This is a genomic window from Roseateles sp. P2_H4, assembly GCF_056403315.1.
Window position 1 is genome coordinate 1 of record NZ_JBFUFR010000049.1, and the last position, 44564, is coordinate 44564.

Consider the following 44564-nt stretch of genomic DNA (forward strand, 5'->3'; position numbering starts at 1 on the left):
CCGGGGCGTCGCGCCCGCGGTGCTGGTCCTGCACATRCCAGCCCTCGGGCGCCAGCGTGCCGGACAGCGCCGCATGCGAGGTGCCGGGCAGGTTCAGCAGCCAGCCGGCACCCGGGCGCAGCGTGTCGAAGGCGCGGCGCCGCTCGGCCGGGCGGGCGACCAGGCCGAGGGCGTCGCCATCGTTGTCGCTGGTGATCAGCAGGGCCGGCGGCACGGCGGCCTGCGCGTCCATCGCAGGCGGGCTGATCGCGATGACCGCCTGGGGCCGCCAGCCGGCGTCGTCGCGGCCGAGGTCCAGCGCCGTCTGCGCACCGATCTCATAGCCAGCCACGGCCGTGCGCTGCCAGTCCAGGGCCACGCCGAGGGTGGCCTGGCCGCGCAGCGCCGTGGCGAGGCGCTGCAGCGCCGCCAGGCGCTCGGCCCGCATCGCGTCGCCATAGTGCAGCAGGCCCAGCTCGCGGAATTCACCGCTGCGTGCCAGGCTGGAGCGCCAGGCGGCGGCATCCTCCTCCAGCGGCTGCACGGCCAGCACCGCATAGCCGGCCTGGGCCCAGGTGGCGGCCCAGCGCTGGCCGGTCTCGCCGCCCTGGCCGAGGCCCGGCAGATAGATGACGACGGGCAGTGGCCCCGCTGCACCGGCGCTGCGCGTCAGGGTCACGCGCCGGCCCTGCAGCTCGAAGCTGCTCAGCGACAGGTTCAGCTCGCGCGTGGCCGTCTCGGCCCAGGGCTTGGGCGCTGGCGGGCCGCCCGCGCAACCGGCCAGGGCGAGGGCACACAGGAGAAGCAGGCGGCGGTGGGGGCGTGGAAGGCTCATGAGCCGCAACGATAGCTGCGCCGCGTCGCTGCTTTGTTTCTCGTCAGCCTTCAGAAAAACCCGCCCTTAGACTTGCGCTCCATGAGTGCAGAAACGATCGCTTTCATCGGCGGCGGCAATATGGCCAGCGCCATCATCGGCGGGCTGCTGCGCGCCGGCATGAAGCCCGCCCAGTTCATCGTCGTCGAACCCTATGCGCCGCAACGCGAGAAGCTGGTCGGCGAGTTCGGCGTCGCGGCGCTGGCCGCGGGGGATGCGGGCCTGGGCCAGGCCGCCACCATCGTCTGGGCCGTCAAGCCCCAGCTCTTCGGCGCCGCCGCCGAGCCGATCAAGGCCTGGCTGGGCGGGGCCCTGCACCTGTCGGTCATGGCCGGCATCCGCTCGGAGTCCCTCGTGGCCGCCACCGGCAGCGAGCGCGTCGTGCGCTCCATGCCCAACACGCCCGCGCTGATCGGCAAGGGCATCGCCGGCCTGTTCGCACGCCCCGCGGTATCGGGCGAGGAGCGCGCCACCGTCGAGCGCCTGCTCAAGCCGACCGGCCAGACGCTGTGGGTCGAGCGCGAAGACGACCTCGATGCCGTGACCGCGCTGTCGGGCTCCGGCCCGGCCTATTTCTTCTTCTTCGTCGAGGCCATGATGACCGCGGCCGTCGACATGGGCCTCACGGCCGAGCAAGGCCGGCGCCTGGCGCTGGCGACCTGCGCCGGCGCGGCCGGCCTGGGCCTGGCCTCCGACGAGTCGCCGACGACGCTGCGCGAACGCGTGACGAGCAAGGGTGGCACGACGCATGCGGCCATCACATCGATGCAGGCGGATGCCGTTGACGCCGCGATCCGGCGCGCGGTGTTGGCCGCGCAGAAGCGCGCCGCCGAGCTGGGCCGTGAATTCGGCTGAATGGGCATCGCGACCAGAGAGAGCCTGCGCGACTGGCTGCGGGCGCCGGGCTCGTTGAGCCGCCGCCTGGCCCGCCTGGGTGAGCGCTTCGAGGTGCAGGTGCTGCGCCAGGGCGTCGCGCCGTTCCGGGCGCCGGAGCGTGCGGCCCTGGGCCTGCCGCCGCGCGGCCTGACCGTCGTGCGCGAGGTGATCCTGCGCGTCGACGGCGAGCCGCTGGTCTGGGCGCGCTCTGCCGTGCAMCAGCGCGCCACCACCGGCCCCTGGCGGGCGCTCAAGGGCCTGGGCACCAAGCCGCTGGCGCATCTGCTCTACGACGACTACCGCATCCACCGCAGCGAGCTGCAGCCACGCCGCCTGTCCCGCCACGGCCATGCGCGCCGCCATGCCGAGCGGCAGTGGCTGGCGGCCACCGGCGAGCCCATGTCGCCGCAAATGCTGTGGTCGCGCAACTCGGTGTTCAGCCGCAGCGGCGCCCAGCTGCGGGTGATGGAACTGTTCGATCCGGGTTTGGCCGGACAACGCCCCGGGCGGCGCGGCCGCTAGAGTCGCCAGCACAACACCGGGGGGCCCTTCATGCGCCGTTTCGTCTGCGCCGCCGTGCTGGCGTCGCTGAGCCTGTCCGCCCAGGCCTTCTGCGGCTTCTACGCCGGCAAGGCCGACGCCTCGCTGTTCAACGAGGCCAGCCAGGTCGTCATCGCCCGCGACGGCCCGCGCACCGTGCTGACCATGGTCAACGACTACAAGGGCGCACTGACCGAGTTTGCCCTCGTCGTGCCGACGCCCCAGGTCATCCGGGAGGGCCAGGTGAGGGTGGTGGACAAGGTGGTCGTCGAGCACCTGGACGCCTTCTCGGCGCCGCGGCTGGCGGAGTACCGCGATCCCGATCCCTGCCAGTTTCATTTCAGCTGGGGCGAGAAGATCTATCCGCCCATGCAGCCTATGCCCGTCATGGCAATGTCGGCCATGCCCGCTGCCGTCCGCGACGCCGCTCTCGGCGTCACCGTCGAGGCCGCCTACACGCTGGAGGAATACGACATCGTCAGCCTGTCGGCCACGCAGTCCGACGGCCTGGAAACCTGGCTGACCGAGAACGGCTACCGCATCCCCAAGGGCGCCAGCGCGGCGCTCAAGCCCTATATCAATCAGGGCATGAAGTTCTTCGTCGCCAAGGTCAACCTGAAGAACCAGGCCCAGACCGGCTACACCCTGCTGCGCCCGCTGCAGTTCGCCTTCGAGAGCGAGAAGTTCATGCTGCCGATGCGCCTGGGGCTGCTGAACGCGCCGCCCGACAAGCCGCAGGACCTCATCGTCTACACGCTGACACGCCAGGGCCGCGTCGAGAGCAGCAGCTACCGCACCGCCCGCCTGCCCACCGGCGTCAACATCCCCTTCTTCGCCAAGCCGGTGTTCAAGCAGGTCTACCAGGACATGTTCAGCGAGCAGGCGCGTCGCGAAGACTACCGGGTCGTCTTCACCGAATATTTCTGGAACATGGGTTTCTGCGACCCCTGCGCGGCCGATCCGCTGACGGTGGAGGAGCAGCGCAAGCTTGGCGCCTTCTGGGTCGGCGGCGGCGATCCGGTGCAGAACTTCAAGGCCCTGGTCACGCCGGGTGCGGAGGCCGGCAAGATGGACGCGGCGCTGATGAACCGCCGCGGCGGCTGGGGCGGCTCGCCCGTCATGGTCACGCGGCTGCATCTGCGCTACACGGCCAGCAGCTTCCCCGAGGACTTGATGCTGACGCAGACCTCCGACCAGCAGAACTGGCAGGTGCGCCAGGTCGTCCAGCAGCCTTATGAGGGCACGCTGGGCGCCTGCTTCGCCAGCCTCAACGGCCAGGACTGCACGGCGCTGTGCAAGCCCAAGGTCGCCAACTGGCTGCGCGACAAGGGCACAGGCCGCATCAAGCCCGGCGTGGATTCCAGCGACCCCACCGTGCTGCAGCGCGACTGCGAGTCGGTTTGCACCGCGGCCAAGCAGGCCGGCCTGCAGGCCGCCGGCAACTACTACCAGCGCGAACTGCCCGAGCGCCTGCAGCGCGAGAAGCTGGCGCTGGCCCAGCTGACCGGCTGGAGCCTGGCGCGCATCGACGCCCTGCCCGATGCGCAGCGCTACAGCAGCAGCCCGGCGCCCGCCGCCGAGAAGTCGTGGTGGCAGCGCCTCTTCGGCACGCGCTGATGCGCATCGACGCCCGCTGGCTGCAGATTGCCTTCCTGGCCAGCTTCCTGACGCTGGGCGCGTTGGCACGCGACTTCGCCATCGGCCCGGCCCAGGTCGTGCTCTGCTTTGGCGCCGCCCTGCTGGCCCAGGCCGCCTGGCAATGGGGCCTGGGCCTGCCGCAGCGCCGCCGCTGGGGCGGCTATCTGAGTGCCCTGGTCTCGTCCTTCGGCATCTGCATCCTGGTGCGTGCCGAGAACCTCTGGGCCCATCCGCTGCTGGCGGCCGTCGCGATGAGCAGCAAATACCTGCTGCGCGCCGGCCGCGGCGAGGTGCGCAGCCATGTCTTCAACCCCGCCAACCTGGCGGCCTTCGCCGCCTGGGCCTGGCTGCCCGGCGCGTGGCTGAGCCCGGGCCAGTGGGGCGCGCAGACGCTGGCGGCGCTGTGGTTCATCGCCCTCGGGTTGGTCGTCACGCGCCAGGCGCAGCGCTGGGATGTCAGCCTGGTCTTCCTGGCCAGCTGGGCGGCCCTGCTGGCCGGCCGCCTCGTCTGGCTGGGCTATGCCTGGGACCCGGGCGCGGCGATGTGGCTGCAGCAGATCGGCAATGGCGCCGTGCTGCTGTTCGCCTTCTTCATGATCTCCGACCCGATGACGACGCCGCAGCGCCGCAGTGCGCGCCTGGCCTATGCCGTCGCGGTGGCGGTGGGCGCCTTCAGCTGGCAATACCTGTGGTTCCGGCCGCATGGCCTCATCGTGGTGCTCTTCGTGGCCAGCCTGGGTGTGCCGCTGATCAACCACTTCTGGCCACAGCGCCGTTTTTCCTGGGGATCCACCCTAGGTGAAACCGCGCAGACGGCTGCTTAGCTGTCATTGAGCTGACGCGCTTTTGATGAAACTGTTTTCATGGCGTCATAAATTCGCACCGCGCCCATAAACCCCCATAAACTCAGTCCGTATCAGAGGGGCGTTAGTAGACCCACCGCGCAATGACGCAACAGGTGGGCTGATGACACTGGGGGCAGTGATGAATACGCGTGATGTGGTGATCTTCAGCGGCGAGCACTTTGTCGTGCCGCAATGCATTCAAAGAATCGACCATTTGTCGACCCATGGCTGGCAGCTGCGCTACGGCGGCACCAAGCTGTTCTCCGACCACAGCCAGGACGGCAGCGGTGCGCGGCGGGCGCTGGCCATGGCCACCAAGGAGCTGCTCAAGCGCATCGCGACGCTGCCGGCGCCTTCGCGCCTGCGCCGCACGCCCAGCCGCAAGAAGCAGAGCGACCTGCCCTCGGGCATCTCCGGCCCCATCGTGCGCCAGCGCGCCGGCAGCCGTGTCCGTGATTGCAGCTTCGCTGTGACCCTGCCCCGCTTCGGCGAGACGCCGCTGGCGCGCAGCGTCTACATCGGCACCGAGAACACCTACACGGTCGAGCGCTACCAGGAAGCCCTGGAGCGAGCCGTGGCTCTGCGCGAAAAGGCCGAAGCCGCCTACCAGCGCGCCGCGACCAAGGAGCGCCGCGCCCAGGCCCTGGTGCTGAAGGTGAAGATGACCGGCCTGCTCGCCAAGGCCTGACGAGTTATCTGAAACCTGATTGAACCGGCGCGAGCGCCGGCGGCGGACACAATCGGCGGCCTTGGCTATTCAGCCCCGCCGCCCATGTCCGCTGTCGCCTCTTTGCCTGACCGTGTCCTCGCCCTGCTGAACGCGCTGCGGCCCGCGCCGCAGGCCGTCAATGCGCGCGAGCGCCTGCGCGTCGTGCTCGGGGCCGGCCTTGGCCTGCTGCTGGCCGGCTTGTTGAGCCACCTGGCCATGGCGCCCGGCCTGCCCTGGCTGGTCGCGCCGCTGGGTGCCAGCGCCGTGCTCGTCTTCGGCGTGCCGGCCAGCCCGCTGGCCCAGCCCTGGGCCGTGCTTGGCGGCAATACGCTGTCGGCCCTGGTCGGCATCGCCTGCATGCTCTGGCTGCCGCTGCCGCCGCTGGGGGTGGCGGCCGTTGCCGTGGCGCTGGCCATCGCCGCGATGTTCTTGCTGCGCTGCCTGCATCCGCCCGGCGGCGCGGCCAGCCTGCTGATGGTGCTGACGGCCACCCACGACTGGCAGTTCGCCTTCGTGCCGGTGGCCTTGAACTCGCTGCTGCTGGTGCTGGCCGGCATGGTCTACAACACCCTCACCGGCCGCCGCTACCCGCATGCCCAGCATGTCACGGCGCCGCCGCCCGCCACCGGCGCCAACGTCGCGCCGCCGCGCTTTGGCGATGCCGAACTGGACGCCGTGCTGGCCCGCTACAACCAGGTGCTGGACGTGCCGCGCGACGACCTCGCCGACCTGCTGCACGAGGCCGAGCTGCTGAGCTATCGCAACCGCCTGGGTGGCCTGCGCTGCGCCGACATCATGTCCAGCCCCGTCGTCACGGTCGAGTTCGGCACGTCGCTGGCCGAGGCCTGGGCCTTGCTGCAGCAGCACCGCATCAAGGCCCTGCCGGTGGTGGACCGCGTGCAGCGCATCGTCGGCATCGTCACGCGGGCCGACTTCATGCGCGCGGCCGAAGGCCAGCAGCGCGAGGGCCTGGCCGGCCGGCTGCAGACGCTGCTGAAGCCGTCGCCCGCCACGCATTCCACCAAGCCCGAGGTGGTGGGCCAGATCATGAGCCGCCAGGTGCGCGTGGCCAGCGCCGAGCGCGCCATCGCCGAACTGGTGCCGCTGTTCTCGGCCACCGGCCATCACCACATTCCCATCGTCGGCGAGCAGGCAAGGCTCGTCGGCATCCTCACCCAATCCGACCTCGTGAAAGCCCTCAGCCATGGCCCATGACAACGACATCTTCCGCTGGGGCGTGATCGGCCCCGGCGGCATCGCCAACCGCTTTGCCGGCGCCCTCGCGGCCGTGCCCGGTGCCCGCCTCGCCGCCGTGTTCGCCCGCGACGCGGCCAAGGGTCAGGCCTATGCGACGCAGTGGCAGCGCGAAGGCGAGGCGCCCGCGCGGGTGACGACAGCGCTGCCAGACCTGCTGGCCGACCCGTCCATTGACGCCGTCTACATCGCCACGCCCCACTCCAACCATGGCGAATACATCCGCGCCGCGCTGGAAGCGGGCAAGGCCGTGCTGTGCGAGAAGCCGCTGGTGACGACGCGCGCCGAGGGGCAGAGCCTGATCGACCTGGCCCGCGCCCGCGGCGTGTTCCTGATGGAGGCGCTATGGACGCGTTTCCTGCCCGCCTATGACCTGGCCGGCCGCTGGCTGCGCGACGGCGCCATCGGCGAGCTGCGCGCGATGCAATCGAGCTTCTGCTTCGCGGCCAACTACGACCCCCTGCACCGCCAGTGGAACCCGGCGCTGGCCGGCGGCTCGCTGTGGGACATCGGCATCTACAACCTGGCCGTGACGCGCTGGGTGCTGCAGCAGATGAACGGTGGCGTCTGCCCCGAGCCGGAGTCCATCGACGTGCACGCCAAGCTGGCACCGACCGGCGTGGACGCGGCCGTCAACGTGACGCTGCACTTCCCCGGCGGCGTGACCTCGCAGTTCCGCTGCGGCTTCGACGCCGCCTCGGTGAATGCCTTCGAGGCCCTGGGCTCCAAGGCCGGTCTGCGCTTCCCGCTGGACTTCTGGCAGGCCGAGGCCGTCGAGCTCGTCACGCGCAAGGCACCGGCCGAGCGCGTCGAGGCGCCCTTCGTCATCAACGGCTTCGAGGGGGAGATCGCCGAGGCCCAGGCCTGCATCCGCCAGGGCCTGGTCGAGAGCCCGCGCATGCCGCACGCCGAGACGCTGGGCCTGCTGGGCTGGATGGACGCCATCCGTGCCCGCTTCCCCGGCGGCGTCAACCAGGCTTGAAGCCCTCTGCGATGGCTGGCGACGACGACGTCTTCCGCTGGGCCGTGATCGGCCCCGGCGGCATCGCCAACCACTTTGCCGCCGCCTTGGCCGCCGTGCCCGGCGCTCGCCTCGCCACCGTGTTCGCGCGCGACGCGGCCAAGGGCCGGGCCTATGCCGCGCAGTGGCAGCGCGAAGGCGAGGCGCCGGCGCGCGTGACAACGGTGCTGCCCGAGCTGCTGGACGACGCGTCCATAGCCGCCGTCTACATCGCCACGCCCCATGCCCACCACGGCGAATACATCCGCGCCGCGTTGCAGGCCGGCAAGGCCGTGCTGTGCGAAAAGCCGCTGGTGACGACGCGCGCCGAGGGTCAGGCCCTGGTGGACCTCGCGCGCCGGCAGGGCGTCTTCCTGATGGAGGCGCTGTGCACGCGTTTCCTGCCCGCCTATGACATCGCCGGTCGCTGGCTGCGCGAGGGGGCCATTGGCGAGCTGCGTGCCATGCAATCGAGCTTCTGCTTCGCGGCCGACTACGACCCTCGGCACCGGCTGTGGAACCCGGCGCTGGCCGGTGGCGCCCTGTGGGACATCGGCATCTACAACCTCGCCGTGACGCGCTGGGTGCTGCAGCAGATGAATGGCGGTGTCTGCCCCGAGCCCGAAGCCATGGACGTGCGGGCCAGGCTGGCGCCGACCGGCGTCGACGCGGCCGTCAACGTGACGCTGCACTTCCCCGGCGGCGTCACGTCGCAGTTCCGCTGCGGCTTCGACGCCGCGTCGGCGAATGCCTTCGAGGTGCTGGGCAGTCGGGCGGCGCTGCGCTTTCCGCGGGGTTTCTCGTCTGCCGAAGTGGTGGAACTCGACGCGCACCCGTCGCGGCCGGAGCGCGTCCACGCCCCCTTCGTCATCAACGGCTTCGAGGGCGAGATTGCCGAGGCTCAGAGCTGCATCCGTGCCGGCCTGCTGGAGAGCCCACGCATGCCGCACGAAGAGACGCTGGCCCTGCTGGGCTGGATGGATGCCATAAGAGCCCGTTTCCTGCAGGCGGCCTAACGTGCCACCAACAAGCGGTTGCTGCGCGCCGGGTGGCGTTGCAGCGTCATCGGTGCGCCGTCGCCGCGGACTGCGCTCTGGGCCCGCGCGCTGGTCGATGCCGGGCAGACGCCGGTATCGATGTGGCGCAGGGCCGCGGACAGCATGGCCTCGGACGTGTCACCCAGCGCGTGCAGCGTGTCATCGGCCACCTGGCAGCCCTTGACGAAGCGCGTGCCGGCCGTGCCGCTGGCGGTGGGCTCGAAGCCGTCGGCATAGTCGCCGAAGCCCTGCGCATTGACGCCGGCGAACTCGATGGGGAAATAGCTGATGCCGCAGTTGTCCCTGGCCGTGAAGCCATAGGGCTTGCCGCAGGTCTTGCCGCCGACCAGCACGACCTCCACGCCCACGCCGCGCAGGCCGTTGATGACGGCCTCGCTGGCCGAGCAGGTGCCCGACTGGGCCAGCACATAGATGCGCGTCAGGTTCAGCGCCGGCAGCGGCTGCTCCTGGGTGCAGCGGTTGCCGACGAGGATGCAGGAGGTGTTGAAGAAGGGTGTGGCCTCGTTCTCGCTGCTGCGCCTGGCGCTGAACTTCAGCGTCTCGAAGGCCTGGCCGGCGGTGCGCGTGGTGCCGGCGATCATGGTCGCCAGCTCGCTGGCGATGTAGAGATAGCCACCGCCGTTGTAGCGCAGGTCCAGCACCAGCTCGCGCAGGCCCTGGGCCTGGAAGCCCTGCATCGCCGTGATCAGCTGGCCTTCAGCGGGCGCGATGTGGTCGTTGAACAGCAGATAGCCGGCACGCGTGCCCTGCGGCGTGGTCACGACGCGGGTGATGGGCACCGGCGTCTTGGTGAGGGTCGCGCTGGTCAGGCCTTGCCTGAGGGTGGTACCGCCACGCGTGAAGACGAAGTCGTGCTGCGCATCGGCAAAGTCGGGAAAGAGGGCGGCGTTCAGCGCGTCGACACCGAATGCGTCGCCCACGTCGGCGCTGACGCTGTCCACGCTGACGAGCTGGTCGCCGCGCTTCAGGCCCGCGCGAGCGGCGGGGCTGCCGGGTTCGACATAGGCGATCTGGATCTGCCGCGGCGGCCGCGGGTTGGTCAGTTTCCACTCGATGCCATAGCCGGCCTCGATGGCGTTCTGGGCCAGCGCCGTCCATTGGGCGGTCGGATAGGTGAAGCTGAACCGGTCGCGCGGCTGGCCGGTGTCGGTGGTCTGGGTCGTCTTCAGTGCCTCGAAGTAGGCGTCCATGGCCGCATGGGCATCGGCGCCGCTGTAGGCCGGCTGCGCAGGATTCACCTGCGGAACCTGGTCGCGCCAGAGGTAGGCCTCGTCGAAGTAGGCGCGCAGCCATTTCTTCTCGGTCTCCAGCGTCGACGTGCGCAGACTGCCGGCCGCCAGCGTGTTGTTGGCCGCGCATTGCTGGGCGAAGCTGGCCGAGGGACCGGCGGGATCGGGGGAGGCGTTGCCGCTGCTGCCGGGGGCGCTGCCCGACGAACCTGAAGGGCCCGACGAACTCGGAGCGCCCGAGCCGGTTGCCGGCCCGAGGAGGGGCGTGCCCGCCTGCCCGCCACCGCCGCCGCAGGCTGCCAGCAGCAAAAGGACGGCCAACGCGGCGGCGCCGCGGAACGGATAGGACATGAACAAACTCCCTGAATGAACGCAAGCGGTCTTGGCCGCTTCGGGCCGGCAGTCTAGGGCCTAGGCAGCCCAGGCGGCCTAGCGCACGTAGCGCTTCTCGATGCGCGTGATGCTTCCGTCACGCTGCATGCTCGCCAGCCCCATGTCCATGGCAGCGAGCGCGGCCATGCTGCGCGGGCTGTTCTTGGAGAAGCCCATGAAGGTGGGCTCCGGGTTGAAGTGCTGCAGCGGCTGGCGGTCCAGCCGGCTGACGAGGCCGAGATGGCGCACCTCCCACAAGCCCACCAGCGCCGTCACGATGACGACGTCGGCGCGTTCGCGCTCCACCAGTTGTACTGCGGTGCTGACGTCGCGCGCGTACTCCACGTGGCCGTCCACCTGCTCGAGCACCGCTTTCGGATAGATGTAACCCGCACTGACCGCCAGCCTCAGGCCGCGCAGGTCCTGCAGCCGTTCCAGCTTCAGGCCCGAGCCGCTGCGCGTGTAGAAGTGATAGTTCTTGCCGGCCCGGTAGCTGACGCTCCAGCGCAGGAAGCGGTCACGCTCGGTGCTGTAGTTCACCGTCGTCGTGAAGTCCGCCGTGCCGCGCTCCAGCATGAAGAGAGCGCGCTTCCAGGGCACCCACTGGATCTCGATGGCGCCGGCATGGCCACCGCGCTTCAAGGCCTCGCGGGCGATCTCGATGTCGATGCCTTCGCCGCTGGCATGGCCCTGGGGGTTCACCAGCGGCGGGTAGACGGCGTTGACCAGCACCAGCGTGCCGCCGGCCGGTGCGGACGCGGGGGCTTCAGCGCGCGCCCAGCCCGGCGCCAGCGCGGCGGCACCCAGGGTCAGGAGGCGGCGCCGGGTGTCCATGATCAGCGCAGGGCCAGATCCACGACGGTGCCGGCAAAGACGGCGAAGCCCAGCCAGTGGTTGGAGCGGAAGGCGGTGAAGCAGCCCGCGCGGCTGCGCCGGCGGATCAGCGTGTAGTGCCAGGCCGCCTGGGCCGCGGCCACCGCGACGCCGAGCAGGAACCAGCGACCCAGGCCCAGGCGCAGGCCCAGGCCGGCCCACATCGCGAGGTAGGCGGCGTAGAAAATCATGATGCCGGGCACATCCCAGCGGCCCAGCGCGATGGCCGAGGAGCGCAGGCCGATCTTCAGGTCGTCGTCGCGATCCACCATGGCGTACTCGGTGTCATAGGCCAGTACCCAGAACAGGTTGGCGATGAGCAGGGCCCAGGCCGACAGCGGCACCGCGTGCAGGTTCCACTCCATGCCGCCCAGGGCCGCGGCAAAGGCCATCGGGATGCCGAAGGAGAAGGCGACGCCCAGCACCGCCTGGGGCATGGCCAGCACGCGCTTGGCAAAGGGGTAGGCAATGGCCACGGCCAGGGCCGCGAAGCTCAGCAGGATGGCTGGCGGGTTGGTGGTCAGCACCAGGCCGAAGGACACGAGCGACAGCACGGCGCCGAGGATCAAAGCTGCCTTCACCGACACCGCGCCCGTCGTCACGGGGCGGCCGGCCGTGCGCTGCACGTGGCGGTCGAAGTCGCGGTCGGCCACATCGTTGACGCAGCAGCCGGCCGAGCGCATCAGCACCGTGCCCAGCGTGAACACGGCCAGCAGATGCCAGCCCGGCCAGCCGTCCGCAGCGATCCACAGCGCCGACAGCGTCGGCCACAGCAGCAGCAGCCAGCCGGCGGGGCGGTCCCAGCGGATCAGCTGCAGATAGAGCGCGAGCCGCGAGGGCGGCCTGGCGGCGGGGGCGATGGTGGACATGGCGACATTTTCACGCGATGCGGGGGTCGCGCACGAATCCCCACGGGGGCATAGTCCTACCGCCTGCCCTGGCTGTCTCGCGTTGATTTGAAATGAAGGCTGAAGGACGTCCACTGAACAGGAGCCGCCGATGAGCATCTCCACCCGTGACCTCGTGCTGCTGCACTGGCAGCTCGCCAACGCCCAGGACTGGACGGCCCTGGGCGGTTTGCTGCACCCCGATCTGCTCTACGAGGCCCCGCAAAGCCGCGAGCGCATCCGCAGCGCGCTGGGCTATGTGGACTTCTTCGCCACCTGGCCCCAACCTTGGCGGGTCGAGGTGCTGAGGTGCATCGCCGACGACAGCAGCGCGATGACCCAGATCAGCTTCATCAGCAGTGCGCCGCCCATGATGGGCCTGACCCTGTTCGACGTGAAGGACGGCCTCATCCTGCGCGTGACCGACTACTGGCCTGACCCCTATGAGCCGGGGCCGCGGGCGTCGGCGCATGTGGAGCGGTATTGATGGTCATGAGCCGGGCGGCGGCAGCGCTGTTTTTCTGGGTCTCACTGGCGGCCTGGGCCGCGCCGGCGCCGCTGCCCAAGGAGGTCCAGACCTTCGTCGACGCTCGCGAGGCCTGTGACCACTACCGCGGCCAGCGCGGGTTCGACGCCGAGCGCCAGAAGGACATCGACTGGTCGGTCTGCCAGAGCTGCCCCGGCACCGACGCCGAGCTGGCCCGGCTGAAGCAGAAATACAAAGGCAACGCCCGCGTGACGGAGGCCCTGGCGGGGTTCGAGCCGCGCGTCGAACCCGAGGACAAGGCCGCACAGGCCAAGTTCTGCCAGGCCACGCGCAAGCCGGCCGGGGTGCGCTGAGCGCGCCACGGCCTACGCTCGTCCCAGCATGTAGAGCGCTACTGACCGCCGATGCCCATCACCCCTTTCCATTTCGGCCCCGGCGCCGCGCTGCAGGCCATCGCGCCGCGGCAGGTCAGCTTTCTTGCCTTTTGCGCGGCCAATGTCTTCATCGACGTGGAGTCCCTCTACAACCTGGTCCACCATCGCGAGCCGGTGCATGCCTTCCTGCACACTTATGTCGGCGCGACCTTGGTCTGGCTCGGGCTGACCGCGCTGTTCTGGCTGGCGCTGCGTCTGCCCCCCATCGCGACCCGGCTGCGATTGACGCTGCGCCAGGTCGCTCTCGGCGCGCTGCTCGGCGCCTGGTCGCATGTGCTGCTGGACAGCGTCATGCATGCCGACATCCAGCCCTTGCAGCCGTTTTCGGCCGCCAACGGCCTGCACCGCATCGTGTCCCTGTCGGCGCTGCACTGGGGTTGCGTCGCGGCAGGTGCGCTTGCGTTGCTGATCATCGGCGTCAGGCAGCTGCTGGCTGCGCGGCGCTGACGCATTTCCCAATTCCCTGGCCGACGCACGGCCATCCGAGGCGCCCCTAAAGTCGCCCGACTCCGTTCGCCCCTGACCCCACCATGACCGACCTCAGCCACTTCCCCATCACCAAGAAATGGCCCGCGGCCCACCCGGGCCGCCTGCAGCTCTATTCCCTGCCCACGCCCAACGGCGTCAAGGTCGCCATCGCGCTGGAGGAAATCGGCCTGGCCTATGAGCCCCATCTGGTGAAGTTCGACACCAACGACCAGCTCAGCGCCGAGTTCCTGTCGCTGAATCCGAACAACAAGATCCCGGCCATCATCGACCCCAACGGTCCGGGCGGTCAGCCGCTGCCGCTGTTCGAGAGCGGCGCCATCCTGATCTACCTGGCCGACAAGACCGGCCAGCTGCTGCCCAAGGACGCGGCCCGCCGCTATGAAGCCATCCAGTGGCTGATGTTCCAGATGGGCGGCGTCGGGCCGATGTTTGGCCAGGTCGGCTTCTTCCACAAGTTCGCCGGCAAGGACTACGAGGACAAGCGCCCGCGCGACCGCTACATCGCCGAGTCCAGGCGCCTGCTCAACGTGCTGAATGTGCAGCTGAAGGGCCGCGACTGGCTGGTCGGTGACGAGTACACCATCGCCGACATTGCCACCTGGCCCTGGGTCAACAACCTGATCGGGTTCTATGGCGCGCGCGACCTCGTCGGCTATGACGATTTCAAGGAAGTCGACCGCGTGCTGCAGGCCTTCCTGGCCCGACCGGCCGTCCAGCGCGGGCTGAAGATCCCAGCCCGCGACTGAACGGTCAGTGCACCTCGCCCGTCACCACACGGGCACGTTGCAGCGAGTCGGCCACGATGCGCGCAGCGGTTTGCGCCAATGCCGGTGTGTGGTCAGCCATGACCTGCATGCGCAGCCGGGCGCTGTTCAGCGACACGGCCGGGTACTCGACGAGGTTGGCCAGCAGGCCGGCCTCGGCCATCTCGCGGCTGGCCACGCGGGCCGTCGCGTCATGCCCCAGCATGACGGGCACGATGGGCGAGGGATGGCCCAGCACGACGATGCCCTGTTCGGTCAGCGCGCCGCGCAGGCCGACGATGGCGCGCATCAGCCGCCCGCGCCGGTCCACGCCCTCGCTGGAGCGCACGATGCCCACGCAGGCGCGGATGATGGCCACCTGCACCGGCGACAGCGCGTTGGAGAAGGTGTTGGGCGCGGCATAGAAGCGCAGGTACTCCTTGATCGCGCGGTCGTGGCTGGCCACGAAGCCGCCGTTGGACGCGAAGGTCTTGGAGAAGGAACCCATCACCAGGTCGACCTTGCCGAGCATGCCCTGCATCTCGAGCTGGCCGCCGCCGCTGGCGCCCATGCAGCCCAGGTCATGCGCCACGTCCACCATCAGCAGGGCCCCGTACTCGTGCGCCAGGGCCTGCAGGCGCGCGATGTCCGGCGAGTCGGCGTCCATCGAGAAGCAGCCCTCGGTGACGACGAGGATGCCGTTGTGCGGGTCGCGCTGGCGCACCCGCTTGAGCAGGCGCTCGACGTGGTCGACATCCAGATGGCGATGCAGGTGGACGTTGGGCGTCGACGCCCGCGCGCCCTCGTGCAGGCAGTTGTGGGCCAGCTGGTCGATGATGATGTGATCGGCCTCGCGCACCAGGCCCTTGATGGCGCCGAAACCCGCGGCCCAGCCGGTCGGGAACAGCAGCACCTCGGGCGTGCGCAGCAGCTCGCCCAGCTCGGCCTCCAGCGCGACGGCTTCCTCGACATTGCCGGCCAGTGCCGTGGAGCCGGCGCTGTGCACGCCGTAGCGCTCCATCGCCGTCTGGGCCGCCGCGCAGATCTTGGGGTGGCGGGCCAGCGACAGGTATTCCTGCGACGAGAAGTTCAGCCCCGCATGGCGCCTGCCGTCCAGCAGCGTCAGCTCGGCGGTGGCGCCAGGCCGGCCGCCCAGGCGCTTGGCATAGGGAAAGACGCCGTGCGCCACACGGTTGCTCGCCCAGGCATGGAAGGCCTGGGCCTTGGCGGCCAGGCTGACGCCGGGCTGCGTCAGGTAGTCGAAGGACGAACCTCGCAGTTCGGCCCCGTCGTTGCTGGAGTCCTCCTCCCTCGCCGTGGTTTCCACGACCCGTTCCATCAATTCGTCCATAGCGGCCCCCCGAGAAAAGCTGGTTGTGTTGTGTGATGGACTGTGCGCACGGTCGGTGCGGTTGACATCCGCACTTCTGTCGAATTCGCCATCGGGAGCTGCAACTCGGGACCGCGCGTCAGGCCATCGTGAGCGTGCGACTCTAGGGAGAAGGCTTTTGCTCGACCTCACCCATTTGGATGAGTCGCGCACGATGCCCCCTGGAGAGGGGGTAGTTGGCAAGGCCTGGCCCCGCGGCCTTCAGTCCCGTGCCAGGAAATAGGCGGGGCTGCCCAGCAGCAGCGAGACGAGGTCGGCCTGGCGGCTGGTGCCGGTCTTGGTGAAGACGCTTTTCAACTGCGTCCTGATCGTGTTGATGGAGGTTCCGCGCTCGGCGGCCAGCTCGTCCAGGGTGCGGCCTGAGCACAGGGCGGCGGCCACCTCGGCCTCCCGCTGGCTGAGGCCGAACAACTGGCGCACCGTGTCCACCGTGACGCTGGGCGTGGCCTCGGGGTCGAAGACGAACAGCAGCGCCGCGCCCTGCAGGCGTGCCTCGTCCTTGAGCCGCATCGGCGTCAGCATCAGCACCAGCGGCACCTGGCCGCGCCGTGGCAGGGACACGACGCTGCTCAACGCCGACGCCTGGCCCTGGCTGGCGCGCAGGACCTTGGTCAGCTCGAGGTTGAGATTGCGCGTCGCCTCGGCATCCCGGGTCACCAGGTGCCCATGCTGCACCCAGAGCGCCCGCCGGCTCGCGAGCAGGGCGTCGGCGCTGCGATTGCTGTGGGCCAGGCGGCCGAACTCGTCGAACAGCAGCGTCGGCATGGCCAGCACGTCGAGGCTGCTGGCCAGCAGGTTCTGGCCCAGCTGCATGTCGGTGAAGCGCTGCCGCATCTGGAAGGCACGCTGCATATGCGGCACCAGGCGGTCGAACACCTCGATCTCGTCCCGGCTGAACGGCGGCTGGCTCGGTGCGCGCTGCAGGAACATCTGGGTCAGCCAGGGGCCCTCGCGCAGGATGTTGCTCGCCGCGGCATAGGCGACGCCTTGCGGCACTATCCATTCGCGGTAGAAGCGCGACTCCGGAAAGCGCTCGGGGTGGGGAATGTCCAGGTTGCTGGCGTAGAAGGCGGCGATGGGCAGTTGGGCCATCCGCAGCGACAGCAGGTCCTCGGGCGCGTATTCGAGGGCATAGCTGTCCAGCCAGCGGCGGTCGAAACCGTGGGTCCACAGGAAGCGGGCCTCCTGCGTCTCGGCGTGGCGGACGAAGACGAGGACGGCCTTGAGATTGAAGGACTGGCAACAGGCCTCGATGAAGGGCTGGAAGCCCTCGGGCGCCAGCACGGCTTCATAGAGAAGGCCGAGCAGCCGGTCGAAGCCGGCCAGCGAGGTGTCTGCCGAAGTGTTGGCTTTCATCGAAGCGGACCGTTCTTTGTCGGTTTGCCAGGACATGCCGGGCTGACGGTCCGTTGGCAACGGCGTCGCCGGCATGCGCCCCCCTGGCTCCCTCCCCATGGGCGGCCGCATGGTAGGCAGCGTGCCGCTGCCTGTGATCATCATTTCTGGTGATCCAGGCCCGCGACCCCCTTCAAAGGGGGCGTCGGGCCCGCCGCTGGGTCGCCACGGACTTGACGAGGGTCTGCAACGGTGGCGCGGCGGCGAAGTCGGGCTCGTGCGGGGCCAGGGCCAGGTCCAGCAGGCGGCGCACGGCGGGGCGGTCGAGGTCGGCGGGCGACTGCAGGCGGATGCTGCGCACCCTGACGCCCTCGCCCTGGAGCAAGCCTTCGGGATCGGGCAGGCCCTTGCCGTACAGAAAGAACAGGGTCACCCAGCGCGGGTAGCCGGCGATGGACACCAGGCAGGCCGAGGCCTTGTCGGCCCAGGCATAGCCGATGGCCAGCGCGTTGTAGTTGTCGTAGACGAGCTCGAAGCCCTTGGGGACGCGCGCGCAGAGCTTGCGCCGGCAGGCCGTGATCGCCTCCGCCATCTCGGGCGTGTAGCGGGCGATGAGGTCGGCGACCTGGCGGGCGGTGGCGTCGGGCATCGTGGCGGCTTCAGTTCAGGGCCGTGACGCGGTCGCCCGGCTGCGGCACGCAGCCCGTCGCGAGTGCCGGGCCGCCCTCGCGCTGCACGACGCCCTGGGGCCCGTGGCACAGCTCCACGCGTCGCGCCGTCGGCCAGCGGCGCCGCGCGAACGCCTCCAGGCTGTCGGGCAGGCTGGTCTGCACCGTGCCGGCGTTCAGGGCCTCGTCCGGATGGTCGTTGAAATGCAGCCAGGGCACGAAGCGGCCGGCCAGCATCAGCCAGGCCGACACCTGCACGGGTTCGGGCGCATAGCCCTCGCGCTTGAGCCAGGCCTGGGCCTCCTCGCGCGTGAGGGGGCCGGCGCTGGCGGCCGCGAGCAACTCGGCCACCCACTGGTTGCAGTTCTGGTAGCGGGTGCTGAAGGGGTAGGCGTTGGCGCTGTAGCTGGCGTTCAGCAGGCCCAGGGCCAGCGGCTTGTCCAGCGTGGCGGCGGCCACCGCCGCGGCGGCTTCGGGAGGCAGCAGCAGCAGGCTCACATAGCCGACGTCGGTGTTGTCGCTGCCGGCCACGAAACCGGCGAGGCCCTGGTCGAAGAGGCGGGGCTGGCCTTCGGCGCAGGCGTAGTAGAGCTGGCGCACGGCCCAGGGCGTGTCCAGGCCGTCGGCCAGCGCGACGGCAGCGTGGGAATAGCGCAGGCCGAAGCGCGACAGGTCGGTGCCGGAACGCGAGATCAGCGCCGCCTGGGTGCCGGACTCGGCCAGCACCTGGCGGATGACGGCCGTGAAGCGCAGCAGCCGATCCTGCTGGGCGGCGGTGATGTGGCGGCCCGGGTCGCAGCCCCGGGGCGGCAGGCCGGCCCGGGCGGTGGCCGCCGTCAGCAGCAGCAGCGCCGCGACGGCGGTCCGGATCAAGGCTTGACGACGCGCGCCGCCAGCTCACGCGCCCAGGCGTCTTCCAGCACGAGGAAGAAGGCCTGGCCGGTGTCGGCATGGGCGAAGGCGATGCCATAGGGCTGGGGCGTGGCCTGCACCTCGTCGCCGACGGTGACGGCGCGCGCGGCCAGGGCCTGCTGGGGCAGGGTCAGCTCGACGGGCGCGGCGCCCTCGCGCTCCAGCTTCAGGCGCAGCTTGCCGGCGGTGTCGGCCTGGGCCACTTCGGTGACGCGGTAGCGGCCTTCGGCACGGCGTTCGCCGCCGCTGCTGCTGTTGGACGAGCCCCTGAAGGAGTCGGACACGCTGCCCGATGCTGACGAACCGGCGTCTGCCGCGGAGGAGGTCGCGGTGGACGCCGCCTGGGCGGCGTGCGCGGCCAGGGCCAGGGAGGCGAGAAGGATGAGAAGGCGCATCGTGGGCTCGCGGTCTGATGAGGATGGGCAACGATAGCGCGGATGTGTCAGCGCTTTGTTACCGCGAGCCGTCTTCCAGCCCGCCTTCCAGCGTGTCGAGGATGGGGCAGTCGGGGCGCTCGTCGCCGTGGCAGCTGCGCACCAGCTGCTGCAGCGTCGACTTCATCGCCTGCAGCTCGGCGAGCTTGGCTTCCACCTCGTCCAGATGCTGCTGGGCCAGCGCGCGCACCTCACGGCTGGGGCGTTCGCGGTCCTGCCAGAGGCCGAGCAGCGCGCGGATCTGTGCCAGCGAGAAGCCCAGGTCGCGCGAGTGGCGGATGAAGCGCAGCAGGTGCACCTCGCGCTCGCCGTAGACGCGGTAGCTCGCCTCGCTGCGTGCCGGCGGCGGCACGAGGCCGATGCTCTCGTAGTGCCGGATCATCTTGGCCGACACGCCGCTGGCGCGCGCTGCGTCGCCGATGTTCATCGCGCGGCCGCCGTGGCGCGGCCGCGCCAGCGCTTCAGGGTCAGTGCATTGGCGACGACGCTGACGCTGCTGAAGGCCATGGCCGCGCCGGCGATGACCGGGTTCAGCAGGCCCAGCGCCGCGAGCGGGATGCCGACGACGTTGTAGGCAAACGCCCAGAACAGTCCCTGGCGGATCTTGGCGGAGGTGCGGCGCGAGATGTCCAGCGCATCGGCCACCAGGCGGGGGTCGCCGCGCATCAGCGTGACGCCGGCGGCCTCGGTCGCCACATCGGCGCCACCGGCCATCGCGAAGCCCACCGATGCAGCGGCGAGCGCGGGGCCGTCGTTGAGACCATCACCGACGAAGGCGACGACGTCACCCCCGTCGCGCAGGGCCTGGACGGCGGCGGCCTTGTCGCCGGGCAGCACCTCGGCGTGGACCTCGGTGATGCCGAGCTGGCGCGCGACGCCGGCCGCCGCGCCGCGGCTGTCGCCGGTCAGCATGACGGTGCGGATGCCGCGCGAGTGCAGCTCGGCGATGGCCGCCGCAGCGGTGTCTTTCACGCGATCACCAAAGGCCAGCAGACCCAGCAGACGGTCGCCTTCGACCAGCCAGGAGACGGTGTGGCCCTGGGCTTCCAGCTGCTGCGCCTCGGTGGAGGCCTTGACACCCAGCTCCTGCGCGAGACGTGCGCTGCCAAGCGCAAGCCGGCGCCCCTGCACGAGGCCCTCGACACCGCGACCCGGCAGGGCGCGTGCCTGCTCGATGGGCAGGGCAACCAGCCCTTTCGCCTCAGCCAACACAGCCAGGGCCAGCGGGTGGCTGCTTGAGCGCTGCAGCGCGGCGGCGAATTGCAGCAGCGCTTCGCGGCTGACACCTTCGGCCGGCAGGGCGGCGGTCAAGGTCGGCCGGCCGACCGTCAAGGTGCCCGTCTTGTCGAAGGCGACGACGGTCACCGCGTGGGCCAGCTCCAGCGCCTCGGCGTCCTTGATGAGGATGCCCTGGCGCGCGGCGACACCGGTGCCGGCCATCAGCGTCGTCGGCGTGGCCAGACCCAGGGCGCAGGGGCAGGCGATGACGAGGACGGCGACCGCGTTGACGAGGGCCTGTTCGGCGTCGCCCGCCTGCAGCCACCAGCCGACGAAGGTCAGCGCTGCAATCACCAGCACGATGGGCACGAACACGGCGCTGACGCGGTCGACGATGCGCTGGATGGGCGCCTTGGCGGCCTGGGCCGACTCGACCATGCGGATGATGCGGGCCAGCGCCGTCTCGGCGCCGATGGCCGTCGTGCGCACCGACAGCGCGCCTTCGGCATTGATGGCGCCGCCGGTCACCCGCTGGCCTTCTGACTTGGCGACGGGCAGGCTTTCGCCGGTGATCAGCGATTCGTCGACATGGCTGCGGCCCGAGACGATCTCGCCGTCCACCGGGATGCGGTCGCCCGGTCGCACGGCGACGAGGTCACCCACGCGCACCTCGGCCACCGGCACTTCCACTTCAGCCTCGCCACGCAACACGCGCGCCGTCGCCGGCCGCAGGGCGTTGAGGGCGCGGATGGCGTCGGTCGTCTGGCGCTTGGCGCGCTGCTCGAGGAATTTGCCGAGCAGCACCAGCGTGATGACGGCCGCCGAGGCCTCGAAGTAGAGGTGGGTATGGCCGGGATGGCGTGCCAGCAGATAGACCGACAGGCCATAGGCCGCCGAGGTGCCCAGCGCCACCAGCAGGTCCATATTGCCGCTGCCGGCCCGCAGCGCTGCCCAGCCGGCACGGTAGAAGCGGGCGCCGAGGATGAACTGCACGGGCGTGGCCAGCAGCAATTGCAGCCAGCCAGGCAGCATCACGCCGAGCAGCATGGGCAGCAGCAGCGGCAGGCTCAGCGCCGCGCCCACGGCGACCGGCCACCAGGCGGGCAGGGCGCTGCGGGCTTGCTGCACCGGCGGCGCGGCGGCCTCGACGGCCGTGGCCGGATAGCCCGCCTTGCCCAGGGCCGCCGTCAGCAAGGCGATCGGCACATTCGGCAGGGCCTTGATGCTGGCCTTCTCGGTGGCCAGGTTGACGCTGGCCTCCTGCACGCCGGGGACGGCCTGCAGGGCCTTCTCGACGCGGCGCACGCAGGACGCGCAGCTCATGCCGCTGACTTGCAGCGTCACGTCGTTGAGAGCGGAGGAGGGGGTCATGGCGGGCATTCCGGTGAGGATGTGTTGCCATCCTCAGCCTTCCCATCGTGGGAAGGTCAACAGTGTGCGCCGAAAGCCCCCACCTCGCGGCGGGCGGGGCTTACCAGGGCATCTCGCCCTTGTTGACCTTGGCGCCGATGTCCAGCGCGATGCCGAGGCCCGCCTGCGGGTAGGCCTGCTGCATCGCCGCGATCAGCGCGCTGGCGTTGGCGGCCTTGGGCAGTTCGGCCTCGAAGCGCTGCAGATAGGCCTGGGTGTAGCGGATGGCGCCTTCGTCCAGCGCCGTACCGGCGGCCATGTGGCCGGGCACGACGACGGCCGGCTTCAGCGCCAGCATCTCGTCCAGCTGGGCCGCCCAAGCGGCGCGCTCGGCGGGTTTTTGCGTATCGGCCGTCCACACATGCAGATTGCCGAAGACGGCGATATTGCCCACGATGGCCCGGCTGGACGGGATCCACAGCCACGGCCGGTGGGCCAGCACGCCGGTCGTGCCGCGCACCTCGATGGCCTCGCCGTCGACCGTCAGCGTGTTGCCCGTCAGCGCCACCGGCAGCACCGGCTGGCGCGGCGCATTGGCGCCCATCTTGGGGCCCCAGAAACTGAGCTTGGCGGCCAGCTTGGCCTGGATCTTGTCGCGCACGGCGGGCGTGGTCAGCACCTGCGCGTCGGGGAAGAGGCTCTTCAGGACTTCGACGCCGAAATAGAAGTCCGGGTCGGCCTGGCTGATGAAGATGGCCTTCAGTGCCTTGCCGCTGTCCAGCACATTGGCGGCCACGCGCAGCGCATCGGCGCGGGTGAAACCGCTGTCGATGACGACGGCCTCGGTCTTGCCGCTGACGACGACGGCATTGACGTGGAAGCTGCCGGCATCGGCGTTGTAGACCTTGAGGGTCAGCGGCGCGGCGGGCGCCTGGGCCGTGGCGGCGCCGGTGGCGACGGCAGCCAGTGTCGGCAGCAGCAGGCGGGCGAAGCGGCGGGCTTGGAAGAAGGACATGGCGTTTCCGGTGTTGGTGTGGACCGGGTCCACTGTATTTATCGCGATTTGATCGATAAAGCCCACTTCAATCGAATATTCATTGCATTAATCGAATGAATGGCCCGACTGACTGCCACCCGCGTCTTCCTGACCGTCGTCGAGCAGGGCAGCCGCTATCTCGCGGCGATGGAAGGTTGGTTGGGCGCGCGGCTGCTGCACCGCACGACGCGGCGCCTGAGCCTGACCGAGGTGGATTTCCTGGCCGAGCGCTTTGGCCGTGGGAGCGCGCCACCCTGGGATCGCATCAGCTGAGCTGGAGCGTCGCCGTCAGATGGCTCCACACCGCCTGCACCCGCTGCAGGTGGCGGGTCTCCGGATGGGTCAGCAGCCAGAGGTCGGTCTCGGCCTCGTCCAACGGCTCTGTCAAGCGCCGCAGCTCGCGCCGCGGTTCGGCGAGGAAGAGGGGCAGCACGCCCACGCCCAGGCCCGACGCCACCAGCTCGGCCACGCTCTGCACACTGCCCGTGCGAAAGGCCGGTTGCAGCGTCGGGAAGTGCTTCTGCCGCCAGCGCACCGAGGGGTGCTCGGGCAGGCCGTCGTCGGGCGCGACCCAGGCCGCGTCGCCGGCCTCGACCTGGTCCCAGTGCCTGATGGCGCTTGATCGCGCCGCGTAGAGGGCGACGCGGATGGGGCCAACGCGGCGGCCGATGAGGTGTGAGGGCGGCTTGCTCGTCGCGCGCAGCGCGATGTCGGCATCGCGCCGCGTCAGGCTGGCCAGCTCGTTGCCGGTGTGCAGCTCGAATTGCAGCCGCGGCTGGGCCTCGTGCAGGGCGGCGAGGGCGGGTGCCAGCAGGCCGTGCAGCAGCGTGTCCGTCGTCGTGATGCGCACCGTGCCGGCGGCCTGGCCGGGCTGGGCCTGGGCGGCGGCGCGGGCGGCTTCGAGGGCCGCTTCCACCTGCTCGGCCTGGGCCGCCAGCGCGCGCGCCAGCTCCATGGCCTTGTAGCCGCGCCGGCCGCGCTCGAACAGCGCCTGGCCCAGGCCGCGCTCCAGCCGCTGCAGCATGCGGAACACCGTGGACGCGTTGACGGCTAGTCGCTCGCCCGCCGCCGCCAGCGTGCCCGCGCGGTGCAGGGCGAGGACGAGGGCGAGGTCGGCGGGAGCGAGTTGGTATTGCATGGCTGCAATCTGAGTTGGCTGATTTGCGTATTTTCATGCGCTTGATGCCTATCTACATTGGCTGCATCGCAACACCCTTCTGGAGATGCCCCATGGCTCCCTCAACCTCTCTCGGCCTGCTGCTGCTGCGCCTGTCCCTTGGCCTGATGTACCTCGCGCATGCGGGGCTCAAGCTCTTCGTCTTCACGCTGCCGGGCACGGCGCAGTTCTTTGCCAGTCAGGGCCTGCCAGGGGCGCTGGCCTATGTCGTGTTTGCAGCGGAGGCGGTCGGTGGCTTGTTGCTGCTGGCGGGCGTGTATCCGCGTCAGATCGCGCTGGCCCTGGTGCCCGTCCTGCTCGGCGCGGCCTGGGTGCATGCGCCCAACGGCTGGGTCTTCAATGCCCCGGGCGGCGGCTGGGAGTACCCGGCCTTCCTGGCCGCGATGTCCGTCGTGCTGTGGCTGGCCGGCGATGGCGCCGCCGCCCTCAAGCGCAGCGCCCGCTTCACCTGGAAGGCCGCATGAGCACCGCTCTCACGCTGATCAGCCACGCCCTGTGCCCCTATGTCCAACGCGCGGCCATCGTGCTGAAGGAGAAGAACGTGGCCTTTGAACGCCTGGAGGTGGACCTGGCCCACAAGCCGGACTGGTTCCTGCGCCTGTCGCCCCTGGGCAAGACGCCGGTGCTGAGCGTGGGTGGCGAGACGCTGTTCGAGTCGGCCGTCATCTGCGAATACCTCGACGAGACGCAGCCGCCGCGCCTGCATCCGGACGAAGCGCTGGCGCGGGCGCGTGAGCGTGCCTGGATGGAATTCGGCTCGGCGGTGCTGAGCGGCATCGCCGTGCTCTACAGCGCGGGCGACGATGAAGCGCTGGACCGCGCCTATGCCGCGCTGCGTCTGCGCTTCGAGCAGCTGGAAAGCCAGTTGGTGGACGGCCCCTGGTTTGCCGGCCGCCGCTTCGGCCTGGTCGACGCGGTGTTCGGTCCGGTGTTTCGCTACTTCGACGTCATCCCGCCCGCAGGCCTGTTCGATGGCCTGCCACGTGTGCAGGCCTGGCGCGTGGCGCTGGCCGGCCGGCCCTCGGTGCGCGAGGCCGTGTCGGCAGGCTATGCCGAGCGGCTGCGCGGCTTTCTGCTCGAACGCGGTGGCGCGCTGTCGCGGCGGCTGGACGTGAGCCTGGCCTAGGGACTCAGGACGCCTTCAATGCCGCTGCCGGCCGGCCGCCGCGATGAGCCTCTCGAGCAGGGGCCAGTGAGCCACCGGCATCAAGCGCTCAAGCAGGCAGGCGAAGCACGCGTCGCTGCCGACCAGCACGCGCGCGCTGTCCCGCTCGATGCCCCTCACCACCGTTTCAGCCGCGCGTTCGGGCGGCATGCGCAGCAGGCGGGCCATCTCCCGTTGGCGCTGCGCCAGCTCTAAGGGATCCATGCCCTCGGGCACCCTGGCGTTGACGGCAATGGCGGTGGCCACGCCGCCGGGATGCACCACGGTCACACCCACATTGCTGCCGCGCAGCTCCTGGCGCAGCGCATTGGAGAAACCACGCACCGCGAACTTGCTGGCGCTGTAGGCCGCCTGGCCGGGTGGAGAAACCAGGCCGAAGAGGCTGGACACATTGACGATGCGGGCCGCCTGGGCACTGGACCTCAGCAGGGGCAGGAAGGCGCGCGTCATCCTCACGACGGCGCCGAAGTTGATGCTCATCAGCCAGTCGAAGTCCGCTTCGCTGACCTGCTCGAAGGTCCCGCCCACGGCAACCCCGGCGTTGTTGACCAGCAGCGTGACCTGGGGATGCGCCTGCAGCACCGCAGCGGGCAGCGACCGGATGGCTTCGCCGTCGGTCAGGTCGAGCACATGCTGGCTGACCCTCAGCCCCGATCTCGAAACATCCGCCGCCGTCGCCGCCAGGCCGGCGGCATCCCGATCGATCAGTGCGAGATGGCAACCCCGCGCCGCCAACTTGTGCGCCAGAGCCTTGCCGATACCGCTGGCGGCGCCGGTCAGCACCGCGGTTTGTTGGTCGAGCTTCATCGGGCAGGGCTCCCTTGTGCGGGCGCCAACGATACAGCCGGCAAGGCGATCTCCGGACGTGCGCTGATCAGGCCGCCGACGAGGCTGCTGCTTTTTCCGGCGCCCTGATTCAGCTCGTGCCGGTCAGCTGCTTCGGCAACGTCATCAGCCCGTCAGGCACGTGCGTGCTCAGCGGGCGGCGAAGCCGTCCGCTGCAGTGCCCGGTTGGGCGGCAACGCAACGACTACCACTGGCCAAGGAACCGCTTTTTGAATCGTGCGAACGTAGATGGACTGTGCCGCCGCCAAAGGCTTGCTTGGAATCGACCACGTTGGCGGACGAGGGGTACGCGATTGCGAGGGTGGATTTGTCTTGCCACTCAAGTTCGACGTCGTAGCCGTGGCTCATGGTCAACACGATCTCCGGTTTGAGACTCTCGCTTTGGATAGCGACATGCATAGTCTGCCAACCAGCGGCGCCGCCGCCATACAAGCGATAGAACACTGCGCGCGTCGTAGTGCCCGGATTGCCGCAAGAGAGCAGATCTTCCCGCGTGCCTTCAGACTTCCCACAGCCGGCGAGTAGGAGCACAAGAACTGGCGCGAAATACCTCATAGCTACTTTGCCGCCCAACGTTTGAATTCAGCCGACCAGCCAGCGTAGCCGGCGCAGGTCGGCTGCAATGAAATGGTTAGGCCGTATTCCTGCCCGCCCTGAGGGCGCCGAAGAAAAAGGCCAACACCGCTACCGCCCCAGCTATGACGCTGAGCGCAACTGGCAAGCCGACCGCCATGAAGCCATGGCTTGAATCAACAACATTGAGTGCTCGGGCGAGCAGGTAGTTGGCCCCGCAGACGATTGAGGCAATAAGTGCAACGGCCACGATGTAGCCACCAGCTATGCGCCAAGTGGCCGCGCTATTGAAGAAGCGAGCGATCAGCCCAGCTATAAGAACAAGCACAAGTAGGCTCGACGAAATACCCAAAATGCTGCCGGATTCCATGATCGGAAAGGCGCTGCCTAACGTCTGACTTAAGCGGCGCCGTCAGGCATCCGCTTGAAAGAAAGGCTAGGCGCGTAGTTGGACATGAGCTAAGGCCCTCAGTCTGACTCGTCAATGTGGTGGCCGGTCGGTCTATCAGTGGCGGCGGCTCGTCGCGCAGCACGCTCGGTTCCCTTGCGTCGCCCGTCCTGGACTTCGCGAATTTGCGAGGTCACGACAGCGAGGGAGTAGGAACCAAGCTGAAGCGCGGGCTCTGAGCCGGATTCGATCGCGCGCTGCAGTTGCTCACGCGCATCTTTAAAGTGACGCCGCTGGTCCTGACTTGTTGCCAGTAAATCAAGCTGCACCAAGTCGTTGTGCAATTTAGCAGCGCGTTTTCGAACTTCTTCTTCTGTCATGAACTAAACGTCGCAATATGCATCTAACTACTAGTTTATCCAGCATGTCGTGCTGCATAACTCCACCGACTGCTGCTTAACCAAGTCCAAGTGATTTCCGGTAAGGCCTTGTCCAGCATAGGAAATTCGTCCGGCCGACCGGAACTGGGCGTCATTAAATTGATGTGGAAAGCGGCTTTCATCGGCGCGACTCTGCCAGCCGCTCGAACCCGGCGCAACGGTGGAATTTCCCTCACGGAGACCTGGCAACCGACTTGTGCCGATCGGCCATGCTGGCCTCCGCATGCCAGCCGCCCGCGGGTGACCGCTCCCGGCCGAGAGCCGGCCCGCGAGGGCTGCCAAGGTTGCCGAACTCGATGCGCAGCTTTGCCAAACCGCGCAACTGCGCCAGCGCCTTGCCGATTTCGTGATCCCGAACCCGCTCAGGCCCGCCTGGAACAGCTGAATGCTGGCGTTAGCATCCGCTCCCGGAACCACCCGGGAGGCGAAGCGATGTTCAAAGGACTGCTGGCTGCGGCCGCGATGACGCTGTCCCTGGCCGCGCCGGCCCAGGAGGCTGCCAAACCTGGGCAGACCATCGCGCTCATTTCCACGCTCGGCGACCAGCTCAGCATCGTCAAGCAGCGCGGCAAGCGCGCCAGCAGCGTGGACGACTTCTCGCGCCGCACGCTGCAGGTGGATCCGCAGTTGCTGAACATGGCCGTGCTGCGCGGCCTGGACAGCGCCCTGGCCGCCGAGGAGCCCGGCTCGCGCCGCATCATGCTGCGCTGGAGCGCCAACCCCGGGCTCGCGGAGCAGCTCAAGAATGCCTCCTTCGAGGCCCGCGATGCGCTGGTGCTCGAGGCCCTGCGCGAACGCCTGGCCCAGATCCCGCAACGCGCCGAGTGGGACCGCATCGAGGCCATCCTGCCGCGCTACGCCTGGGAGTCGCGCGAGGGCATGCCCAACCGCCTCGGCGGCATCGGCATCTACGTCAAGCCCACCGGCAACCAGTGGGAGCTGCTCGACGAGGACGGCATCGACCGCAAGCAGGAGTACGCAGACCGCGACCAGACCACGATCAACCCGCGCACCGGCGAGCAGCAGAAGGACAAGGCCTATGTGGCACCCTTCATCTCCTTCGAGCGCGTGACGCTGGACGCCAAGACCCTGGCCGTCGTCGCGCGCAAACCGCAGTTCACGCACACCAAGTACAGCGACCCGAAGTCCAAATCCATCGACGTCATCGAGCAGGTCTCGCCGGCCGAGATCGTCACGCAGCTCAACCAGCTCGTGGAACAGGCCGCCTACCGCTCGGTGCGTGGCGCGGTGGAGGTCGGCCCGGTCAAGCCGGTGTCAAAGGAAGAGGGCAGGTAAAACCGGGCTCTGAACCACGCGGCGTCTGGCCACAATGGCCTCATGAGCCTGCCGCGCCGCCTCTTCCTTCTCGCCGCTGTCGTCTCGACGCTCGCCGCCGCCGAGACCGGCTACTTCCCGCCCCGCGGCGACTGGCAACGCGCCCAGCCCGCTGCGCTGGGCCTGGACGCCGCCAGGCTGGCAGAGGCCGTCGCCTATGCCCAGGCCCACGACAACCCGGCGCCGCGCGACCAGGGTCTGGCACTGGCGCAGAGCTTCGGCAAGAACGAGCCCTACTACGGCGGCCAGCTCGGCCCCACGCGCGAGCGCGTCGCGGCCAACGGCCTCGTCGTCTACCGCGGCAAGGTGGTGGCCGAATGGGGTGACACGCGGCGCGTCGACATGTCGCACAGCGTCACCAAGACCTTTTTGTCGACCGTCGTCGGCCTGGCCTGGCAGAAGGGCCTGATCAGGAGCACCGACGAGCGCGTGGCCGACGCGATGCCGCCCGGGGTCGACCTCTTCGCCGCGCCGCATAACGCAGCCATCACCTGGGAGCATCTGCTGCGCCAGACCAGCGACTGGCAGGGCACCCTCTGGGGCAAGCCCGACTGGGCCGACCGCCCCGTCGGCAAGACGCCCGAAGACTGGCCCAACCGACCCGTCTACGCGCCGGGCACGCACTACAAATACAACGACGTGCGCGTCAATGTGCTGGCCCTTGCCGCCCTGCAGGTCTGGCGCCGGCCGCTGCCCGAGGTGCTGCGCGAGCAGGTCATGGACCCCATCGGCGCCTCCAGCCGCTGGCGTTGGCAGGGCTATGACAACAGCTGGGTGGAGCTGGACGGCCAGCGCATGCAGTCGGTCTCCGGCGGCGGCCACTGGGGCGGCGGCATGTTCATCGACGCCTGGGACATGGCACGCTTCGGCTATCTCTTCCTGCGCCAGGGCGAGTGGAACGGGCGCCAGCTGGTGTCGCGCGACTGGATCGTCAAGGCCCGCCAGCCCGGGCCCGACAACGCCGAGTACGGCTACTGCAACTGGTTCCTCAACCCCGGCCGCAAGGCCTTGCCGGCGGCGCCCGAGAGCAGCGTCACCTTCCGCGGCAATGGCCAGAACATCATCTACATCGACTGGGAGAACGACGTCGTGGCGGTGGTGCGCTGGATAGACAACGGGCCGGCGCTGAACGACTTCGTCGCCAGGCTGCTGGCGGCAGTGAAGCGCTGAGAGGGCTCAGATCTTCATCTGGGCGAAAGCCGCCTGAAGGCCGGCCACGCCGCCGACGCGCTGGTCGTTGATGAAGATCTGCGGCATCTGGCGCACGGACGGGCCGCACTTCTCGAAGAAGGCCAGGCGCTGCTCGTCGTCGTCGATCTTGATCTCCTCGAAGGCGAGGCTGCGGGCCTTGAGCAGGCTCTTGGCGGTATCGCACTGAGGGCAGGCGGACTTGGAATAGACGACGATCTTGAGCTGCATGCCGGCAGTCTAAGGGGCTGGCGGCGTGACCGTGGATTCACCGCCGCCCTGGGGCCGCGTGTTGACCGCCAGCTGGGCCGCGAAGGCGCGCTGGTAGGCGGGGCGCGCTTCACCGCGAGCGACATAGGCGGCCAGCCGCGGGAACTCGTCGAGGATGCCCGTGGAGCGCAACCTGAGCAGGACGGACACCATCATCAGGTCGCCGGCGCTGAAACCGCCGTCGAGCCACTCGGCGTCTCCCAGCCGCGCCGACAGTTGTGCCAGCCGCGTGCGGACCCGGGCCTGGAGGGCCGGCCAGCGCGCTTCGTACCAGGGCTTGTCCCGCTCGAACATCCAGGCCATCGTCAGCTCCAGGATGGGCGGCTCCAGCGTGTTCACCGCGGCAAACACCCAGGTGATCGCCCGCGCGCGGGCGTTGCCGTCATCCGGCAGCAGGCCCGGCTGCCGTTGGCCGATGTGCAGAACGATGGCCCCGGTCTCGAAAAGTGCCAGGTCGCCTTCCTCATAGGTCGGAATCTGGCCGAAGGGGTGGAGGGCCAGGTGCGCCGCCTCCTTCATGGCCTGAAACGAGACGAGGCGAACTTCGTAGGCTTGGTGAACCTCCTCGAGGGCCCAGCGTACGCGCGTGTCGCGTGCCAACCCCTTGCCACCATCGGGTGAGCGTTCGAAAGCAGTGATCGTGATGGTCATGGTGTCGTTTCCTGCATTGGCTGATGACATGGGAACGACGAACGACCTGGTGGCGCTTCGACACGCAGGCGCTAAAAGGCTCGCTGCGGGCCCGCCCCGATGTCAGGGGTCAGCGCTGCGCCTTCACAGGCGCCGAGGCCACCAGGCCGCTTTCGCAAGCTTGCCTCTCGCTCGCACTCTTGGCGGCCATGCATCTCGCCGCGCCTTCGTTCACGCGACCGACCATGCTGCCGGCAGGCGCCGATGCGGTCACTGCTGTGGTGGCGGCACTGTTCCTGGGCTTGAGCGGGATGGAGATCTGTGGGATCACCCTTTCCTCGGGCCGTTGCACGCCGGGTTCCTTGGCGTTCTCGGACGCCGTGATGGCCGTGTTGCGAGCGGGGACCAGCCGGGACGCCGCCGTCATGGGCACGGAGGCAGATGCCGGCGGCGCGGGAGCCGCGGTCGATTGAGCGCTCGAGGCGCTTGCAAAGAGGGCTGCAAGCACGCCGCAGAGAAGGGGTCCGAGGACGTGTTTCATGGCACCGCGCGCGTCAGTTGCGATGCGATCAGTGTCACGCTGCCCGCCCGGCGGCGTGTAGGAGGCGCGCTTGCAATCCATGGCGCCGGCGCTGATATCGGCCTGCCTTGGGGCCCTTGGGCCGCTCGCTAGCGGTAGCGATCAAGGGCCGGCCGCGCCAGCGCCGCCAGCATCGCCACGCCCGTGTAATGGCCGACGAGCTGGGTCATCTCGATCAGGGCCGCCTCGTCGAAATGGCGGCGCAGTTCGGTCCAGGTGCTGTCGTCCACGTCGACGCGCGCCACCAGGCCGTCGACGAGGTGCAAAGCGGCGAGCAGCTCCGGCGCCCACAACGCCGGATCGGGCGCCGCCGTGCGCAGGTCCGCGATCTGCGCGTCGCTCAACCCCATGCGGCGCGAGATCGTCTGCTCGTGCAGATTGAACTCGTAGTCGCAGCGCGCCATCGCGCAGGTGCGCAGGATGAGGGCCTCGCGCAGCAGGGGTGCGATGCGGCGGCGGTCGGCCAGGCCGGTGGGGCCGAGCAAGCCGCTGTCCACCATCTCCTTGAACAGCTCGGCGTGGCGGGCCACGGTCAGGAAGATCTGCGGTGGCGGAAAGCCCGCCGGTATCAGGCGGGCCATGCGCTCGGCAAGGTCGGGCGGCAGTGGCAGGGTTTGCGGGGCGATTCGTGGTGTCGAGGTTGAGGTCGTGTTCATGCTTCGAATTCAGAAGCGTTGCGGTGAGCGGACTCTAGCCGTTGTTGCTTCTAAAATCAAAGCATGACGACAAAACGACTGGCCAAGCTGGCCGCGGAGGACACGCCTGACTCGGGCAAGGACGCGATCAACGCGGCGCTGGAGCTCTTCAACCGCCGCTGGACGCTGCGCATCCTGTGGGAGCTGCGCGCCGAGGACACGAGCCTGAACTTCCGCGCCTTGCAGGCCGCCTGCGGCGACCTGTCGGCGTCGGTGCTGAACCAGCGCCTGGCTGAGCTGCGCACGGCCCTGCTCATCGAGCATGACGCGGGCAGCGGCTACCGGCTGGCACCACAGGGGCGCTCACTGCTGGTGGCCATCGAGCCCTTGCTGCAATGGGCGCCGCGCTGGGCGCGCGAGGTACAGAAAGCTTCTTAGGCGGGAACGCGCACGGCGAGGCGGGCTCGCTCGATGGCGGCGATCAGCGCTTCTTCCGAGTAGGGCTTGCCCAGCAGCTGGGTCACGCCGGCGGCGGCGGCTTCGGCCTGCTTGTCGTCGGAGGAGGTGATCATGACGACGGGCAGCTCGGCCGTGGCGGCGGCGGCGCGCACCTGGCGGGTCAGCTCGAAGCCGTCGATGCCGGGCATCTCGACGTCGGTGATGAGCAGATGCGGGCGCTCGGCGGCCATCAGCACCAGGGCCTGCTCGCCACTCTCGGCCAGCGCCACGCGGTAGCTCTGGCCGGCCAGCAGGCGGCTGATCTTGACGCGGACGATCTTGGAGTCGTCGGCGACGAGGACGAGGGTTTCGTCGGCACGCAGCTCGCGGGTGGCCTGGGCGGCCGCAGCGGCAGTGGCTGCCGCGCGTTCCGCGGCCTGACGCTCGGCTTCGACACGGCTTTGCTCCGCGGCCAGGCGCTCGGCCTCGGCCGCTTCGCGTGCGGCCTGCTCACGGGCCAGGCGTTCGATCTCTTCACGCTCGGCGCGCAGGCGTTCGGCTTCGGCCTGGGCGGCGGCCTGGCGGCGGGCCTCCTCGGCGCGGGCCTCGGCTTCGCGGGTGGCGGCTTCCTGGGCAAGGCGCGCCGCCTCGGCGGCCTCGCGTTCGGCCTGCTCGCGAGCCAGGCGTTCGGCTTCGGCGCGCGCTTCGGCTTGGCGCTGCGCCTCGGCGGCTGCGGCTGCTTCGAGGGCTGCGGCCTCCTCGCGGGCCAGGCGCTCGGCTTCCAGCCGCTCGGCCTCGGCCCGTTCCTCGGCCAGGCGTTGCGCCTCGGCGGCGGCAGCGGCCTCACGGGCCTGGGCCTGGGCTTCCAACCGGGCGGCTTCCTCGCGCTCGACACGCGCCCGGTCGGCCTCCAGTTGCTCTTCCTCGGCGCGCTGCTGGCCCAGGCGCTGGGCCAGGGCGGATTCCACCTCGCGCAGGGCGTCGTCATCGGCCTGCTGGCGGGCGGCCGTCTCGGCCGACACATGCTGAGCGCGCCCCGCATGCGCGGCCTGGGCCTGCACGAGGCTCTCGGCTTCGCGGCGCTGGGCGGCGGCGCGGGCTTTCTGTTGCCGGCGCCGGCCCAGCCAGACCAGGAACAGCACGACGGCGACCGCCACGGCGGCCAGGGGCCAAGTCAACAGCTCGTTCATCTTCGGGGGCGTGCGGGACTACAAAGTCTCACATCATCGCGCGAGCCGGTGTCCGCTTCGCGAACAAGCCTTTCGATGGGGGCTCAGGTGGCGTCGTTTGTCACGCCACGGCACGCTGGATTCAGCGCTGGGGCGGTGGCAGCAGGCCGGCGGTGTGGATCGCACTGCCGGGGGCATCGTCCTCGCCGGGCACGAAAAGCGTCAGCACGCAGGCCAGCACCGACACCACGAGCGTGGCGGTGAACTTGAAGCGGGCGGACGTGGCCATGGCTCGATAGTGGGCCATGACGCCGCGGCGCGCTCCCCCTAACTCGCCGGTAAATGCTGACGGCGTGGTGGCAGGAGTAACGATTTACACGCCTGGGAAGGCCTGGCGGAAGCGCCCCGGCGTGGTGCCTGTGGCCGCCTTGAAGCGCTGGCTCAGATGGCTGGCACCGGCATAGCCGCAGGCGGCGGCGATGTCGGCCAGCGGCAGGGCGGTTTCGCGCAGCAGGGCGCGGGCGCGGTCCATCCGGCGGGCGGCGACCCAATCGTGCACGCTGCACCCCATGGAGGTGCGGAACATGCGCGCGAAGTGGAACTCCGACAGATGGGCCTGGGCGGCCAGACCGGGCAGGCTCAGCGCGGCACTGTCGAGGTGGGCGTCGACGAAATCCAACACCCGCCGCCGGGATGTGCTGGAGAGGCCGCCGGCCGGGCGTTCGGCCCGCTCGCGCAGCCGGGGCTTGGCCGCCTGCAGCACGAGGCGGTCCAGTGCGGCCTGGCTCAGCGCATCGATCTGCAGCCGCTCGGCCGGGTCCAGCCAGTCCAGGGCCGCGACGCCACGGGCCCAGGCGGCCAGCACGGCGTCTTCGCCAAAGATGCGCTGCTCCAGCGTGATGGCGCGCGGTTCGGCGTCCAGCAGGCGCACGACCCGCCCGGCCCAGGCGTCGTTGGACAGGTAGAGGTGGACGAAGCGCAGCCGCCCCGCCACGTTCCAGTGCGACTCGTGCTCCGCCGGCAGCACGCAGTGGCAGCCCGGCGAACCGGTCTCACCAGGGGTCTCGACGAGGTGGGTGTCGTGCCCGCCCTGCAGATAGACCGACAGCGTGTGGTGGCCAGGGCGGGCGTAGTCCATGCGGCCGCCGTGGTTGCACCACTGCACCAGGCGCAGGCCGTCTGCCAGGGCCACCTCGCGCTCACGATGCGCGCTCGATCGCCCCAGCACCTCGAAGATGGGCTGGTGGACGGTGGCGCTGGCGAGCAGGGAGGCCATGCCGCGATGCTAGGGCCGCCGCCCTTTCCCGCGCCCGGGCGGGGGCAAGGATGCGCAGGAATCTGCAATCGCGCGCTCGGCCGCCGCGCCATGCTGGCGGCATGAATGCTTTTCTGTACGTGTTGGTCGTGCTGATCTGGGGCACGACGTGGATTGCGCTGAAGTGGCAGCTGGGCTCGGTACCCATCGCGCTGTCCATCGCCTAYCGCTTTGGCCTGGCCGCCCTGGTGCTGTTCGCCTGGCTGGTCTGGCGGCGCCAGCTCGTCGTGCCGCGCGGCAAGGCGCTCGGCTGGGTGCTGGCCCAGGGCCTGTGCCTGTTCTGCCTGAACTTCGTCTGCTTCCTGAATGCCAGCCAGACGGTGGCCAGCGGGCTGGTGGCTGTCGTGTTCTCCAGTGCCGCGCTGTGGAATGCACTGCTGGCGCGCCTGGTGCACGGCCGCGCCATCGCGCCACAGGTGCTGGCGGGCGGCGCGCTGGGGCTGGCGGGGCTGGTGCTGCTGTTCTGGCCCGAGATCAGCGGTGGGCATGCCAGTGCAACCGGCCTGGCCTGGGCCCTGGGCGGCACGCTGTGCTTCTCCACGGGCAACCTGCTGTCCGCCGCGTTGCAGGCCGAAGGGCTGAAGCCGGTGCAGACCAATGCCTGGGGCATGGCCGTCGGCACGGCCATCCTGACGGGCTATGCGCTGCTGGCCGGCCTGCCTTTTGCGTTCGACGCGAGTGCCCGCTACGTCGGCGCGCTGCTGTATCTCGCCATTCCGGGCTCGGTCATCGGTTTCACGGCCTATCTCACGCTGGTGGGCCGGTTGGGCCCGGAGCGGGCGGCGTACAGCACGGTGCTGTTCCCGGTCGTGGCGCTGAACGTGTCGGCCTGGGTGGAGGGCTACCAGTGGACGGCACCGGCGCTGGTTGGCTTGCTGCTCGTGATGGCGGGCAATGTGCTCGTGTTCAGGCGGCGCGCTGCGGCGCAGCCTCCTGCACATCGATCCGCACCATCGCGAGCCACGTGACCACGAGCACGGCGGGCACCAGCGCCAGGAAGCCGACCTGCATGAAGGCTGCGGCCCCGGCCATGGCGCCGACGCCGAAGGCCAGCACCGGCCAGAGCAGCTTGCGCAGCCGCTCGCGCGTGCCGGGCTCGGCGTGGCCCAGCGCCATGTCGGTGGCGTCGATGACGAGCTGGGTCACGTTGCCGGTCATGACGGTGTGCGGCGTCAGCTTGGCCAGCGGCAGGCGGCCGGTGGCGTTCTGCACGCCCATGGCCGCGGCGCCCAGGCAGCCGGCCAGCAGCACCCAGGGCGCATCGGCCTGCAGCACTGGGTTGGCCGCCAGGCCGGCGGCCATGAAGGCGGCCAGCAGCAGGGCCTGGGTGCCCAGCAGCCAGGGCTGGGGGGAGCGCTGGTGCTTCTCGCAGGCCAGCGCGATGAGCCGCGCCAGCACCACCGCGCCAATGAAGGCCGGAAACGCCAGCAGCTTGAGCAGCACGCCGTGGCCGGGCCGGGCCAGCTCGGCGCCGATCAGCACGAAGTTGCCGGTGACATGGGCCGTGAACAGGCCGAACAGCGCGACGAAGCCCAGCGTGTCGACATAGCCCGCCACGGCAGCGAGCAGCGGGGTGGCGCGAGCAGGAGACAGCGCCATGATCAGAACGCGAAGCAGCTGCAGCCGAGGGCACCCCAGAAGCCGCGCACGTCGCGAGCAGGCGCCTCCCGGGCCAGGGCCGCACCGTGGGCATGGGCGTGCACGCCGCAGGCGCTGGCGCACAGGCAGTCCGCGCTGACCGATTTGAGGCGGCGGTAGTGGCCGGGCACGGTGGCGACCGGCGACCAGCTCGGCAGCACGGGCAGGGCTGGCGGGTCAAGGTCACGGAACCGGTCTGCCGCGTGCACGACGCGGCCGCCCACGACGGTCAGCACGGATTCAATGCCGCCGATTTCATCCTCAGGGACGCGCAGGTAGTCGGCCGACAGCACGGCCAGGTCCGCCAGCTGGCCCACCTGGATGAGCCCTTTCTTGCCCTGCTCGCAGGAGAACCAGGCGCTGCCGGCCGTCCACAGTTCCAGCGCTGCTTCGCGGCTGAGGCGCTGGGTGCCGGGGTAGAGCGTCAGGCCGCCGACCGTGCGGCCGGTGACCAGCCAGGAGAGCGCCGTCCACGGGTTGTAGCTGGCCACGCGGGTGGCGTCCGTGCCGCCGCCCACCGGCACGCCCATCTCGAGCATGCGGGCCACGGGTGGCGTCTGCTCGGCGGCTTTCGAACCGTAGCGCTCGACGAAGTATTCGCCCTGGAAGGCCATGCGGTGCTGGATGGCGATGCCGCCGTTGAGCGCCTTGACCCGCTCGATGTTGCGCACGCTGATGGTCTCGGCGTGGTCGAACATCCAGTGCAGGCCGTCGAAGGGGATGTCGCGGTTGACCTTCTCGAACACGTCCAGCATGCGGCTGATGGACTCGTCGTAGGTGGCGTGCAGCCGGAAGGGCCAGCGGTGCTCGACGAGGTGGCGCACGACGGCTTCGAGTTGGCCCTCCATGTCGGACGCGAGCTCGGGGCGGGGCTCGAGGAAGTCCTCGAAGTCGGCCGCCGAGAACACCAGCATCTCGCCGGCGCCGTTGTGGCGCAGGAAGTCGCTGCCGTCGCCGGGCTTGACCTGGGACGTCCAGCTCTTGAAATCGTCCAGCTCCATGCCTTTGCGCTGTGTGAACAGGTTGTAGGCAATGCGCACCGTGAGCTGGCCCTCGTCGGCGAGCTTCTGGATGATCTGGTAGTCGTCGGGGTAGTTCTGGAAGCCGCCGCCGGCGTCGATGGCGCTGGTCACGCCGAGGCGGTTCAGTTCGCGCATGAAGCGGCGTGTGGAGTTGATCTGCGCCTCGGGCTCCAGCCTGGGGCCCTTGGCCAGCGTGGCGTAGAGCAGCATCGCGTTGGGCCGGGCGATCAGCATCCCCGTGGGGTTGCCGGCGGCGTCGCGCTGGATCTCGCCGCCGGGCGGGTTGGGCGTGTCCCGCGTGTAGCCCACGGCGCGCAGCGCGGCGGCGTTGAGCAGGGCGCGGTCGTAGAGGTGCAGGATGAAGACCGGCGTGTCGGGCGCCGCGGCGTTGATCTCGGCGAGCGTCGGCATGCGGCGCTCGGCGAACTGGAACTCGGTCCAGCCGCCCACGACGCGCACCCACTGCGGGTGGGGCGTGCGCTGGGCCTGGGCCTTGAGCATCGCGAGCGCGTCGGCCAGCGACGGCACGCCTTCCCAGCGTAGTTCCAGGTTGTAGTTCAGCCCGCCGCGAATCAGGTGGATGTGGCTGTCGTTCAGGCCGGGGATGGCGCGGTGGCCTTGCAGGTCGACGACACGGGTAGCCGGCCCGGCCTGGCGCATCACGTCGGCGCCGTCGCCGATGGCGCTGAAGACGCCGTCGGTGATGGCGACCGCTTCCGGGTTGGGCACCGCGCGGTCCAGTGTCGTGAAGCGGCCGTTGACGAAGATCAGGTCGGCGGGCATGGGCTCACTCCCGGGTGGCGTGGATGGATGGGCCTTGGATCAGCCGCTTGGCCAGCGGCACGGCCTGCTCGCCGGCCAGGATACCGAGCAGACCCAGCAGCGCGATGACCGGCGGCGCCGGCGAGCGCACGCCCAGCAGTCCGTAGATGACACCGACCAGCAGGCCGGCACCGAGTGACAAGAGGTAGACCTTCATGGTGCCGGCTCCTGGGTGGATCAGCCTTCGTGGCCGCCAAACATGGTTTGCGCGTAGGTGATGCCCAGGCCGTAGGCGCCGCCCAGCTTTCTGGCGATGCCGGTGGTCTGCTCATAGGTCTCGGTGCGGGCCCAGTCGCGCTGCAGCTCCAGCAGGTATTGCACCGACGTGATCGGGCGGGCGCCGGCCTGGACCATGCGTTGCATGGCGCGCTCGTGCGCTTCCGCGGACACGTCGCCCGAGGCGTCGGCGACGACATAGGCCTCGAAGCCCTGGTCGAGGGCCGACAGCACCGGCCCGACGATGCAGACCGAAGTCCACAGGCCGGCGAAGACGATGCGGCCCTTGCCGATGCGGTTCACTTCCTTGATGACGTTGACGTCCTCCCAGGTGTTCATGGACGTGCGGTCGATGGCGGCCTGGCCGGGGAAGGCGGCCTTGATCTCGTCGAACATCGGGCCCGAGAAGCTCTTCTCGGCCACCGTCGTCAGGATGGTGGGCACCTTGAACTCGGCAGCGGCGTGGGCCACCAGGCCGGCGTTGTTGCGCAGCAGCGTGGCGTCGATGGAGTGGGTGGCGAAGGCCATCTGCGACTGGTGGTCGATCAGGATCAGCGCGTGGTCGGTCGGGTTCAGCAGGGATTGGCCGGGTTGGGCGATGGCGGTGGGCATGGTGATCTCCTGAAGTTGGTCAAAAAATTGAACTGCCGGCTGCCTTCGGGAATTCCTCAGGCGTGTCGCTACTCTAGGCAGACCGCTTCGGTGAAGATAGCGATGCTTTCTCACCGACTTCATCAAATAATCTGACCAATGAAACTGAGCCTGGAAGTGCTGCTGGTGCTGGACGCCATCGACCGGCGCGGCAGCTTTGCGGCGGCGGCCGAGGAGCTGCACCGCGTCAGCTCGGCCATCAGCTACCAGGTGCAGAAACTGGAGTCCGACCTCGGCGTGACGCTGTTCGACCGCAGCGGCCACCGCGCCGTGCTGACGCCGACCGGCCGCCTCATGGTGGACGATGGCCGCCAGCTGCTGCGCGCCGCCCAGGCGCTGGAGGTGCGCGCGCTGCGCATGGAGCGCGGCTGGGAGACGACGCTGCGCATCGCGGTGGACGTGACCGTGCCGTTCGCGCTGCTGGTGTCGGAGGCCGCGCGCTTTGCGAGCGACCACCCCGAGACCGAGCTGCGCTTCAGCCGCGAGGTGCTGGGCGGCTGCTGGGATGCCCTCGTCACGCGCCGGGCCGACCTGGCCGTGGGCGCGGTGGGCGAGCCGCCGGGGGGCGTGGGCCTGTCGGTACGGCCGCTGGGTGAGCTGGAGGTGGCCTTCTGCGTGGCGCCGGGTCACCCGCTGGCCGACGCGCCCGAGCCGCTGACCTGGGAGCAGATCCAGCCACACCGCGTCGTCAGCATGGCGGACAGCTCACACCGCCTGCCGGCGCGCAGCCTCAACGTGGCGGCCGGCCAGCCGGCGCTGAGCGTGCCCGACCTGGAAGCCAAGCTGCAGGCTCAGCTCGCCGGCCTGGGCTGCGGCCATTTGCCGCGCTGCATCGCGCAGCCGCATCTGGACGCGGGCCGGTTGCGCTGCAAGAGCCTGGCCGAGGCGCGGCCGCCGCAGCGCTTCCACCTGGCCTGGCGCACGGCGGACAACGGGCCGGCCTTGAACTGGTGGCGGGAGCGATTGAACCGGCCGGATTTCATCTCGGCCGAGGTGATTGCCGCCCCACTGGGTGGTGGCGGGTGATCAGGCCTTCTTGCGCTCCAGCAGCGCCATCGCCTCGCCCACCAGCCCGCGCCGGAAGGCCAGCACGCAGACGATGAAGATCAGCCCGGTGACCAGGCTGACCGACTCGCCCAGGCTGTTGAACCAGGCCACTCCGGTCAGCTCGCCCAGCCAGTTGCCGAAGTCGCCGATCTTGTTCTCCAGCGCAATGATGACCAGCGCGCCGACCATGGGCCCGACCAGCGTGCCCATGCCGCCCACCAGCGTCATCAGGATGACGAGGCCCGAGGTGGTCCAGATCGCGTCGGTCAGCGTCGCGAAGCCCAGCACCAGGGTCTTGGTGGAGCCCGCCAAGCCCGCCAGCGCGGCCGACAGCACGAAGGCCAGCAACTTGAAGTGGGCGACGTCATAGCCCAGCGAGGTGGCGCGCGCCTCGTTCTCGCGGATGGAGGTCAGCACCTGGCCGAAGGGCGAGTGGACGATGCGGTAGATCAGCCAGAAGGCGGCGATGAAGATGCCCAGCACGACGTAGAACAGCGTCAGGTCGCTGGCCAGATCCAGGCCGAGGAAATGGCCGCGCGGCACCGACTGCAAGCCGTCTTCCCCGCCGGTGAAGGGCGTTTGCAGGAAGAAGAAATACAGCATCTGCGCCAGCGCCAACGTGATCATCGAGAAGTAGATGCCCGAGCGGCGGATGGCCAGCAGGCCGAACAACAGGCCCATGCCGGCCGCGCCGGCCATGCCGACGAGGATGCCCACCGGTGTGGGCAGGCCCCAGACCTTGAGCGCATGGCCGGTCACATAGGCCGCGGTGCCCAGGAAGGCCGCGTGGCCGAAGGACAGCAGGCCGGTGAATCCCACCAGCAGGTTGAAGGCGCAGGCGAACAGCGCGTAGCAGAGCACCTTCATGACGAAGACCGGGTAGGCCCCGAAGGTCGGCAGCAGCGCGATGCCGACGAAGAGCGCGGCGTAGCCAATGAGCTTCTTGTTCATTTCTCTTTTCCGAACAAGCCAGCCGGGCGCACCAGGAGGACGATGGCCATGACGACGAAGACGACGGTGTTGGACGCCTCGGGGTAGACCACCTTGGTCAGCCCTTCGACGATGCCCAGCCCCAGGCCGGTCAGGATGGAGCCGAGGATGGAGCCCATGCCGCCGATGACGACGACGGCGAACACCACGATGATGAGGTTGGTGCCCATCAACGCCGACACCTGCAGGATGGGCGCGGCCAGCACGCCGGCGAAGGCCGCCAGCGCCACGCCGCCCGCGTAGGTCAGCGTCACCATCAAGGGCACGTTGATGCCGAAGGCCTGCACGAGCTTGGGGTTCTCGGTGCCGGCGCGCAGCTTGGCGCCGAGCGAGGTCTTCTCGATCAGCGCCCACACGGCGAAGCACACGATGAGGGACGCGACGACCACCCAGGCCCGGTAGTTGGGCAGGATCATGAAGCCGAGGTTGGTGGCGCCCTGCAGCGCATCCGGCACCTGGTAGGGCTGGCCCGACACACCGTAGACCGAGCGGAACACACCCTCGATGACCAGGGTGATGCCGAAGGTCAGCAGCAGGCCGTAGAGGTGGTCCAGCTTGTAGAGCCACTGCAGCATCGTGCGTTCGATGACGATGCCGATCAGCCCAACGGCGAAGGGCGCGAGACCGAGCATGAACCAGTAGTTGAGCCCCAGGTATTCCAGCCCCATCCAGGCGAAGAAGGCCCCCATCATGTACAGCGCCCCGTGGGCGAAGTTGATGATGTTGAGCATGCCGAAGATGACCGCCAGGCCCAGGGACAGCATCGCGTAGAACGAGCCGTTGACCAGGCCGAGCAGCAGCTGGCCCAAGAGGGCCGGCAGCGGAATACCGAAGATCTCAGTCATCGCACCCTCAGAAGATCACTTCTTGACCAGCGGGCACTTGCTGTCCGCGAGCTTGGTGAACGCCTCTTCACCCGGGATGCGCGTCACGACCTTGTAGTAGTCCCAGGGCTCGGTCGATTCCTTCACCGACTTCACCTGCATCAGGAACATGTCGTGGATGCCGCGGCCGTCCTCCTTGCGGATGGTGCCCTTGGTGTAGAAGTCGTTGATCGGCGTGTCCTTCATCTTGGCGATGACCTTGTCGGCGTCGTCGGTCTTGGTGGCTTCGACGGCCTTCAGGTAGTGGGTCACGGCCGAGTAGTCGGCGGCCTGCAGCGACGAGGGCATGCGCTTCATCTTCTCGAAGAAGCGGCGGCTCCAGGCGCGCGCTTCGGGCGTCTGGTTCCAGTACCAGGAGTCGGTCAGGTACATGCCTTCGGTCGTCTTCAGACCGAGGGAGTGCACATCGTTGATGAACATCAGCAGGCCGGCGAGCTTCATGCCCTTGGTGATGCCGAATTCGTTGGCGGCCTTGATCGCGTTGATGGTGTCGCCGCCCGCATTGGCCAGGCCCAGGATCTGCGCGCCCGAGCCCTGGGCCTGCAGCAGGAAGCTGGAGAAGTCGCTGGCGTTCAGCGGGTGCTTGACGCTGCCCTTCACGCTGCCGCCGTTCTTCTGCACGACGGCCGTGGTGTCGGCCTGCAGCGCCGCGCCGAAGGCGTAGTCGGCCGTCAGGAAGTACCAGTTCTTGCCGCCCGCCTTGGTCACCGCACCGCCGGTGCCGTTGGCCAGGGCCACGGTGTCGTAGGCGTAGTGGATGGTGTAGGGCGTGCAGTTCGCGTTGGTCAGCGCCGAGCTGCCGGCACCGATGGAGATGAAGGGCTTCTTCTTCTCGGCCGCGACCGTGGCGATGGCCAGATTGACGCCCGAGTTGGTGCCGCCGATCAGCAGGTCCAGGCCCTGGGTGTCCATCCACTCGCGCGCCTTGGCGGAGGCGACGTCGGCCTTGTTCTGGTGGTCGGCAAAGATCAGCTCGACCTTCTTGCCCGCGGTCATGCCCTTCAGGTCGGCGATGGCCATTTTGATGGCCTCGACGCCGCCGGCGCCGTCGATGTCGGCATAGACGCTGGACATGTCGGTCAGGAAGCCGATCTTGATGACGTCGCCGGAGATCTGGGCCTGGGCGGCAAAACCGCAGGTGGCGAGGGCGGCGGCGATGAGGGTCTTCTTCATGGTTGTCTCCATTGAGGTGTCGGGTTAGACGCTGAGCAGCTCGTCCAGCTTGGCCTGGTGGGCCGGCAGTTCGGCTGCGGGGAAGGACAGCACGACCTCGCCGTGCTCGATGACGATGAAGTGGTCGGCCAGCGGGGCGGCAAAGCGGAAGTTCTGCTCCACCATGACGATGGTGAAGCCTTGGCTCTTCAGCGTGCGGATCATGCGGGCCAGGGCCTGGACGATGACGGGCGCCAGGCCTTCGGAAATTTCGTCCAGCAGCAGGATGTCGGCCCCCGTGCGCAGGATGCGTGCGACGGCCAGCATCTGCTGCTCGCCACCCGACAGCCGCGTGCCGGGGCTGTTCCTGCGCTCGGCGAGATTGGGGAACATCGCGTAGATGTCCGCCTCGCTCATGACCTTGCCGCGCTTGGCCTTGAGCAGCGGCGGCAGACGCAGGTTCTCTTCGGTCGACAGGCTGGCGAAGATGCCGCGCTCCTCGGGGCAATAGCCGATGCCGAGGTTGGCGATGCGATGGGTCGACAGGTGGACGGTCTCTTCACCGTGGACCTTGATCGAGCCTTTTCTTGCTCCTGTCAGGCCGAGGATGGCGCGCAGCGTGGTGGTTCGTCCGGCGCCGTTGCGGCCCAGCAGTGTGACGACCTGGCCGGGTTGCACGCTCAGGTTGATGCCGTGCAGGATGTGGCTTTCGCCGTACCAGGCGTTGAGGTTGGTGATTTCGAGGGCGGGGGTGGCCATGGTCAGCCTGCTCGTTGCTGTTCGTTGCTTTGGCTTGGCGCCAAGTTGCCGGGGGGCCGTCCCGGCGGCCGGGTAACTTTCTTCTGCGGGGCCAGAAGAAAGTCACCAAAGAAGAGGCCCTGAACCGCACACGATCGCGGCGCCGCGAAGAGCGGCGCGCGAAAACGACCGCTGGCATTGCGGCAAGAAGCGAACCGCTGCGCTCTCGCACACGACTTGTCACGAGCTGAATGCATCGAACCCTCGGCCCGTTCGACGCGCGGCTGCACGCCGGGCTCATCAGGAAATRCCGAACAGCCGCGTCGCTCGGGCGACGCYGCATTGGGCTGTTTTGATGAGCCCGGCGTGCAGCCGGCGTTAACCGGCATGAAGTGGCGATGGATGGCGCTCGTCATAGGGACAGCAGCGAGAGCGCAGCGGGTCGCGTGGTGGCGAGGCCCAATTCCGAGCATCGCGAGCGCTTCATCCCGCTCGAGTGCGGATTGCCTTAGCGCTCCTCTTTTGGTGACTTTTCTCTGGCGCGTCAGAGAAAAGTTACCCGCCCTCGCGGGGCGGATTCCCGCGGCACTGCACCGGGTCGAKAGGCTCTTCGCAAGAGCAACAC

The 44564-nt window shown here is 69.3% G+C and carries 50 protein-coding genes and 2 pseudogenes; 21 read left to right on the plus strand and 31 right to left on the minus strand.

Annotation, left to right across the window (positions count from 1 at the left end):
- The coding region (locus tag AC1DW3_RS26525) for an alpha/beta hydrolase (RefSeq protein ID WP_477936546.1) at positions 1-814 on the minus strand (814 nt) is incomplete at its 3' end.
- Between the two features lie 81 nt (positions 815-895).
- Here AC1DW3_RS26525 and proC point away from each other — a divergent pair.
- The 8 genes from proC to AC1DW3_RS26565 all read left to right on the plus strand — a co-directional run bounded on the left by proC (position 896) and on the right by AC1DW3_RS26565 (position 8731).
- Complete coding sequence (gene proC, locus AC1DW3_RS26530) at positions 896-1708, plus strand: pyrroline-5-carboxylate reductase (protein ID WP_477936548.1); 813 nt, start codon at positions 896-898, stop codon at positions 1706-1708.
- Positions 1709-2251 (plus strand): chorismate--pyruvate lyase family protein, encoded by a 543-nt coding sequence (locus AC1DW3_RS26535; protein WP_477936550.1) that lies wholly within the window; start codon positions 1709-1711, stop codon positions 2249-2251.
- A gap of 30 nt (positions 2252-2281) precedes the next feature.
- The gene (locus AC1DW3_RS26540) at positions 2282-3886 is read left to right on the plus strand and encodes a DUF2330 domain-containing protein (protein WP_477936552.1); all 1605 of its coding nucleotides are present in this window, start codon (positions 2282-2284) and stop codon (positions 3884-3886) included.
- Complete coding sequence (locus AC1DW3_RS26545; RefSeq protein ID WP_477936554.1) at positions 3886-4731, plus strand: RnfABCDGE type electron transport complex subunit D; 846 nt, start codon at positions 3886-3888, stop codon at positions 4729-4731. The genes AC1DW3_RS26540 and AC1DW3_RS26545 overlap by 1 nt, the downstream gene beginning before the upstream one ends.
- 160 nt (positions 4732-4891) lie before the next feature.
- The gene (locus AC1DW3_RS26550) at positions 4892-5440 is read left to right on the plus strand and encodes a hypothetical protein (RefSeq protein WP_477936556.1); all 549 of its coding nucleotides are present in this window, start codon (positions 4892-4894) and stop codon (positions 5438-5440) included.
- Between the two features lie 84 nt (positions 5441-5524).
- The gene (locus AC1DW3_RS26555; protein WP_477936558.1) at positions 5525-6676 is read left to right on the plus strand and encodes an HPP family protein; all 1152 of its coding nucleotides are present in this window, start codon (positions 5525-5527) and stop codon (positions 6674-6676) included.
- Positions 6666-7697 carry a Gfo/Idh/MocA family protein gene (locus AC1DW3_RS26560; RefSeq protein WP_477936560.1) on the plus strand — a complete coding sequence of 344 codons (1032 nt, stop codon included), beginning with the start codon at positions 6666-6668 and terminating at the stop codon, positions 7695-7697. Before AC1DW3_RS26555 ends, AC1DW3_RS26560 begins: the two co-directional genes overlap by 11 nt.
- Positions 7698-7708: 11 nt before the next feature.
- The gene (locus AC1DW3_RS26565; protein ID WP_477936562.1) at positions 7709-8731 is read left to right on the plus strand and encodes a Gfo/Idh/MocA family protein; all 1023 of its coding nucleotides are present in this window, start codon (positions 7709-7711) and stop codon (positions 8729-8731) included.
- Here AC1DW3_RS26565 and AC1DW3_RS26570 read toward each other — a convergent pair.
- The 3 genes from AC1DW3_RS26570 to ubiA form a co-directional block, all read right to left on the minus strand.
- Positions 8728-10353: a S41 family peptidase gene (locus AC1DW3_RS26570; protein ID WP_477936564.1), complete on the minus strand. Its 1626-nt coding sequence runs from the start codon at positions 10351-10353 to the stop codon at positions 8728-8730. The genes AC1DW3_RS26565 and AC1DW3_RS26570 overlap by 4 nt on opposite strands.
- Before the next feature lie 78 nt (positions 10354-10431).
- On the minus strand, positions 10432-11208 hold the full coding sequence (locus AC1DW3_RS26575; protein ID WP_477936566.1) for a substrate-binding periplasmic protein: 777 nt from the start codon (positions 11206-11208) through the stop codon (positions 10432-10434).
- 2 nt (positions 11209-11210) lie between these two features.
- On the minus strand, positions 11211-12116 hold the full coding sequence (ubiA, locus tag AC1DW3_RS26580) for a 4-hydroxybenzoate octaprenyltransferase (protein WP_477936568.1): 906 nt from the start codon (positions 12114-12116) through the stop codon (positions 11211-11213).
- Between the two features lie 130 nt (positions 12117-12246).
- Here ubiA and AC1DW3_RS26585 point away from each other — a divergent pair, with 130 nt between their 5' ends.
- The 4 genes from AC1DW3_RS26585 (at position 12247) to AC1DW3_RS26600 (ending at position 14290) form a co-directional block, all read left to right on the plus strand.
- Positions 12247-12621 carry a nuclear transport factor 2 family protein gene (locus AC1DW3_RS26585; protein WP_477936569.1) on the plus strand — a complete coding sequence of 125 codons (375 nt, stop codon included), beginning with the start codon at positions 12247-12249 and terminating at the stop codon, positions 12619-12621.
- A complete protein-coding gene (locus AC1DW3_RS26590; protein ID WP_477936571.1) occupies positions 12621-12974 on the plus strand; it encodes a hypothetical protein in 354 nt (117 codons plus the stop codon). The genes AC1DW3_RS26585 and AC1DW3_RS26590 overlap by 1 nt, the downstream gene beginning before the upstream one ends.
- A gap of 51 nt (positions 12975-13025) precedes the next feature.
- Positions 13026-13502 carry a hypothetical protein gene (locus AC1DW3_RS26595; protein ID WP_477936573.1) on the plus strand — a complete coding sequence of 159 codons (477 nt, stop codon included), beginning with the start codon at positions 13026-13028 and terminating at the stop codon, positions 13500-13502.
- Between the two features lie 83 nt (positions 13503-13585).
- Positions 13586-14290, plus strand: coding sequence for a glutathione S-transferase N-terminal domain-containing protein (locus AC1DW3_RS26600; RefSeq protein ID WP_477936575.1), 705 nt, complete (start codon positions 13586-13588; stop codon positions 14288-14290).
- A 4-nt stretch (positions 14291-14294) separates the two neighbouring features.
- Here the strand turns inward: AC1DW3_RS26600 and AC1DW3_RS26605 are convergent, their stop codons facing one another.
- The 8 genes from AC1DW3_RS26605 to AC1DW3_RS26640 all read right to left on the minus strand — a co-directional run bounded on the left by AC1DW3_RS26605 (position 14295) and on the right by AC1DW3_RS26640 (position 22609).
- The gene (locus AC1DW3_RS26605) at positions 14295-15638 is read right to left on the minus strand and encodes an aminotransferase class I/II-fold pyridoxal phosphate-dependent enzyme (protein ID WP_477936577.1); all 1344 of its coding nucleotides are present in this window, start codon (positions 15636-15638) and stop codon (positions 14295-14297) included.
- A 240-nt stretch (positions 15639-15878) separates the two neighbouring features.
- A complete protein-coding gene (locus AC1DW3_RS26610; protein WP_477936579.1) occupies positions 15879-17033 on the minus strand; it encodes a helix-turn-helix transcriptional regulator in 1155 nt (384 codons plus the stop codon).
- A 172-nt stretch (positions 17034-17205) separates the two neighbouring features.
- Positions 17206-17661 (minus strand): hypothetical protein, encoded by a 456-nt coding sequence (locus AC1DW3_RS26615; protein ID WP_477936581.1) that lies wholly within the window; start codon positions 17659-17661, stop codon positions 17206-17208.
- A gap of 10 nt (positions 17662-17671) precedes the next feature.
- Positions 17672-18553, minus strand: a complete 882-nt coding sequence (locus tag AC1DW3_RS26620; RefSeq protein ID WP_477936583.1) for a DUF2145 domain-containing protein — start codon at positions 18551-18553, stop codon at positions 17672-17674.
- Complete coding sequence (locus AC1DW3_RS26625) at positions 18550-18987, minus strand: hypothetical protein (protein ID WP_477936585.1); 438 nt, start codon at positions 18985-18987, stop codon at positions 18550-18552. The genes AC1DW3_RS26620 and AC1DW3_RS26625 overlap by 4 nt, the downstream gene beginning before the upstream one ends.
- A gap of 58 nt (positions 18988-19045) precedes the next feature.
- Positions 19046-19453, minus strand: a complete 408-nt coding sequence (cueR, locus tag AC1DW3_RS26630; protein WP_477936587.1) for a Cu(I)-responsive transcriptional regulator — start codon at positions 19451-19453, stop codon at positions 19046-19048.
- Positions 19450-21615, minus strand: coding sequence for a heavy metal translocating P-type ATPase (locus AC1DW3_RS26635; RefSeq protein WP_477936589.1), 2166 nt, complete (start codon positions 21613-21615; stop codon positions 19450-19452). The genes cueR and AC1DW3_RS26635 overlap by 4 nt, the downstream gene beginning before the upstream one ends.
- Before the next feature lie 100 nt (positions 21616-21715).
- The gene (locus AC1DW3_RS26640; RefSeq protein ID WP_477936591.1) at positions 21716-22609 is read right to left on the minus strand and encodes an MBL fold metallo-hydrolase; all 894 of its coding nucleotides are present in this window, start codon (positions 22607-22609) and stop codon (positions 21716-21718) included.
- 99 nt (positions 22610-22708) lie between these two features.
- Between AC1DW3_RS26640 and AC1DW3_RS26645 the strand changes: the two are divergent.
- Positions 22709-22840 (plus strand): annotated as a pseudogene (locus AC1DW3_RS26645) (LysR family transcriptional regulator); the annotation flags it as partial.
- 55 nt (positions 22841-22895) lie between these two features.
- Here the strand turns inward: AC1DW3_RS26645 and AC1DW3_RS26650 are convergent.
- Positions 22896-23768: a LysR family transcriptional regulator gene (locus AC1DW3_RS26650; protein WP_477936593.1), complete on the minus strand. Its 873-nt coding sequence runs from the start codon at positions 23766-23768 to the stop codon at positions 22896-22898.
- A gap of 92 nt (positions 23769-23860) precedes the next feature.
- On the opposite strand from AC1DW3_RS26650, the gene AC1DW3_RS26655 reads away from it, so the two are divergent.
- Together AC1DW3_RS26655 and AC1DW3_RS26660 are read left to right on the plus strand one after the other, a co-directional pair.
- Entirely contained in the window at positions 23861-24271 is a 411-nt protein-coding gene (locus tag AC1DW3_RS26655) for a DoxX family protein (RefSeq protein WP_477936595.1), read from the plus strand.
- Positions 24268-24933: a glutathione S-transferase family protein gene (locus AC1DW3_RS26660; RefSeq protein WP_477936597.1), complete on the plus strand. Its 666-nt coding sequence runs from the start codon at positions 24268-24270 to the stop codon at positions 24931-24933. Before AC1DW3_RS26655 ends, AC1DW3_RS26660 begins: the two co-directional genes overlap by 4 nt.
- Before the next feature lie 15 nt (positions 24934-24948).
- Here the strand turns inward: AC1DW3_RS26660 and AC1DW3_RS26665 are convergent, their stop codons facing one another.
- From AC1DW3_RS26665 to AC1DW3_RS26680, 4 genes are all read right to left on the minus strand, one after another.
- Complete coding sequence (locus AC1DW3_RS26665) at positions 24949-25779, minus strand: SDR family NAD(P)-dependent oxidoreductase (RefSeq protein ID WP_477936599.1); 831 nt, start codon at positions 25777-25779, stop codon at positions 24949-24951.
- Positions 25780-25947: 168 nt separating this feature from the next.
- On the minus strand, positions 25948-26262 hold the full coding sequence (locus AC1DW3_RS26670) for a hypothetical protein (protein WP_477936601.1): 315 nt from the start codon (positions 26260-26262) through the stop codon (positions 25948-25950).
- Positions 26263-26449: 187 nt separating this feature from the next.
- Positions 26450-26761 carry a hypothetical protein gene (locus AC1DW3_RS26675; RefSeq protein WP_477936602.1) on the minus strand — a complete coding sequence of 104 codons (312 nt, stop codon included), beginning with the start codon at positions 26759-26761 and terminating at the stop codon, positions 26450-26452.
- Positions 26762-26859: 98 nt separating this feature from the next.
- Positions 26860-27159, minus strand: coding sequence for a hypothetical protein (locus AC1DW3_RS26680; RefSeq protein WP_477936604.1), 300 nt, complete (start codon positions 27157-27159; stop codon positions 26860-26862).
- A 492-nt stretch (positions 27160-27651) separates the two neighbouring features.
- Between AC1DW3_RS26680 and AC1DW3_RS26685 the strand changes: the two genes are divergently transcribed.
- Both AC1DW3_RS26685 and AC1DW3_RS26690 read left to right on the plus strand, forming a co-directional pair.
- The gene (locus tag AC1DW3_RS26685; protein ID WP_477936606.1) at positions 27652-28515 is read left to right on the plus strand and encodes a hypothetical protein; all 864 of its coding nucleotides are present in this window, start codon (positions 27652-27654) and stop codon (positions 28513-28515) included.
- 42 nt (positions 28516-28557) lie between these two features.
- Complete coding sequence (locus AC1DW3_RS26690) at positions 28558-29724, plus strand: serine hydrolase domain-containing protein (RefSeq protein WP_477936608.1); 1167 nt, start codon at positions 28558-28560, stop codon at positions 29722-29724.
- Positions 29725-29730: 6 nt separating this feature from the next.
- Here AC1DW3_RS26690 and AC1DW3_RS26695 read toward each other — a convergent pair whose 3' ends face one another.
- On the minus strand, positions 29731-29973 hold the full coding sequence (locus tag AC1DW3_RS26695; RefSeq protein WP_477936610.1) for a glutaredoxin domain-containing protein: 243 nt from the start codon (positions 29971-29973) through the stop codon (positions 29731-29733).
- 9 nt (positions 29974-29982) lie between these two features.
- Complete coding sequence (locus AC1DW3_RS26700) at positions 29983-30663, minus strand: glutathione S-transferase family protein (protein ID WP_477936612.1); 681 nt, start codon at positions 30661-30663, stop codon at positions 29983-29985.
- 23 nt (positions 30664-30686) lie between these two features.
- Here AC1DW3_RS26700 and AC1DW3_RS26705 point away from each other — a divergent pair, with 23 nt between their 5' ends.
- A complete protein-coding gene (locus AC1DW3_RS26705; protein WP_477936613.1) occupies positions 30687-31115 on the plus strand; it encodes a hypothetical protein in 429 nt (142 codons plus the stop codon).
- A gap of 196 nt (positions 31116-31311) precedes the next feature.
- Here the strand turns inward: AC1DW3_RS26705 and AC1DW3_RS26710 are convergent, their stop codons facing one another.
- Entirely contained in the window at positions 31312-31878 is a 567-nt protein-coding gene (locus AC1DW3_RS26710) for a carboxymuconolactone decarboxylase family protein (RefSeq protein WP_477936615.1), read from the minus strand.
- A gap of 63 nt (positions 31879-31941) precedes the next feature.
- On the opposite strand from AC1DW3_RS26710, the gene AC1DW3_RS26715 reads away from it, so the two are divergent.
- Complete coding sequence (locus tag AC1DW3_RS26715; RefSeq protein WP_477936617.1) at positions 31942-32295, plus strand: winged helix-turn-helix transcriptional regulator; 354 nt, start codon at positions 31942-31944, stop codon at positions 32293-32295.
- Here the strand turns inward: AC1DW3_RS26715 and AC1DW3_RS26720 are convergent.
- The 3 genes from AC1DW3_RS26720 to AC1DW3_RS26730 all read right to left on the minus strand — a co-directional run bounded on the left by AC1DW3_RS26720 (position 32292) and on the right by AC1DW3_RS26730 (position 34740).
- Entirely contained in the window at positions 32292-33485 is a 1194-nt protein-coding gene (locus AC1DW3_RS26720; RefSeq protein WP_477936619.1) for a response regulator, read from the minus strand. The two genes, AC1DW3_RS26715 and AC1DW3_RS26720, sit on opposite strands and share 4 nt — an antisense overlap.
- A gap of 121 nt (positions 33486-33606) precedes the next feature.
- Positions 33607-33753 (minus strand): hypothetical protein, encoded by a 147-nt coding sequence (locus AC1DW3_RS26725; RefSeq protein WP_477936621.1) that lies wholly within the window; start codon positions 33751-33753, stop codon positions 33607-33609.
- Between the two features lie 84 nt (positions 33754-33837).
- Positions 33838-34740 (minus strand): helix-turn-helix domain-containing protein, encoded by a 903-nt coding sequence (locus tag AC1DW3_RS26730; protein ID WP_477936623.1) that lies wholly within the window; start codon positions 34738-34740, stop codon positions 33838-33840.
- A gap of 101 nt (positions 34741-34841) precedes the next feature.
- On the opposite strand from AC1DW3_RS26730, the gene AC1DW3_RS26735 reads away from it, so the two are divergent.
- Positions 34842-35747 carry a DMT family transporter gene (locus tag AC1DW3_RS26735; RefSeq protein ID WP_477936625.1) on the plus strand — a complete coding sequence of 302 codons (906 nt, stop codon included), beginning with the start codon at positions 34842-34844 and terminating at the stop codon, positions 35745-35747.
- Here the strand turns inward: AC1DW3_RS26735 and AC1DW3_RS26740 are convergent.
- From AC1DW3_RS26740 to AC1DW3_RS26755, 4 genes and pseudogenes are all read right to left on the minus strand, one after another.
- Positions 35686-36378: a YoaK family protein gene (locus tag AC1DW3_RS26740; RefSeq protein ID WP_477936626.1), complete on the minus strand. Its 693-nt coding sequence runs from the start codon at positions 36376-36378 to the stop codon at positions 35686-35688. The genes AC1DW3_RS26735 and AC1DW3_RS26740 overlap by 62 nt on opposite strands.
- Positions 36379-36380: 2 nt before the next feature.
- The gene (locus AC1DW3_RS26745) at positions 36381-38222 is read right to left on the minus strand and encodes an amidohydrolase (RefSeq protein WP_477936628.1); all 1842 of its coding nucleotides are present in this window, start codon (positions 38220-38222) and stop codon (positions 36381-36383) included.
- 16 nt (positions 38223-38238) lie between these two features.
- Positions 38239-38418 (minus strand): annotated as a pseudogene (locus AC1DW3_RS26750) (DUF1427 family protein); the annotation flags it as partial.
- A 20-nt stretch (positions 38419-38438) separates the two neighbouring features.
- Positions 38439-39089: a hydrolase gene (locus tag AC1DW3_RS26755; RefSeq protein WP_477936630.1), complete on the minus strand. Its 651-nt coding sequence runs from the start codon at positions 39087-39089 to the stop codon at positions 38439-38441.
- Positions 39090-39227: 138 nt separating this feature from the next.
- On the opposite strand from AC1DW3_RS26755, the gene AC1DW3_RS26760 reads away from it, so the two are divergent.
- Positions 39228-40154, plus strand: coding sequence for a LysR family transcriptional regulator (locus tag AC1DW3_RS26760; protein WP_477936632.1), 927 nt, complete (start codon positions 39228-39230; stop codon positions 40152-40154).
- On the opposite strand, the gene AC1DW3_RS26765 is transcribed toward AC1DW3_RS26760, so the two are convergent.
- From AC1DW3_RS26765 to AC1DW3_RS26780, 4 genes are read right to left on the minus strand one after another with little or no spacing between them, the layout of a single operon-like run.
- Entirely contained in the window at positions 40155-41126 is a 972-nt protein-coding gene (locus AC1DW3_RS26765) for a branched-chain amino acid ABC transporter permease (RefSeq protein WP_477936634.1), read from the minus strand.
- Positions 41123-42010 (minus strand): branched-chain amino acid ABC transporter permease, encoded by an 888-nt coding sequence (locus AC1DW3_RS26770; protein WP_477936636.1) that lies wholly within the window; start codon positions 42008-42010, stop codon positions 41123-41125. Before AC1DW3_RS26770 ends, AC1DW3_RS26765 begins: the two co-directional genes overlap by 4 nt.
- Before the next feature lie 15 nt (positions 42011-42025).
- Positions 42026-43222 carry an ABC transporter substrate-binding protein gene (locus AC1DW3_RS26775; RefSeq protein WP_477936638.1) on the minus strand — a complete coding sequence of 399 codons (1197 nt, stop codon included), beginning with the start codon at positions 43220-43222 and terminating at the stop codon, positions 42026-42028.
- Between the two features lie 24 nt (positions 43223-43246).
- A complete protein-coding gene (locus tag AC1DW3_RS26780) occupies positions 43247-43960 on the minus strand; it encodes an ABC transporter ATP-binding protein (RefSeq protein WP_477936640.1) in 714 nt (237 codons plus the stop codon).
- Positions 43961-44564: the final 604 nt, after the last annotated feature.

Bases quoted from the DNA above. Each gene is read 5' to 3' on its own strand.
- proC (WP_477936548.1), top strand. From the start codon at position 896: ATGAGTGCAGAAACGATCGCTTTCATCGGCGGCGGCAATATGGCCAGC.
- AC1DW3_RS26540 (WP_477936552.1), top strand. From the start codon at position 2,282: ATGCGCCGTTTCGTCTGCGCCGCCGTGCTGGCGTCGCTGAGCCTGTCC.
- AC1DW3_RS26545 (WP_477936554.1), top strand. From the start codon at position 3,886: ATGCGCATCGACGCCCGCTGGCTGCAGATTGCCTTCCTGGCCAGCTTC.
- AC1DW3_RS26550 (WP_477936556.1), top strand. From the start codon at position 4,892: ATGAATACGCGTGATGTGGTGATCTTCAGCGGCGAGCACTTTGTCGTG.
- AC1DW3_RS26555 (WP_477936558.1), top strand. From the start codon at position 5,525: ATGTCCGCTGTCGCCTCTTTGCCTGACCGTGTCCTCGCCCTGCTGAAC.
- AC1DW3_RS26560 (WP_477936560.1), top strand. From the start codon at position 6,666: ATGGCCCATGACAACGACATCTTCCGCTGGGGCGTGATCGGCCCCGGC.
- AC1DW3_RS26565 (WP_477936562.1), top strand. From the start codon at position 7,709: ATGGCTGGCGACGACGACGTCTTCCGCTGGGCCGTGATCGGCCCCGGC.
- AC1DW3_RS26570 (WP_477936564.1), bottom strand. From the start codon at position 10,353: ATGTCCTATCCGTTCCGCGGCGCCGCCGCGTTGGCCGTCCTTTTGCTG.
- AC1DW3_RS26575 (WP_477936566.1), bottom strand. From the start codon at position 11,208: ATGGACACCCGGCGCCGCCTCCTGACCCTGGGTGCCGCCGCGCTGGCG.
- ubiA (WP_477936568.1), bottom strand. From the start codon at position 12,116: ATGTCCACCATCGCCCCCGCCGCCAGGCCGCCCTCGCGGCTCGCGCTC.
- AC1DW3_RS26585 (WP_477936569.1), top strand. From the start codon at position 12,247: ATGAGCATCTCCACCCGTGACCTCGTGCTGCTGCACTGGCAGCTCGCC.
- AC1DW3_RS26590 (WP_477936571.1), top strand. From the start codon at position 12,621: ATGGTCATGAGCCGGGCGGCGGCAGCGCTGTTTTTCTGGGTCTCACTG.
- AC1DW3_RS26595 (WP_477936573.1), top strand. From the start codon at position 13,026: ATGCCCATCACCCCTTTCCATTTCGGCCCCGGCGCCGCGCTGCAGGCC.
- AC1DW3_RS26600 (WP_477936575.1), top strand. From the start codon at position 13,586: ATGACCGACCTCAGCCACTTCCCCATCACCAAGAAATGGCCCGCGGCC.
- AC1DW3_RS26605 (WP_477936577.1), bottom strand. From the start codon at position 15,638: ATGGACGAATTGATGGAACGGGTCGTGGAAACCACGGCGAGGGAGGAG.
- AC1DW3_RS26610 (WP_477936579.1), bottom strand. From the start codon at position 17,033: ATGAAAGCCAACACTTCGGCAGACACCTCGCTGGCCGGCTTCGACCGG.
- AC1DW3_RS26615 (WP_477936581.1), bottom strand. From the start codon at position 17,661: ATGCCCGACGCCACCGCCCGCCAGGTCGCCGACCTCATCGCCCGCTAC.
- AC1DW3_RS26625 (WP_477936585.1), bottom strand. From the start codon at position 18,987: ATGCGCCTTCTCATCCTTCTCGCCTCCCTGGCCCTGGCCGCGCACGCC.
- cueR (WP_477936587.1), bottom strand. From the start codon at position 19,453: ATGAACATCGGCGACGCAGCGCGCGCCAGCGGCGTGTCGGCCAAGATG.
- AC1DW3_RS26635 (WP_477936589.1), bottom strand. From the start codon at position 21,615: ATGACCCCCTCCTCCGCTCTCAACGACGTGACGCTGCAAGTCAGCGGC.
- AC1DW3_RS26640 (WP_477936591.1), bottom strand. From the start codon at position 22,609: ATGTCCTTCTTCCAAGCCCGCCGCTTCGCCCGCCTGCTGCTGCCGACA.
- AC1DW3_RS26650 (WP_477936593.1), bottom strand. From the start codon at position 23,768: ATGCAATACCAACTCGCTCCCGCCGACCTCGCCCTCGTCCTCGCCCTG.
- AC1DW3_RS26655 (WP_477936595.1), top strand. From the start codon at position 23,861: ATGGCTCCCTCAACCTCTCTCGGCCTGCTGCTGCTGCGCCTGTCCCTT.
- AC1DW3_RS26660 (WP_477936597.1), top strand. From the start codon at position 24,268: ATGAGCACCGCTCTCACGCTGATCAGCCACGCCCTGTGCCCCTATGTC.
- AC1DW3_RS26665 (WP_477936599.1), bottom strand. From the start codon at position 25,779: ATGAAGCTCGACCAACAAACCGCGGTGCTGACCGGCGCCGCCAGCGGT.
- AC1DW3_RS26675 (WP_477936602.1), bottom strand. From the start codon at position 26,761: ATGGAATCCGGCAGCATTTTGGGTATTTCGTCGAGCCTACTTGTGCTT.
- AC1DW3_RS26680 (WP_477936604.1), bottom strand. From the start codon at position 27,159: ATGACAGAAGAAGAAGTTCGAAAACGCGCTGCTAAATTGCACAACGAC.
- AC1DW3_RS26685 (WP_477936606.1), top strand. From the start codon at position 27,652: ATGTTCAAAGGACTGCTGGCTGCGGCCGCGATGACGCTGTCCCTGGCC.
- AC1DW3_RS26690 (WP_477936608.1), top strand. From the start codon at position 28,558: ATGAGCCTGCCGCGCCGCCTCTTCCTTCTCGCCGCTGTCGTCTCGACG.
- AC1DW3_RS26695 (WP_477936610.1), bottom strand. From the start codon at position 29,973: ATGCAGCTCAAGATCGTCGTCTATTCCAAGTCCGCCTGCCCTCAGTGC.
- AC1DW3_RS26700 (WP_477936612.1), bottom strand. From the start codon at position 30,663: ATGACCATCACGATCACTGCTTTCGAACGCTCACCCGATGGTGGCAAG.
- AC1DW3_RS26705 (WP_477936613.1), top strand. From the start codon at position 30,687: ATGACATGGGAACGACGAACGACCTGGTGGCGCTTCGACACGCAGGCG.
- AC1DW3_RS26710 (WP_477936615.1), bottom strand. From the start codon at position 31,878: ATGAACACGACCTCAACCTCGACACCACGAATCGCCCCGCAAACCCTG.
- AC1DW3_RS26715 (WP_477936617.1), top strand. From the start codon at position 31,942: ATGACGACAAAACGACTGGCCAAGCTGGCCGCGGAGGACACGCCTGAC.
- AC1DW3_RS26720 (WP_477936619.1), bottom strand. From the start codon at position 33,485: ATGAACGAGCTGTTGACTTGGCCCCTGGCCGCCGTGGCGGTCGCCGTC.
- AC1DW3_RS26725 (WP_477936621.1), bottom strand. From the start codon at position 33,753: ATGGCCACGTCCGCCCGCTTCAAGTTCACCGCCACGCTCGTGGTGTCG.
- AC1DW3_RS26730 (WP_477936623.1), bottom strand. From the start codon at position 34,740: ATGGCCTCCCTGCTCGCCAGCGCCACCGTCCACCAGCCCATCTTCGAG.
- AC1DW3_RS26740 (WP_477936626.1), bottom strand. From the start codon at position 36,378: ATGGCGCTGTCTCCTGCTCGCGCCACCCCGCTGCTCGCTGCCGTGGCG.
- AC1DW3_RS26745 (WP_477936628.1), bottom strand. From the start codon at position 38,222: ATGCCCGCCGACCTGATCTTCGTCAACGGCCGCTTCACGACACTGGAC.
- AC1DW3_RS26755 (WP_477936630.1), bottom strand. From the start codon at position 39,089: ATGCCCACCGCCATCGCCCAACCCGGCCAATCCCTGCTGAACCCGACC.
- AC1DW3_RS26760 (WP_477936632.1), top strand. From the start codon at position 39,228: ATGAAACTGAGCCTGGAAGTGCTGCTGGTGCTGGACGCCATCGACCGG.
- AC1DW3_RS26765 (WP_477936634.1), bottom strand. From the start codon at position 41,126: ATGAACAAGAAGCTCATTGGCTACGCCGCGCTCTTCGTCGGCATCGCG.
- AC1DW3_RS26770 (WP_477936636.1), bottom strand. From the start codon at position 42,010: ATGACTGAGATCTTCGGTATTCCGCTGCCGGCCCTCTTGGGCCAGCTG.
- AC1DW3_RS26775 (WP_477936638.1), bottom strand. From the start codon at position 43,222: ATGAAGAAGACCCTCATCGCCGCCGCCCTCGCCACCTGCGGTTTTGCC.
- AC1DW3_RS26780 (WP_477936640.1), bottom strand. From the start codon at position 43,960: ATGGCCACCCCCGCCCTCGAAATCACCAACCTCAACGCCTGGTACGGC.